The organism is Candidatus Kosakonia sp. 282A-S69 (assembly GCF_029433855.1).
GTDB classification, from domain to species: Bacteria; Pseudomonadota; Gammaproteobacteria; order Enterobacterales; family Enterobacteriaceae; genus Kosakonia; species Kosakonia cowanii_A.
In genome coordinates this window covers 619802-677472 of the sequence record NZ_JAROAU010000003.1, presented here as the reverse complement: position 1 = coordinate 677472, position 57671 = coordinate 619802, and the positions used below count along the sequence as shown (strand labels likewise).

49 protein-coding genes and 1 other RNA gene (2 of these 50 running past the window's edge) are annotated in these 57671 nt (G+C 55.1%); 15 read left to right on the top strand and 35 right to left on the bottom strand.

Translation table 11 applies throughout. The features are described from left to right. Window position 1: a 1-nt sliver of an outer membrane protein assembly factor BamE gene (gene bamE, locus PU683_RS08875; RefSeq protein ID WP_277171146.1), read on the top strand. 344 nt of this gene lie to the left of the window's left edge; a 1-nt sliver of its 345-nt coding sequence is all that appears in the window; the start codon falls outside the window, past its left edge; the stop codon is cut by the window's left edge — 1 of its three bases falls inside, at window position 1. Window positions 2-99: 98 nt separating this feature from the next. Here the strand turns inward: bamE and PU683_RS08870 are convergent, their stop codons facing one another. Both PU683_RS08870 and PU683_RS08865 read right to left on the bottom strand, forming a co-directional pair. After that, window positions 100-408 (bottom strand): RnfH family protein, encoded by a 309-nt coding sequence (locus tag PU683_RS08870; protein ID WP_277171145.1) that lies wholly within the window; start codon window positions 406-408, stop codon window positions 100-102. Then, complete coding sequence (locus PU683_RS08865) at window positions 398-835, bottom strand: type II toxin-antitoxin system RatA family toxin (RefSeq protein ID WP_277171144.1); 438 nt, start codon at window positions 833-835, stop codon at window positions 398-400. The genes PU683_RS08870 and PU683_RS08865 overlap by 11 nt, the downstream gene beginning before the upstream one ends. Before the next feature lie 158 nt (window positions 836-993). Here PU683_RS08865 and smpB point away from each other — a divergent pair, with 158 nt between their 5' ends. Continuing rightward, window positions 994-1476: an SsrA-binding protein SmpB gene (gene smpB, locus PU683_RS08860; protein WP_187799793.1), complete on the top strand. Its 483-nt coding sequence runs from the start codon at window positions 994-996 to the stop codon at window positions 1474-1476. 52 nt (window positions 1477-1528) lie between these two features. Here smpB and PU683_RS08855 read toward each other — a convergent pair whose 3' ends face one another. From PU683_RS08855 to PU683_RS08840, 4 genes are all read right to left on the bottom strand, one after another. Continuing rightward, on the bottom strand, window positions 1529-2698 hold the full coding sequence (locus PU683_RS08855) for a beta-barrel domain-containing protein (RefSeq protein ID WP_277171143.1): 1170 nt from the start codon (window positions 2696-2698) through the stop codon (window positions 1529-1531). An 11-nt stretch (window positions 2699-2709) separates the two neighbouring features. Further along, window positions 2710-4842 carry a type I secretion system permease/ATPase gene (locus PU683_RS08850; RefSeq protein WP_277171142.1) on the bottom strand — a complete coding sequence of 711 codons (2133 nt, stop codon included), beginning with the start codon at window positions 4840-4842 and terminating at the stop codon, window positions 2710-2712. Window positions 4843-4863: 21 nt separating this feature from the next. Then, complete coding sequence (locus PU683_RS08845; RefSeq protein ID WP_277174248.1) at window positions 4864-6171, bottom strand: TolC family outer membrane protein; 1308 nt, start codon at window positions 6169-6171, stop codon at window positions 4864-4866. Window positions 6172-6271: 100 nt separating this feature from the next. Further along, window positions 6272-18460 carry an Ig-like domain-containing protein gene (locus PU683_RS08840; protein WP_277171141.1) on the bottom strand — a complete coding sequence of 4063 codons (12189 nt, stop codon included), beginning with the start codon at window positions 18458-18460 and terminating at the stop codon, window positions 6272-6274. Window positions 18461-19033: 573 nt separating this feature from the next. Between PU683_RS08840 and ssrA the strand changes: the two genes are divergently transcribed. Both ssrA and PU683_RS08830 read left to right on the top strand, forming a co-directional pair. Then, window positions 19034-19396, top strand: a transfer-messenger RNA (tmRNA) gene (ssrA, locus tag PU683_RS08835). A gap of 293 nt (window positions 19397-19689) precedes the next feature. Next, window positions 19690-21642 (top strand): NACHT domain-containing protein, encoded by a 1953-nt coding sequence (locus PU683_RS08830; RefSeq protein ID WP_277171140.1) that lies wholly within the window; start codon window positions 19690-19692, stop codon window positions 21640-21642. 347 nt (window positions 21643-21989) lie between these two features. Here the strand turns inward: PU683_RS08830 and PU683_RS08825 are convergent, their stop codons facing one another. The 3 genes from PU683_RS08825 to PU683_RS08815 all read right to left on the bottom strand — a co-directional run bounded on the left by PU683_RS08825 (window position 21990) and on the right by PU683_RS08815 (window position 23951). Next, window positions 21990-22256 (bottom strand): SymE family type I addiction module toxin, encoded by a 267-nt coding sequence (locus PU683_RS08825; protein WP_277171139.1) that lies wholly within the window; start codon window positions 22254-22256, stop codon window positions 21990-21992. Window positions 22257-22592: 336 nt separating this feature from the next. Then, window positions 22593-22775 carry a hypothetical protein gene (locus PU683_RS08820; RefSeq protein ID WP_042712430.1) on the bottom strand — a complete coding sequence of 61 codons (183 nt, stop codon included), beginning with the start codon at window positions 22773-22775 and terminating at the stop codon, window positions 22593-22595. Between the two features lie 18 nt (window positions 22776-22793). Beyond that, window positions 22794-23951, bottom strand: coding sequence for a dienelactone hydrolase family protein (locus PU683_RS08815; RefSeq protein WP_277171138.1), 1158 nt, complete (start codon window positions 23949-23951; stop codon window positions 22794-22796). A 622-nt stretch (window positions 23952-24573) separates the two neighbouring features. Here PU683_RS08815 and flhD (PU683_RS08810) point away from each other — a divergent pair. Further along, window positions 24574-24921: a flagellar transcriptional regulator FlhD gene (flhD, locus tag PU683_RS08810; protein ID WP_277171137.1), complete on the top strand. Its 348-nt coding sequence runs from the start codon at window positions 24574-24576 to the stop codon at window positions 24919-24921. 11 nt (window positions 24922-24932) lie between these two features. Continuing rightward, a complete protein-coding gene (flhC, locus tag PU683_RS08805; RefSeq protein WP_277174247.1) occupies window positions 24933-25493 on the top strand; it encodes a flagellar transcriptional regulator FlhC in 561 nt (186 codons plus the stop codon). A gap of 108 nt (window positions 25494-25601) precedes the next feature. Here flhC (PU683_RS08805) and PU683_RS08800 read toward each other — a convergent pair whose 3' ends face one another. From PU683_RS08800 to fliF, 14 genes are all read right to left on the bottom strand, one after another. Next, window positions 25602-26201 (bottom strand): helix-turn-helix transcriptional regulator, encoded by a 600-nt coding sequence (locus PU683_RS08800; RefSeq protein WP_277171136.1) that lies wholly within the window; start codon window positions 26199-26201, stop codon window positions 25602-25604. Between the two features lie 78 nt (window positions 26202-26279). Continuing rightward, the gene (gene fliR, locus PU683_RS08795; RefSeq protein WP_277171135.1) at window positions 26280-27059 is read right to left on the bottom strand and encodes a flagellar biosynthetic protein FliR; all 780 of its coding nucleotides are present in this window, start codon (window positions 27057-27059) and stop codon (window positions 26280-26282) included. Window positions 27060-27061: 2 nt separating this feature from the next. Further along, complete coding sequence (gene fliQ, locus PU683_RS08790) at window positions 27062-27331, bottom strand: flagellar biosynthesis protein FliQ (protein WP_042712437.1); 270 nt, start codon at window positions 27329-27331, stop codon at window positions 27062-27064. A gap of 14 nt (window positions 27332-27345) precedes the next feature. Further along, the gene (gene fliP, locus PU683_RS08785) at window positions 27346-28104 is read right to left on the bottom strand and encodes a flagellar type III secretion system pore protein FliP (protein WP_431190932.1); all 759 of its coding nucleotides are present in this window, start codon (window positions 28102-28104) and stop codon (window positions 27346-27348) included. Between the two features lies 1 nt (window position 28105). Then, on the bottom strand, window positions 28106-28507 hold the full coding sequence (fliO, locus tag PU683_RS08780; RefSeq protein WP_277171134.1) for a flagellar biosynthetic protein FliO: 402 nt from the start codon (window positions 28505-28507) through the stop codon (window positions 28106-28108). After that, complete coding sequence (gene fliN / locus PU683_RS08775; RefSeq protein ID WP_277171133.1) at window positions 28507-28908, bottom strand: flagellar motor switch protein FliN; 402 nt, start codon at window positions 28906-28908, stop codon at window positions 28507-28509. Before fliN ends, fliO begins: the two co-directional genes overlap by 1 nt. Before the next feature lie 7 nt (window positions 28909-28915). Next, the gene (fliM, locus tag PU683_RS08770; protein WP_277171132.1) at window positions 28916-29917 is read right to left on the bottom strand and encodes a flagellar motor switch protein FliM; all 1002 of its coding nucleotides are present in this window, start codon (window positions 29915-29917) and stop codon (window positions 28916-28918) included. A gap of 5 nt (window positions 29918-29922) precedes the next feature. Next, complete coding sequence (gene fliL / locus PU683_RS08765) at window positions 29923-30426, bottom strand: flagellar basal body-associated protein FliL (protein ID WP_277171131.1); 504 nt, start codon at window positions 30424-30426, stop codon at window positions 29923-29925. Window positions 30427-30580: 154 nt separating this feature from the next. Beyond that, window positions 30581-31801: a flagellar hook-length control protein FliK gene (locus PU683_RS08760; protein WP_277171130.1), complete on the bottom strand. Its 1221-nt coding sequence runs from the start codon at window positions 31799-31801 to the stop codon at window positions 30581-30583. 1 nt (window position 31802) lies between these two features. Beyond that, complete coding sequence (fliJ, locus tag PU683_RS08755) at window positions 31803-32249, bottom strand: flagellar export protein FliJ (protein WP_277171129.1); 447 nt, start codon at window positions 32247-32249, stop codon at window positions 31803-31805. Window positions 32250-32261: 12 nt separating this feature from the next. Further along, window positions 32262-33629: a flagellar protein export ATPase FliI gene (gene fliI / locus PU683_RS08750; RefSeq protein WP_277171128.1), complete on the bottom strand. Its 1368-nt coding sequence runs from the start codon at window positions 33627-33629 to the stop codon at window positions 32262-32264. Then, a complete protein-coding gene (locus PU683_RS08745) occupies window positions 33626-34339 on the bottom strand; it encodes a flagellar assembly protein FliH (protein ID WP_277171127.1) in 714 nt (237 codons plus the stop codon). The genes fliI and PU683_RS08745 overlap by 4 nt, the downstream gene beginning before the upstream one ends. Next, window positions 34326-35312: a flagellar motor switch protein FliG gene (gene fliG, locus PU683_RS08740; protein WP_277171126.1), complete on the bottom strand. Its 987-nt coding sequence runs from the start codon at window positions 35310-35312 to the stop codon at window positions 34326-34328. The genes PU683_RS08745 and fliG overlap by 14 nt, the downstream gene beginning before the upstream one ends. Then, a complete protein-coding gene (gene fliF / locus PU683_RS08735; protein WP_277171125.1) occupies window positions 35309-37003 on the bottom strand; it encodes a flagellar basal-body MS-ring/collar protein FliF in 1695 nt (564 codons plus the stop codon). The genes fliG and fliF overlap by 4 nt, the downstream gene beginning before the upstream one ends. 241 nt (window positions 37004-37244) lie before the next feature. On the opposite strand from fliF, the gene fliE reads away from it, so the two are divergent. From fliE to PU683_RS08695, 8 genes are all read left to right on the top strand, one after another. Further along, complete coding sequence (gene fliE / locus PU683_RS08730; RefSeq protein WP_277171124.1) at window positions 37245-37580, top strand: flagellar hook-basal body complex protein FliE; 336 nt, start codon at window positions 37245-37247, stop codon at window positions 37578-37580. Window positions 37581-37761: 181 nt separating this feature from the next. Further along, complete coding sequence (locus tag PU683_RS08725; RefSeq protein ID WP_277174245.1) at window positions 37762-38613, top strand: CheR family methyltransferase; 852 nt, start codon at window positions 37762-37764, stop codon at window positions 38611-38613. A 5-nt stretch (window positions 38614-38618) separates the two neighbouring features. Continuing rightward, window positions 38619-39665, top strand: coding sequence for a protein-glutamate methylesterase/protein-glutamine glutaminase (locus PU683_RS08720; RefSeq protein ID WP_277171123.1), 1047 nt, complete (start codon window positions 38619-38621; stop codon window positions 39663-39665). A 46-nt stretch (window positions 39666-39711) separates the two neighbouring features. Continuing rightward, entirely contained in the window at window positions 39712-40101 is a 390-nt protein-coding gene (gene cheY / locus PU683_RS08715; RefSeq protein ID WP_277171122.1) for a chemotaxis response regulator CheY, read from the top strand. Window positions 40102-40104: 3 nt separating this feature from the next. Then, window positions 40105-40749, top strand: coding sequence for a protein phosphatase CheZ (gene cheZ / locus PU683_RS08710; RefSeq protein ID WP_277171121.1), 645 nt, complete (start codon window positions 40105-40107; stop codon window positions 40747-40749). 33 nt (window positions 40750-40782) lie between these two features. Beyond that, the gene (gene flhB, locus PU683_RS08705; RefSeq protein ID WP_277171120.1) at window positions 40783-41928 is read left to right on the top strand and encodes a flagellar biosynthesis protein FlhB; all 1146 of its coding nucleotides are present in this window, start codon (window positions 40783-40785) and stop codon (window positions 41926-41928) included. Continuing rightward, window positions 41928-44039: a flagellar biosynthesis protein FlhA gene (flhA, locus tag PU683_RS08700; protein ID WP_277171119.1), complete on the top strand. Its 2112-nt coding sequence runs from the start codon at window positions 41928-41930 to the stop codon at window positions 44037-44039. The genes flhB and flhA overlap by 1 nt, the downstream gene beginning before the upstream one ends. After that, window positions 44036-44440 carry a flagellar protein FlhE gene (locus PU683_RS08695; RefSeq protein ID WP_277171118.1) on the top strand — a complete coding sequence of 135 codons (405 nt, stop codon included), beginning with the start codon at window positions 44036-44038 and terminating at the stop codon, window positions 44438-44440. Before flhA ends, PU683_RS08695 begins: the two co-directional genes overlap by 4 nt. 53 nt (window positions 44441-44493) lie before the next feature. Here PU683_RS08695 and fliT read toward each other — a convergent pair whose 3' ends face one another. The 3 genes from fliT to fliD are packed head-to-tail and all read right to left on the bottom strand — an operon-like array spanning window position 44494 to window position 46759. Then, window positions 44494-44832: a flagellar protein FliT gene (gene fliT / locus PU683_RS08690; RefSeq protein WP_277171117.1), complete on the bottom strand. Its 339-nt coding sequence runs from the start codon at window positions 44830-44832 to the stop codon at window positions 44494-44496. Next, entirely contained in the window at window positions 44825-45232 is a 408-nt protein-coding gene (fliS, locus tag PU683_RS08685) for a flagellar export chaperone FliS (RefSeq protein WP_277171116.1), read from the bottom strand. The genes fliT and fliS overlap by 8 nt, the downstream gene beginning before the upstream one ends. Window positions 45233-45280: 48 nt before the next feature. Continuing rightward, window positions 45281-46759, bottom strand: a complete 1479-nt coding sequence (fliD, locus tag PU683_RS08680; RefSeq protein ID WP_277171115.1) for a flagellar filament capping protein FliD — start codon at window positions 46757-46759, stop codon at window positions 45281-45283. Between the two features lie 522 nt (window positions 46760-47281). On the opposite strand from fliD, the gene PU683_RS08675 reads away from it, so the two are divergent. Further along, window positions 47282-48532 (top strand): FliC/FljB family flagellin, encoded by a 1251-nt coding sequence (locus tag PU683_RS08675; RefSeq protein WP_277171114.1) that lies wholly within the window; start codon window positions 47282-47284, stop codon window positions 48530-48532. Window positions 48533-49277: 745 nt separating this feature from the next. Here PU683_RS08675 and cheW read toward each other — a convergent pair. The 9 genes from cheW to flgL form a co-directional block, all read right to left on the bottom strand. After that, complete coding sequence (cheW, locus tag PU683_RS08670; RefSeq protein WP_277171113.1) at window positions 49278-49784, bottom strand: chemotaxis protein CheW; 507 nt, start codon at window positions 49782-49784, stop codon at window positions 49278-49280. A 37-nt stretch (window positions 49785-49821) separates the two neighbouring features. Beyond that, on the bottom strand, window positions 49822-51795 hold the full coding sequence (cheA, locus tag PU683_RS08665) for a chemotaxis protein CheA (protein WP_277171112.1): 1974 nt from the start codon (window positions 51793-51795) through the stop codon (window positions 49822-49824). Next, the gene (motB, locus tag PU683_RS08660; RefSeq protein ID WP_277171111.1) at window positions 51795-52724 is read right to left on the bottom strand and encodes a flagellar motor protein MotB; all 930 of its coding nucleotides are present in this window, start codon (window positions 52722-52724) and stop codon (window positions 51795-51797) included. The genes cheA and motB overlap by 1 nt, the downstream gene beginning before the upstream one ends. Beyond that, window positions 52721-53620, bottom strand: coding sequence for a flagellar motor stator protein MotA (motA, locus tag PU683_RS08655; RefSeq protein ID WP_277171110.1), 900 nt, complete (start codon window positions 53618-53620; stop codon window positions 52721-52723). Before motA ends, motB begins: the two co-directional genes overlap by 4 nt. A 71-nt stretch (window positions 53621-53691) precedes the next feature. Beyond that, a complete protein-coding gene (flhC, locus tag PU683_RS08650) occupies window positions 53692-54240 on the bottom strand; it encodes a flagellar transcriptional regulator FlhC (RefSeq protein WP_277174244.1) in 549 nt (182 codons plus the stop codon). Window positions 54241-54254: 14 nt separating this feature from the next. Then, window positions 54255-54602: a flagellar transcriptional regulator FlhD gene (flhD, locus tag PU683_RS08645; RefSeq protein ID WP_083699332.1), complete on the bottom strand. Its 348-nt coding sequence runs from the start codon at window positions 54600-54602 to the stop codon at window positions 54255-54257. Between the two features lie 152 nt (window positions 54603-54754). After that, a complete protein-coding gene (locus tag PU683_RS08640) occupies window positions 54755-55486 on the bottom strand; it encodes an RNA polymerase sigma factor FliA (protein WP_277171109.1) in 732 nt (243 codons plus the stop codon). 128 nt (window positions 55487-55614) lie between these two features. After that, window positions 55615-57276 carry a methyl-accepting chemotaxis protein gene (locus PU683_RS08635; protein ID WP_277171108.1) on the bottom strand — a complete coding sequence of 554 codons (1662 nt, stop codon included), beginning with the start codon at window positions 57274-57276 and terminating at the stop codon, window positions 55615-55617. A gap of 123 nt (window positions 57277-57399) precedes the next feature. Further along, a protein-coding gene (gene flgL / locus PU683_RS08630; RefSeq protein WP_277171107.1) for a flagellar hook-associated protein FlgL crosses the window boundary here: on the bottom strand, window positions 57400-57671 show its 3' end. It continues 652 nt past the right edge of the window; only the last 272 of its 924 coding nucleotides appear in the window; its start codon lies off the right edge, out of view — the gene reads right to left on this strand; the stop codon is at window positions 57400-57402.

Here is a 57671-nt window from a genome sequence, read left to right as displayed (position 1 = left end):
AGTTTGAACAAAGCGGTTAGACGCCACCCTGTTTAACCGCCTGAAAAAGCAAAGGTGCTCAGTGAGCACCTTTTTTGTCTGTCGCGTCAGGCTAACCGGTTATGACTTGTTTGCCGCTTTCTCGCTCGCCGCTTTTTCAGCCCGCTGTCGACGCAGCTCTTTCGGGTCGGCAATCAGCGGGCGGTAGATCTCCACGCGGTCGCCATCATTCACGCTGTCGTGCAGCTTCACTGTCCGGCTGTAAATACCCACCTTATTCACCTTTAAGTCGATATCTTCGCGCAGCTCCAGCAGCCCGGACGCGCGGATCGCCTCTTCGACGGTCGCGCCCACCTCCAGCTTCACCCGTAGCAGATACTGCTTTTCCGGCAAAGCGTAGGCCACTTCAACAGCGATTTTACCCGGCACGATAAACCTCTTTCGCGCGATGGGTAAACGCCTGCACCATGTTCGCCGCCAGCTCTTTGAAGATGCGGCCGAAAGCCAGCTCAATCAGCTTATTGGTAAACTCGAAATCGAGCTGAAACTCAACCCGGCACGCATTCGAGCTGAGCGGGGTGAAGGTCCAGCCACCGATCAGCGACTTAAACGGGCCATCCACCAGGTGCATCAAAATGCTTTTGTTAGCTTCCAGCGTGTTGCGCGTGGTAAAGGTCTTACTGATCCCCGCTTTCGACACGTCCACGGCCGCCGTCATCTCCGTCGGGCCGGAGTCGAGAATTCGGCTGCCGGTGCACCCTGGCAGAAACTGCGGGTAGGAGTCCACATCGTTCACTAACTGATACATCTGCTCGGCGCTATAGGGCACCAGCGCAGTACGGCTAATCTGAGGCATAAGGTTTTCCGCGTTCACACAATCGTTAAATAATAACATCTCCCCCGGTTGAAAGGAAAACGCGTTGCCCTAACTCATGCTAAGATAACCCGTTCAGCCTCACAGGACGCAATGAGGTCAGTTTCAGATATCAGATTACCGGATGGCTCCACGATACTATGACGAAGAAAAAAGCATATAAACCAGGTTCAGCCACCATTGCGCTGAACAAGCGCGCCCGCCATGAATACTTTATTGAAGAGGAGTTTGAGGCTGGGCTTTCACTGCAGGGCTGGGAAGTAAAATCCTTACGTGCCGGTAAAGCCAACATTGGTGATAGCTACGTGATCCTCAAAGATGGCGAAGCCTATCTCTTTGGCGCTAACTTCACGCCGCTGACCGTCGCCTCCAGCCACTATGTTTGCGACCCGACGCGCACGCGCAAACTGCTGCTGAACCAGCGCGAGCTGGATTCACTCTATGGCCGTATCAACCGCGAAGGTTACACCGTGGTTGCGCTCTCCCTCTACTGGAAGAACGCCTGGTGCAAAGTGAAAATCGGCGTGGCAAAAGGTAAGAAACAGCACGACAAACGTACCGATCTGAAAGAGCGCGAATGGCAGCTCGACAAAGCGCGCATCATGAAAAACGCGGGTCGCTAAGTGCTCGCCCGCGCTGCCCTCTCACCCCCGGAGAGGGCATCCACTCTCTGCCCTACCGCTCCCGCAGCGCCTCATTAAGTTTATTCAACGGTTTAATCAGATAATCCATCACCGATTTTTGTCCGGTTTTGATCTCCACATTGGCGATCATCCCCGGCAGGATGGGAAAACTTTTGCCGCTGCGGTTCTTAAGCTCTGCACTCTGCGTGCGGACATAGACGCGGTAGTAAAACTGATCGCGGCGCACTTCATCCTGCAATGTATCCGGTGAGACCACCTCAACAGTGCCTTTTAAATCGCCGTAAATGGAAGAGTCGTAGGCCGTCACCTTCACCGTTGCCGGTAAACCGGGGCGAATATAGGCGATATCACGCGGGTTGATGCGCGTCTCCACCAGTAACTGATCCTCCAGCGGCACAATCTCCATCAGCTTCCCGCCCGGCTGCACCACCCCGCCCACAGTGTTGATCTGCACATCTTTAACGATCCCGCGCACCGGTGAGTTAAGCACCGCGCGATCCAGCTGATCCGCTTTGCCCGCCATCACCTGCAGCTGCGCATCGAGATCGGCATTATTTTTCACCTGCTCTTCGCGCGCGCGCACCGCAAACTGGTTACGCGCCTCGTCGATCTTCCCCTTCAGCTCCGTCGCCTGGCGTTGCAGGCGGATCACTTCGACATCGCTCGCCGCCCCTTTCGCCACCAGCGGCTGGGTCATACGTAACTCCGACATCACCAGCTGATAGGTTTTTTGCAGGTTCGCCACCGTCTCGTTAAGGTTGCGCCGCCGCGACTCGTACAGCTGGCGTTCGCGGGCAACCAGATCCGGTTCGCGCATCGACTCGGCGCTAAAGCGCAGCGGCTCGCCGGTCAGCTCCGAGCGCAGACGCTCGCTGGAGGCGCGCAGTGCCCGCACCCGCGCCGCCGCTTCGCCATAGTTAGACTGAAAACGGGTTGGATCGAGACGCGCCAGCATCTGCCCGCGCTCAACAATATCGCCCTCTTTCACCATCAGGGCGCTGACAATCCCGCCATCAAGGCTTTCAATCACCTGCGCATGGGTCGAGGGGGTGATTTTGCCGGTGCCGACAGTTACCTCATCAAGAATGGCAAATGTCGCCCAGGCAATAAACACCACCAGGCCAAGCAGCGTCAGCCAGATCACCGACGAGTAGAAGCGCCCCTGCCGCGCCAGCTCATCCTGCATTGAGAGTTGACTCATTTTCCCGCTCCTCAGACGATGGACGTCACGTTACTGTTGCGCGCCGCCTGTTTCAGCAGCGTATCGCGCGGCCCATCGGCGACCACTTTGCCGTTCTCCATCACCACAATCCGATCCACTAAGTTGAGCAGCGCGGGGCGATGGGTCACCAGCACCAGCGTACGTCCGGTCAGCCATTGCTGTAGTTGGCGGATCACCCACGCTTCAAGTTGCTCATCCATGGACGCCGTCGGTTCATCCAGCAGCACAATTTGCGGATTGCGCACAATCAAGCGGCTCAGCAGCACCATCTGCCGCTGCCCCCCGGAGAGCCCACGTCCACCCTCATTAATCAGCCGATCGAGGCTGGCGGCATCCTGCTGCACAAGGTTAATCGCACCGCTGATGCGCAGCGCCTGAATAAGCTCCGCCTCGGTGGCATGGGGATGCCCAAGCATCAGGTTTTGGCGCAGCGTACCGAAGAAGAGGCGCGATTCCTGCGACAGATAACCCACCTGGCGACGTACATCGGTCGGGTCAATATGCGCCATATCGACGCCATCAATAATCACTTTCCCTTTACTGGCCTGCGCCTGACCAGCGAGCATTTTCAGCAGCGTCGATTTCCCGGCGCCGGTTTTGCCAAGGATCGCCACTCGCTCACCCGGTTTGATCTCCAGTTCATGAATATTAAGTGCCAGATCGCCCTTCTCTTCGTCATAGCTGTACTGCATCTGTTGCAGCTGAAAGTGGCCGGCCAGCACCGGGCAGTGCGCCATCTTCTTATCCGCCTCTTTATCGAGGGGCTTTTTCAGCAGATCGTTAAGGCCGCTCATCGCCGATTTGGCATGCTGCCAGCGGGAGAAGACCATGGTGAGCTGCATCAGCGGTGCAATGGTGCGTGAGGAAAGCAAACTACACGCCACCAGCGTCCCGGTAGTAATGTCGCCATCGATCACCAGAAAACAGCCAAACACCAGCATGCCGGCATAGGTGATCTGCTGCACCGTCGAGGCCCAGCCGCTCAACCTTGCGCCCCATACGCGCTGCTTCATGCCCACGTTAGCCCCCACAGCGTGGGTGTTTTCCCACTGCCGCTGGAAATAGGGTTCCGCCTGTAACGCTTTAATGTCCTCCACCCCTTCGATGGACTCCACCAGCACCGCGTTGCGGATCGCACTCTCGCGCATCCCCGCTTTCGCCAGCTTCGCCATCGGCCACTGCACCAGCAGCCCCGGAATGATAATCAGCGGAATGGCAATCAGCGGAATGATCACCAGCGGGCCGCCGACCAGCGCCATAATGCCGAGAAACAGCAGCACAAAAGGGATATCCATCGCCGCGCCAACGGTAGTGGAGGTAAGCAGTTCGCGCACCTGATCAAGCTCACGCAGTTGCGAAATAAACGATCCGGTCGATTTTGGTCGCGCATCGTTTTTGATTGCCATCGCGCGGGCAAAAAAGAGCGAAGAGACATTAAGGTCGATATGTTTGCCCATAATGTCAGAGACATGGGTACGCGCGAGGCGGATAAAGAACTCCAGCGCCGCCGCCAGCAGGACGCCAAAAAAGAGCACCCACAGCGTCGGCAGGGATTGCGCCGGGATCACCCGGTCATAAACCTGCATGGAGAAAAGGATGCCAGCCAGCGCCAGCACGTTACCGACCACCGACGCGAGAGCGATCTCCGCCAGCTTGCGCCCGCTGTGGCGAAAGTGCTTCCAGAACCAGTGCGCCTCCCACGGGCGGGTAAAATCATCAATCCGCGAATCGCGCCCGCGTGCGGCAATGCCCAGCATCACCACTTCAGGCTTCACGCGGGTAAGCAGCGTCTCCAGCGGCTCTTCGCGCACCAGATCGCCGCCATTATCGAGCCAGTAGGTCGCCAGCCCGTCAGCATCCAGCGACTCGAGCAGCAGCAACTCACCACTCTCCAGTTGCACAATTACCGGCAGGTTTTGCGCATTCCAGCGCATGCGGGCGAGCGGCACGCTGCGCACCTGTAACCCCATTAATCCGCTAAGACGCTCAAGCTTTGCGCTGAGCGGCAGCGCTTCAAACCAGCGCATCTGTTGACGCACCGCGGGCGCATCGGCGGGCAGACCAAAGCGTCCTGCCGCGCGCACCATCACATTAATCCAGCTTTCGGTATCCGGCTCTTGCATTACCACTCCTGTGTTGTGCGCTTACAGCGCGGGCAGGTCATCGCCCACCGTACGACTGCGTTCAATTCCCAACATATCAAGCAGGTTGTCTGCCGCGGCGGCATAACGCACGGCGGCATCCCAGGCGTCATAGCGCGCGGTAATCGACGCGGTATCGGCCTGGAAGACATCCTGTTCAATGCTGAGCAGATCGTTCAGGCTGCGCTTGCTCAGCCGGTACTCATCGCGGTAGACGCCGCGCGCGCGCCCGGCGCTGTTGGCCTGCGCCTCGCCCGCCTGCTGGCGTAGCTGCGCACCGGTCAAATCGGCCCACGCCGTTGCCGCCCGCTGGTTAACATCCAGCTTGCTGGCCTCCACGGCAGCCTGAGCATTAGCACGATCCCCCTGCGCGGCATCGACGCGTGCGCTCACCGCCCCGCCCTGATAGAGCGGCGCATCGACCACCAGCTGCACCTGGTCATCCCAGTAGCTGCTTTGATCGTTCTGATAGCGGGTACGCCCCGCCTGCACCGAGAGCGTCGGCCAGTGCTGCGCCTGCGCCTGACGAATGCGCTGCTCTGCCGCCAGCTGTTTCGCCTGCGCGCTGCGCACGCTGTTGTTACGCTCATAGGGCAGCGCATCAAGGGTGATATTTTGTTTGAGAAGATCTTCAGGCAGGTCGGGCAAATGATCGGCAACGACGCCAGTCAGCACGCTGAGCGCCGCCTGGGCGGAGCGCATCTGCGCCTCATATTGCGCAAGCGTAGCGTGCATTCCGGCAATACGCGACTGCGCCTGCAGGCCATCGGAGGCCGAGCTTAATCCCGCTTCGGAGCGTAGCGTCGCCATCTCCAGCACGCTCTCCAGCGAGCGGATATTATTGCGCGCCGCCTCAGCCAGCGCCTGGTAGCGCTTGACCTGCAAATAGGCTTGCAGGGTCTGCATCCCCACTTCATTCAGGGTGCTGTTGAGATCGTAGCGCCAGGCATCAGAGAGATTGTGCTGCTCATCGATGCTGCCGCCGGTTTTGCCAAAATCGTAGATCAGCTGGCGTAAGGTGACGCCGCCGGAACCGTTGTTATTTAACGACCCGGAAGAGTCGGTGCGGTGCGAGCGCCCCAGGTTGCCCTGCAAAGAGAGTTGCGGGAACCAGGCGCTCTCCGCCTCGGTTAAATTCGCGTTGCCCACGCGGATCTGCGCGGCCGCCTGGGCAATTTTTGGATTACGGGCAAAGGCGCGCAAAATGGCATCTTTGATCGTAAGCTGCGCCGCGCGCTGTTCGGCTGGCGCGCTCTGCCAGCGAAAATCCTGCTCTTCGCCGGGTGCTGCTAACAGACTCGTAACGGGCATAACCAACAACAACAACCCTACCGCTCTTCTCATTCATCCACCCCTGATATACCCGTGTGACCTCTTCCTTAATGCGCCTCATCCCTGAGGCGGCAGAACGTCAGACCATATTGACGTGCAGGCCATGCTGGATCAGCACATCACTGAGGGTATTGGCCTGCGAACTGTTGTGATAAACGTCGAACTGAATGCCATCCACGTCGCGCTGCCCGCTGATCGCCCAGGTATCGCTGACACCCTGCTTGAGGTTGATCTCATCGCCAATGCTCCCTTTAATCAGCAGGTCATCTTCCGCTTTATCGGTGATGTTCAGCGCCTCGTTGAGATCCAGCGTGATGCTGTTGCTGCCCGATTTACCGAGATCGATCACTTCGATATTGCTCACTTTGCTTCCCAGTTCGATCAGGTTTAGCAACAGGTTGGCACCGTCGAGCACCAGCGTATCCACCCCCTCGCCGCCGTCGATCTGCACAAAGCCGAGGGAAGAGAGGTGGATAGTGTCGTTGCCGCTACTCCCCTCGACGCTCTCGCCACTTTCGCTGGTGCCATCGGCAAGATCGATACTCAGCCCACCAATGGTGTAGCTCTCGTCGCTTGCCGTGGCGGCCGTCGCCGTTTCCGTCGCTGGCTGACGCGCCGTCTCAACCGTGGCCGTATGCTGCGTATTCAGGCTGTCACGGCTGGTGGAGTCTGCCTCTTCGCTGGCACTTGCTGCCAGCAACGAGAAGGTGTTGGCTTCTGCCATCAGCGACGCGGTGGTGCCCGCAGGCGGCGTGGTGGTGGGGTTGCTGCCGTTAAGACCCACGTTGAGATAGGCCTGGTTGCCCGCGACATCCGCAGCATAGAGGTTCACTACGGTATTCAGCGTGAGGATTTTCGCCAGGTCCAGGCCGACATCAAGCTGCGTCGACCACTTCCCGTCCGCGCCGACAATCGCCGTCGACTTGGCGAGGTTGAGTAAATTAACGTTAACAATTGCCCCTTGATTGAGATTTGTTGACGCACCGCTGATCGTCAGTTTTGCCGAGCCAACCAACCCTAGCAGGACGTTGCTAAGGACACTGGTCAGGTTGGTAACCGGATTCGTGCTCAGCGTCGGCTGGGTGAGTTTCACCTGCACATCGGCTTCCGTCGCGGTAGTGTTGCCCACCCGGTCGGTTACCGAAACGCCCACTTTCGTCGTTCCGCTGGTCAGCCCCTGCAACAGCGTTTTGCTGATTGTCGCCGTCCAGTTGCCGTTGGCATCAACGGTTGCAGCAATCGGCGTGCCGCCAAGAGTGACGACCACCGTCGAGCCGCTGACCACCCCGCCAATCTTGCCGCCGATCACCTGGCCGTTCGCCGCTTCACTGATGTTCAGATAGCCGTCGTTACCGAAGAGCGAAGAGAGAGAAATGGTCGGCAGGTTATGGGTGATGACATCCAGCGGGCTGGTAATGTTCGCCACTTTCCCGGCGGCGTTAGTCACCGCGACGCTCACTGCCTGGGTGCCGTCCGCCAGCGCGCTGAGATCGACCTTCGGAACCGTCACGCTCCAGCTACCGTTCGACGCCACGGTAGTGAAGTAGTTTTTACCGCCAACCGTAACCGTCAGTTGCGAACCAGCTGCGTTCTGACTGGTGCCGGAAATCACCTGCGCGGTAGTGATATCCGCAAGGCTCAGCGCCCCATCACCAAACAGCGAGGTGATCGCCACCGTCGGCAGGGCCTGGATCGCCACGCTGGCGCTCTGCACCACACTGGCGATGTTGCCCGCCGCATCCGTCGCGCTGGCAGAGACCTGCAGCGCATTGTTGCCATCCTGCAGGTTTTGCAGTGACACCGCCGGAATCGCCAGTTGCCACTGACCGTTGGCCCCTACAGTGGTGGTATAGGAGAGCGGCCCGACCTTAACGGTGATCTGCGTGCCTACCGCCAGGTTACTGCTGGTGCCGGAGAGGATCGGGTTGGAGAGCAGATCGTTAAGATCCAGTGTCCCGTTACCAAACAGCGTATTGATACCGATCGAGGGCACCGCCTGCACAATCGCGTTCACCAGCTGGCTGCCGGTCGCGGTGTTACCCACGGTATCGGTCACCGTTGCCGTGACGCTCAGCGTCCCATCGGCAATCGAAGCTAATGCACCTGCGGAGAGCGCCAGCGACCAGCGCCCGTCGGTGATCGGCACCTGATACGCCGTACTGCCGACCGTGACCGTCACCTGGCCGGAAGTCAGCCCGCTAACGGTGCCGGAGATGGTCTGCGCCGCCAGCGCTTCGCTCTGGTTGAGGAAACCATCATTGCCAAACAGCGAGGTGATCGCCACCGTCGGCACATTTTTCACCCCGATAGTCACCTGGCTACCCGCCGTGGTTGAACTGTTACCGTCCGGCGTGAGCAGCGTAATGGAGGGCGTAAAGGTACCATCCGCCAGCCCGGCCAGATCTGTCGGCGTCAGGGCGATAGTGAAAGTGCCGTTGGCATTCACGACGCCAGTAAAGACCTTCGCACCAATGGCTACCTGCACGGTGCTGCCACCCGGCGCGCCGCTGGCGGCCCCGCTGATGGTCTGATTGACCAGCGAATCTGCCACGTTCAGCAAACCATCGCCAAACAGCGTCACGTTGTTGAGCACCGGCGCAACCAGATTGACCTTCAGGCCTGCACTCTGCGACGCCTGGTTACCATACTGATCGGTGGCGGTGATGGTGACGGTTTGCGTACCGCTGCCCAGCCCTTGCAGCGCGGCTTTCACCGCATCCGGCAGGTTCACCGACCAGCGCCCACTGTTATCGACATTGGTGGTGAAGGCGGTGGCATCGCCGATCTTGATGGTCAACTCGCGCCCGGCAAGGTTGGTTGCCGTACCGCTCAGCAGGCCGCTGGCGAGTTCAGGAATGCTCAACACGCCATCGCCAAACAGCGGATCGAGAGAGATAGCGGGCAGGTTATGGCTGACCACGTTAAAGCTGGCATCGCTCTTGATGACGTTGCCGAACTTATCGGTCACCGTCACGTTGGCGGTTGCCGTGCCGTCCGGCAGTGTGCTCAGCAGTTCGGCGGGAAGCGCGGCGCTCCAGTTGCCAAGCGCGTCGACCGTGGCGTTGATCGCCTGACCGCCGAAGTTCACCACCACGCTTGTCACATTGGCGACATTGCTCACCGTGCCGGATAGAGTTTGCGCGACAGTGCTTTCAACGAGGTTAATCACATTATCGCCAGCGATCACCACACCGCTGACCGCTGGCAGATCGGTCAGCGCCAGCCCGACATCGATGGTTTCATACCGGGTGTTGCCATTGGCATCGACCACACCAACCTGCAGTTGCAGGGTATCGGCAATCAGCCCCTGCCAGAGAGAGGGCGGCAAAGAGAAGGCGTAGGAGCCATCCGGCGCTACCGCCAGATCCTCAATGGTGAAGTCCGTGCCAATCACCGTCAGCGACACTTTCGCGCCGCGATAATCGCCGCTCACCTTACCGGTGAGCAGCTGTGTGACCAGCGATTCCGCAACGTTGAGGATCCCGTCGTTAAACACCTGATCGATGGCCACGCCAAGGGCTTTATTCAGCGCAACGTTAAGCGACACACTGTTGCTCGAGGTGTTGCCTGCCGCATCCGTTGAGGAGATGGTCACCACCTGCGGCCCGTCGGTCAGGGTGTTGAGATCAAGTTGCGGGAAGGTGTGGCTCCAGTTGCCCTGCTGATCGACTGTGCCTGTCCAGCTCAATGGCCCAAGCTGAATGGTTACGCTGTTACCCGGCTCGCCCTGCCCCTGCACCACCACGCCGGAGACGGCGTTAACGCTGTTAAGCACCGGCGGAACGCTAAGCGCATCGACCGCCAGCAGCGGCGAGGAGGCATCCACGGTGAAGTTCTGCGAAACGTCCGTCGCGTTGCCCGCGGCATCGCTCAGGGTCGCGGTAATGGTGTAGCTGCCATCTTCCAGCGCCGCCATATCTGACGACGGCACATCGACCGCCCACGTGCCGTTAGCCACCAGCGCGGTGTAGGTTTTGCCATTCAATGTGACGGTCACCTGGCTGCCTTCGGCATCCGAGGTGCCGCTGATGGTCTGCGCCACCGCTTTTTCACTGCTGTTGATCACGTCATCGCTGGTGAACTGCGTCATCGCCAGCGTCGGCGCGACGGTATCAACGACCACCCTTTGCGAAGCCGTCGTCCCCGGTTGGGCATCGCTCTGCACCGTTAACGTGTAGTTACCGTCCGGCAACGAGGCGCGCGGCACATCCAGCGTCCAGCTGCCATCAGGGTTGACTGTCGCGCTGCCCAGCACCGTTGAGCCGTTCAAAATGGTCAGGTTGGTGCCGTTAAGATTGAAGGCGCGGCCGGAGAGTTGCAGCGTACCGCTGCTGAACTCAGTGGCGTTGACATAGTTGTCGCCAGCGACCAGATCCATATTCACCGAGTAGGTCGGCGGCGTAAGATCGATGCTAAGCGTGCCGCCGTTTGTCGCCGTGCCGACGTTGCCTGCTTTATCAATCCCCTCAACGGTAATGGCTCCGGCCTGGAGCTGCGCAAGATCGGTTGGCGTCAGCACCAGCTCCCAGCTGCCGTCTGCCAGCACGGTCGTCTCAAAGACGTTTCCGCCCGCAAAGGTGACGCGCACGGTATCGCCAGTGGCTAAGCCGGTTGAGGTGCCGCCAATTGCCTGGCTGGTCTGGCTTTCAGCAAAGTCGAGCAGGTTGTCGCCGGCAAACGGTGCGGTCACGCTGATCGTCGGTGGGTCGAGCAGCAGCGTGGTCGTGGTGCTGGCAGTTCCTACGTTTTGCGCACCATCCGTCACACTGACGGTGACGCTTTGCTGACCGCGCGCCGTAATGCTGCTCCAGTCGGCGGCATCCATCGCCAGTGTCCACTCGGTGCCGTTCACCGTGGCGTCAAAGGTTTGATCGCCAATGGTCACTTTGACCACCGCGTTCGCCGGGTAAGAGGATGAGAAGGTGCCGCTCAGCGTGGTGCCCGCTGCTGCTTCAGCCGCGCTGACGTAGCCATCAGCAAAGACCGGCGCAGTGATAGTGACCGATGGCGGCGTCAGCGCGACCTGGTAATCAACGGTGCTGGTGTTGCTGTTGCCATACTGATCTTCGGCATAGATCGCGATCTCATGCGCGCCCGGGGCGAGAGATTGCAGCGTACCGGCCGGTAATACCACAGACCAGTTGCCGCTGTTGTCGACGTTGGCGGTGTAGGTGACACCATCAACATCAATTTTCACCGTCACGTACTGGTTCGGCCCAGTGGCGCCGGTGAGCCCCGCCAGCGTCACTTCACCCGCCGCTTCGGTCATATTCACAATGCCATCGCCAAACGGATTGGTAACCGTCGGCGCAGGCAGCGTGGTGTGCACCGTCACGTCCGGCGTTTGTTGCGCATCGGTGGTGGCGTTATTGCCCGCGCGATCGCGCACCGTGACGCTAAACGGCAGCGAGTCGTTATCGCTCAGTAACGCTAAATCGCCCTGCGGAACCGTCACCGTCCAGTCGCCATTTTCGTTAACCGTGCCCGTGTAGGTTTGATTGCCCAACACCACCGTCACGGTTTGCCCGGTGCCGATCACTCCGGTGTTACCGGTGATCAGCTGATCGCTCAGGGTTTCAGCGCGGTTAAGGGTGAAATCACCGAACGGCGTGACGTAGCTCGCCTGCGGCAGCGCATTGATAATGGCTTCAAAACTGCCCTGCCCGGTCGCCTGGTTATCCGCCGTATCGGTTACCGTGACGGTGACCGGCAGCACGCCATCCGGCAGCGCCTGTAACGTCGCGCTATCCACCACCAGCGACCAGGTGCCATCTGCATTGATGGTCGCCGCCAGCGGCGTGCCGTTATTGATGCTGACGGTGACCGAGGCAACGCGCGACGGATCGAGGTTAAGCTGCCCGCTCAGGGTTTGAGTACCCGCAGCTTCGGTGGCGCTGAGAATGCCGTCGGTAAAGAGCGGAGCCAGTTGCGGCTCAGGCAGCGGATCGGTGCGGATTTCGACGCTTGCCGGCTCAGAAACCGTTGTGTTACCCGCGCGATCGGTGATCGAGACCTGCACATTGTGCGTCCCGTCGGTGATGGCAATCAGCTGCGCCGGCGTTAGCGAGACGATCCAGTTACCGTTGTTATCGACAGTGCCGGTAAACTCCTGCGCGTTATCCAGGATGAGCGTCACGCTCTGCCCGGGCCCGGCCTGGCCAGTAGAGCCGGTCAGTTGCACGCCTGCGTTCGCTTCTGCCTGACCGAGAATATTGTCATCGCCAAACAGCGGTTCAGTGATAGTAGCCGTTGGCCGGGTCAGCACCACATCGAGGTTACCATTGACCGTCGCCGGGTTACCAAACTCATCCACCCCGCTGACCGTCACGGTGTACTGCCCGCTGGTGTCCAGCGAATCGCGCGGGATCACCACCGACCAGCTGCCGTCGTTAACTGCGCCGTCGTAATCCTTGCCATTGATGGTCACCACAACCGGCGTGCCGTTGGCGAGACCGCTCACACTCCCGCTGAGCGTGCTGTCGCTGGCAGCTTCATCGATGCTGACAATGTTATTGCCAAACATAGGATCGAGCGTCATCGTCGGGCCATTGAGGGTTTTGACGTTGATGTCGACAACCTGCGGGCGGCTATTCCCCTCGGCATCGGTGGTGACGAAGGTGATTTGCGACGAGCCCTGCGGCAATGCCTGCAAGCTCCCCGCCGGGATCACCATACTCCATTCGCCCTGCTCATTGACCAGCGCTGAGAGCGTGGTGCCGTTAAGGGTAAGCGTTACCGTTTCGCCTGCGGTGCCGGTGCCTCCAATCTCCTGATCTACGGCCGCTTCGGCGATGCTGATATAGCCATCGCCGAGGAAAGAGGTGGCGACATCCACCACCAGCGTCGGTGCGGTGAGATCTACCGTCACACTGCTGCTGGCGCTCGCCGGGTTCTGCGCGGCATCGACCGCTGACGCCGAAACGAGATAGGGCGTGCCGTTTGCCGTTTCATCCAGCGCCTGCATATCTGCCTGTGGCACGGTAATGGTCCAGTCACCGTTGCTGTTCACGCTACCGGTATAGGTTTTATCGTTAAACAGAACGGTGATCACCGTTCCCGCCGCCAGCGAGGTTGACGACCCGCTGATGTTCAGCGGCTGGCCACGCTCAAGGGCGTTAATCACATCATCCTGCGCCACCGGATTAATGGTGATGGTCGGCTGCGACCCAGGCTGCGCGGCAAAGGTGACGTTATGGCTGGAAATTGTGCTGTTGCCCGCCACATCGTTCACCGTAACCGAGATGGCCTGACGACCATCCGGCACCTGCGCCAGATCAGCCGGCGGTACTGTTACCGACCAGCGCCCCTCGGCATTAACCGTCGCCGTATAATTTTTGCCGTTGAGGGTTACCGTCAGCGTCTGGCCCTCTTCAACATTCTGTGACGAGCCGGAGAGGGTGACGCCACTCAGCCCATTCGCTTCCGCACGGTTAATAAAATCATCCCCGGCGACTTTGTCGATCTGCACCTGTGGTGCGTTGGCAGGAGAGGCATCCAGCGTAAAGCTGCTGGTTTGTGTAGTGCTGTTGCCGGCTGCATCGGTGACGGTAACGCGTACCGCTACCGGACCATCCGGTACGCCTGCCAGCGCACCGCCAGGGAGCACCACGCTCCAGGTGCCGTCCGGCTGGATAATGGCGTCATAGTTCTGTCCGTTTACCAGCACAATAACGGTTTGCGCCGACTGCGCATCGTAAACACCGGTGCCACTGATGGTGATCGCGCCAGCGGCTTCAGCGCTGTTAATAATGTTATCGGCAGTGACATTGTTGATAGCGAAGGTAGGCAGAACCGTATCGACGGTCATCGGTGACGAACTGCTGACGGTGTTACCCGCCGCATCGGTCGCGGTAACGGTTACGGTATGGCTGCCTTCACCGAGCGCGCCCAGCTGCGCAGGCGTCAGTGGCAGTGTCCAGTTGCCGTTCGCATCTACCTGAGCGGTAAGCGGTGCGCCGTTATCGATGGTAATGGTCACGCTCTGGCCAGCGCCAGGGACACCCGTGTTGCCCGCCAGGTTACCGCCTGCGGCAGCTTCCTGGGCGTTGACCACGCCATCACCAAACGGCGCATTCACCACCGGCTGCGGCAGCACGTGCGTAATCAGGGTAAACGGCAGTTCGTTCGAGACAACCGCGTTGTTCTCATCCACCCCGGTAACCGTCAGCGTAACGGTGCCGTCAGCAATGGCGGCGGCATCCGCATTTGGCACCGTTAACTGCCAGGAACCGCCCGCCGTTACGGTGGCGGTATACTGCACGCCATTAAGGGTGACGGTAATCGTGTTCCCTTCCGGGATCCGTACCGAGGTACCGCTGATTGTCAGGCCATCGGCAATGTCGGCGGCGCTGACACGGTTATCGCCATCGACCGGATTAACAGCAATCGCGCTGGCGGTGGTATCGACGGTGAAAGTGCTGGATACGGGCTGTGAAGCGTTACCCGCACTGTCCGTTACTGTCACCGATATGGGGTAACTGCCGTTGGTCAGGCCGCTGATGACCGAAGGGGCGACCGGGATGGTCCACAAGCCATCGCCGCCGACCACGCCGGTCAGCGTTTGCCCGTTCAGCGTAACGGAGACCGTGGCCCCCGGCTCGGCGGGTACGGTGCGCCCGGTCAGGCTAAAACCAGCATTCTGTTCTGCCAAATCAATAACGTTGTCGCGGGCGACCGGGTCCATCACCACGTTAGGTGCGGTGGTATCAACATTCACGGTGCGGATCGCGGTAGTAACGTTGCCCGCGCTATCAGTGGCCGTCACGGTCCACGAGCTTGCGCCGTTCGCGAGATCGCTCAGCGCGGCGTTATCAAGGTTAACGCTCCAGCTGCCATCGGTGATGGTTGCCGGGTAGCTTTTACCGTTAAGCGTGATGACCACCGAAGCCGCATCGGCGGAGGTGGTGCCGGAGAGCGTGATGCCAGTGGCGATATTGCTGCCGTTGAGCACATCGGTGCCGTTAATCGGCGTCACGCTTAAGCTCGGCGGCGTTTTATCCACCGTGAAGTTAACGGTGCTGTTAGCACTGTTGCCCGCGACGTCGGTCGCGACCACCGTCAGGCTGCCCGGCCCTTCGGCTAACAGCTCCATTGCCCCCTGCGGCAGGGTCAGTGACCAGCTGCCGTCGGGGTTTACCACGCCGGTATAGCGCTGCCCGTTTAAGAGTGCGACCACCGTCTGCCCGGCGCCGCTAATATTGGTATTACCGGTCAGGGTCTGGTTCTGAGCCGCTTCCGCTATGTTAACCACGTTATCAATAAACGCCGGATCGACCGTGACGTTCGGCAGCGTATTGATCGCTACCGTGAAATCATGGCTATCAAGCAGCGTGCCACCACTGGTGGAGACCGTTGCCGTCACGGTCTGGGTGCCATCTGCAAGCGCCTGCAACGCCGCCGGATCGACCTGCGTTTGCCAGGAGCCATCCGCCTGGATCGTCGCCGCATAGTCCACCCCATTCAGCGTGACGGTGACGATAGTGCCCGCAGGCAACCCTGCGCTGTTACCCCGAATAGTTAAGCCCTCAGCGGCTTCACTGGCGTTCAGGTAGTCATCGCTGGCGATAATGTTGATCGCCACCGCATCGCTGGTGGTATCGACATTAAAGCCCGACTCAATAGTGGTGCTCTGACCGAAGCCATCCGTCACGCTGACGGTAAGGGTTTGCCCACCGTCGCCCAGTTTTTGCAGCTCAACGGCAGGAAGCGTCACCTGCCAGTTGCCCTGAACATCCGTCACGCCTTCGTAACGCACACCGTTGAGGATCACCGTCACAATACTTCCCGCCTCCGCACTGGAGGTGCCGTGCAGGATCTGGTCAACTTTGATTTCCGCCGCATCAAGGGCGTTACCGTCCGTCAGCGGCTGGACGCCGATTTGTACGCCGCTGGTTTTAACATTAACCGGTTGCGTAACGGTGGTGCTATTACCTGCTGCATCGGTCAGCGTGACGGTCAATGGGTAGCTACCGGTTTGCAGCGCGCTCAGATCGGCGGCAGGCAGCGTAAGCTGCCAGTTACCGTCGCTGCCCACTACCGTGGTGTAGGTTTTGCCATTCAGGGTAATAACGACAGTCTGACCCTGCTCGCTAACGCCACTTACGCCGCTTAAAATCTGATCCTGGCCCAGCTCAGCGCCGTTCAGTTTGCCATCATTGGTCAGCGGCAGCAGGCTGAGCGCCGGGAACTGGGTATCGACAATCGCCGTCCCGGTGAGCGGCGTAGTATTGCCGGCCGCATCACTGGCGTTAACCGTCACGGTGACCAGGCCATCCGGGATGGTTTGCAGATCGCCGGCCGGAATGGTCACTTTCCAGGTTCCGTCGTTATCGACCGTTGCCTGGTAGGTTTTGCCCGCCACCTGGACGGTGACGCGCTGTCCGATGCTGGTCAGGCCGGTGTTGCCGCTCAGTACCTGATCGACCCCTTTCTCTGCTGCATTGAGATAGCCATCGCCAAACGGCGCATCCATTACCGGATCAGGCAGGCGGTGAACTTGCACATTCAGGGTACGTGAGTCTTGCGCGCTCTGATCGTCAAGCTCCACCGTGGCGATGATCACGTTCGCGCCATCTTGCAGGCGCAGCAAATCTTCCGATGGAATAGTGACGCTCCAGCGTCCGGAGGCATCAATGCTGGTTACCGGGTAGTTGATGCCGTTGACGGTGACATAAATCGTTACCCCTTCACCAAAGACGGTGGTAACGCCGCGCACTTCGAGCGGATTTTCCGCTTCGCTGGCGTTGAGATAGTCGTCGGTAGAGAGGATCGCGATGGCCACACCGGTCAGAGTCGTGTCGACGTTAATGGGTACGGTTCGCACGATCGCGTTGCCATCCGCATCGTTAACGGTGACGGTCAGTGCACTATCGCCCTGAGGCAATAAACCGAGATCGCCCGCCGGTATCGAGGTTTTCCAGCTGCCATCCCCCATCACTTCGGCGTAGTAGGTTTTGCCGTTGAGAGTAATGGTCACCAGCTGGCCAGGCGGAATGTTATAGGTCTGGCCCGAGAGGACCTGGGTAATAAGAATTTCGGCACTGTTGATGATGTTATCAGTGGCGACCGGATTGATCGTGATATCCGGGGTGTTGAAGTTGGTGCTAAAGGTGCGTGTCTCTTCGCTGACGTTACCGGCAATATCCACCGCGCGATAAAGAAGAGTGTAACTCTGCCGATCCTCCAGCAGCGCCATGTCTGCCGCAGGGATAACCAGCTCCCACTGCCCCTCAGCATTGGCAATCGCCGAGTAGGTGCGACCGTTGAGCGTCACGAAAATGGTGCTGCCGGCATCCTCAGCTCCAACAAAGCCGCGGACAATTTTATCTGCCACGTGCTGATCCTGATCGAGGATATCGCCTGGGGTGAATTGAGTAAGCTCAAGCACCGGCGGCGTGGTACTAATGATTATTTCTGAATCTGCCGTGGCGACGGCGTCCGATCCCGAGAACAGGGCAAATCTCAGAACGTGCAAACCCTGCCCAAAGGCGCTGAGATCTTCAGGCGTGAGCCAGACGTTCCAGCTGCCATCATCCTGGACTGTGGTGGTCCAGGTCTGTCCGTTAGCGCTGATGGTGACGGTACTGCCTGCATTTACGACTTCCGTCACTCCGCTTAGCAGCTGCGGTTCGGTAGATTCGACGAGGTTGATGATATTATCGGAAGCAATCGCGTTAATCCTGAGCGTTGGGATAGCAGGCGTTTCCCCGCCGCCGTTGTCCCCGCCGCCGTTGTTACCACCGCCGTTGTCACCACCACCGCTGCCGTTATCGCCGCCGCCATTATTACTGCCGCCTCCATTGCTACTCGCTGCAGCAGCCACCCCGACAATGCCACCAACAGCAGCCAGGCCGCCGAGCACCGCAAGGCCCGAGAAGCCGCTGGCACCCACCAGCGATCCGAGTGCCACTTCGCTGAACGCCGGAACGATGGCTTCTGCAGTAGCAGGCCCTGCGGCAGCTGCGTACGGGAAGGCTGCCTGGTATGTGCCGAGTTCATCCTCGAAAATCAGCTCGCTGTGCAGGCCCTCGCTATCCACGGTAAAGAAGCTGTTGTAACGGACCGTGGAGCCATCTTTCATATGGACGATCAGGTCATTGCCTTCACGCTCGAAGAAATTCACCGACTCCTGCGATGCATTTACGCGTACGATGCTGGTGTCAGTTAAATTTACGATCCTGTCGCTGCCTTTCGCATATTGAGCAACAACATCGCCAGTTTTTTGGTTTATTACGTCGACGGAACCAGGAAGACTATTTTGCGGGGCCATATTTTCACCTCGGAAGCGAAAGCAATATTTGAGCGCCTGCGGGCATCTGTTTTTGCGCAGGATTACGGGTTACCTAATCAATAGATGTGACAGGGAATGGGGGTGAGACAGCTGTGGCAAAGAATACCTAAGTCATTGTTTTTCATTTATTATGGTAATCCATCATCATTTAATAAATTCTTACAATAAGAAAGATATAAACAAGCTTCTGTATTTAGGCAACGTTTTAAGTCACAAATTAATAACAATTACTTTCGATACACAATATATTTTGCATGGATATATCAGCAATTAAGCCTACTTAATTTCGTGCATAAAGAGATTAATAGAAACTGAATTAATCGCGGTGGGAATGTAAAGAAAATCACGATGTATAATATATTATTAAGCTGTTATTAATATTATTACTGCTGGGTTTAGCTTATTTAATTACGTGAGAAATAATTATTTTTCTATAAAACATCCTGCTCTTTTGGGCGGTTAAAAAACAGGCAAATTATTGAAAACAAAAACGACGTGGATATGGACTGGCATGTCACGGTGAAAGTTTGCTATACTCCTTTTCACACTTTTGGGGCTGATTCTGGATTCGACGGGATTCGCGAAACCCAAGGTGCATGCCGAGGGGCGGTTGGCCTCGTAAAAAGCCGCAAAAAAATAGTCGCAAACGACGAAAACTACGCTTTAGCAGCTTAATAACCTGCTTAGAGCCCTCTCTCCCTAGCCTCCGCTCTTAGGACGGGGATCAAGAGAGGTCAAACCCAAAAGAGATCGCGCGGACGCCCTGCCTGGGGTTGAAGCGTTAAAACTAATCAGGCTAGTCTGTCAGTAGCGTGTCCTTCCGCAGCTGGCCGGCGAATGTAAAGACGGACTAAGCATGTAGTACCGAGGATGTAGGAATTTCGGACGCGGGTTCAACTCCCGCCAGCTCCACCAAAATTCTCCATCGGTGATTACCAGAGTCATCCGATGAAGTCCTAAGAGCCCGCACGGCGCAAGCCCTGCGGGCTTTTTTGTTGTCGGTCGGTCCCAGTTCAAATCGCCCAGGTCCTTTCGTTAGCGTTATGTGTTATCCCTTATACTTTGTGCCCTTTTAAGGGGTCATAACAATTGTAAGCACTTTTCTTGCTTCAAAGGATATAAGAAATGCAGTCTTTAGTAGTTTTCTCTTTAATAGGTTAAGTGTAATATATTATTGTTAAGTTATTTCTTTTGAAAAGGGGGCATAGATGATAACTATTGAGCATGCTGTCGAATTAGCCAAGCCTTGGGCTGCAAAACTGTTTGAAGAAAAAATCCTCCCCTTTATTTTTAACAGGAGTATAGATTTTTATAATAAAGAAAAAAATATAATCAAGCTTAAAAGTCAGATGTCTGATTATTTAGCAAAAACAAGGGCGCAATGTTCACTTATTAATTCCTTAGCGTTTCCAAATATTCTAAAAAAAGTTAATGATATATACGTCCCATTAACTCTTTCAACATTAGACTCTAGAGAGATAAGTGAATATGTGGTTCATAGAGGTGATAGTCTCTTAAGTCGGTTTCAGAACATACTAATTATAGATAACGCTGGAATGGGCAAATCGACGTTAATGAAAAAAATTGTCATCGACGTTATTGACTACTCAAAAGAAGTTCCTATATACATAGAATTAAGAAGTCTCACTAACGCACCGATTAATGAGCAAATCAAAAGTTTAATCGGATTAGATAGTCCCAACGACGATAACATACTACAAAAAATTCCATTTATTTATTTCTTTGATGGCGTAGATGAAATCCCCTTTGATATAAAAAACGATTTGATTAAAAGGATAAAAACTTTTAGTGATGAAATGCCTGATTCAAAAATAATCATTACATCAAGGCCAGACCAATCACTTCTCGAGTTACACGCTTTTAACAGATTCAAAATAAAACCATTAGATATAAACCAGTCTTATAATTTAATAAGATTGTATGATATTAACTCATCAAAGATTGGTAACAGCCTAATACTTTCTAATAAATTGATTTCTGAAATAAAATTAATGAAAGAGAAAGATAATAGTGCCATCATTGAGTTTTTAACAACGCCTTTATATGTTTCGCTCCTTTTTTGCTCTTATAAATACAAACCAGTTATTCCACGTCGTAAAGATCTTTTTTATAGTCAAGTTTTTGAGGCACTTTTTGAGACTCACGACCTTAGTAAAGAAACGGGTTACGTTAGAAGAAAAGAATCTGGACTGGATATAACGGATTTCAGCATAATTTTGCGTCGGTTAGCTTTTTGGTGTTTAAAAAACAATGGACGATTAGAGTTTAGTAGAGGGGAACTTGAAAGGGCTCTTACTGAAATAACAGGAAAACTTAAAGGGATAAGTGTCAAACCAATAACTTTCATCAGTGATCTTACATATTCAGTGCCCCTATTTATAAAGGAAGGAGCGCTATATCGCTGGTCTCATAAATCACTTATGGAATACTTTTGCGCTGAATTTATTTGTATTGAGGTTAAAGATAAAAGAGATCAGTTATTATTAAAAATGTATGAAAGTAATAGTTCGGTGAAATTCAAAAATATTATTGAACTTTGTTCTGATATAGATTACGCCTCTTTTAGAAAATCTATATTACGAAAATGTCTGGATGAGTATTTCAACCATGCAGAAAAAATTGAATCTCTTAATGTTCTCAGTGAAAGTGATAAAGAAATCTGGACGAGCATTAGCTATTTTACTGACATGCGACTTCTTTTGACGCCTTATAGCAACGCAAGCCTCGGTGACTTTGACGTTTTCGGATACGAGGACTCTTCCAACAATACTTTCGAGAACAGTTTTATAGGTTTTCGTGACTATGTAACCCATATAACATACCCAACATCTCTCAGGAGTACTGTTTTTGAAATAATAAGATTAAGAAATCCAGAATATTTTTTCAAAGAAAAAGATTATTACGATAGATTGTATTTTGATACATTGAAACTACCAGAAAACACAATAATCTCTACTAAAGATGGAGATGTTGTAGTTTTTAGCAATGAAATAATCCCAGACATCATAGGAATAATACTCCAATTCAGACATACTCTCATGACTCCTGTAATATATAAACAAGCTGCGAGTAAGATCCTTAACGATATTATTTTAGATACATCCAATGGTGTAAATGACTTACTTGAAGGGTTTGATTAAAGATTTTATGATTTGCTTATCATCGCTAGTATTTATGGTTAGATTGTGGGCTTAAAAGTCGTTGCTTGAATATTAATAGAGTAAGGACGCATTTCTTATCATAAAGCGCAGTTTGCGGATTAAGTCCCCTTAAACTAGTTGCCTTGATGATTCTTACTGCCGCAAATGCGTAGTAGGAATATAAGGATGACTAAAGATGAGAGCCTGCGCAATTAATCTCATACCCTCTATCAACGTATAAATCAGAATCTACTCAGGGGCGCTTACCGCCCCTTTTGACTGGTTTCGCATTACCAGGCTACCGTCAATTAAGCCTTCAAAACCATTAAACAAAATAACCCCCAACTCTAAACCCCCCTCACACCTTCCCTGACGTTATCAATCACCGCCCTGGCCTGTTCAAGCTGCACACGCAGTTCATGCACGGTGTCATTATCGGGAAGGAGTACGATGCAGCCTTTCGATATCTGCACCGTGACATGCACGCCGGTTTCAAAGCCTGCTTCGCGCAGCCATTTACCTTTCAGTTGCAGAGCGGGTGTGCTGGTGTCGCCGCGGTTCGGGCGGTAGCCGACAATACAGTGGCGCTGGGTTTTCGTAAGGGTTTTCGTCATAAGACATTCTCCAATGGCAGTCATGATCTCCGCCACCAGAGAGGTCAAACTCATGGGAGGCGGGCTGAACGGGGTTGACCTTACCGGCCCATCGGATACCGGCGCGTCTCGCGACGCCCCCGCCCGGCCCACCATTGAGAGGTAACCGAACGCACAACAGAACAGCTCTGTTGCCGATGAGGGTTTTCAGGAGGTCAATCCCGACGCCTGCTGTGGCAGACGCGCCAAAACAATAAAAATAAAACCCTACAATCGGCAAGGAAAAACCGCTCTATAGTAGCGCGTCGTTTCGAAACTGGAACCCTTCTCGCAAAACTTCAGGGAACCCGCCCGGCGTTACACTTCGTTCTCTTCGCTCCCCAGCAACCGCTTAATATGCTCCAGCTTCGCCGTCATCCTGCGGATCTCCAGCAGATGCAGCGCCTCGTAGGCCTCAATCCCCACCAGCTGGCTCTCCCCCAGCTTATCGAGGTCCGCTTTCAGTAACGTGATTTCGTCATCGGTCATCGGTGGTCTCATCGTTCCTCCTGATTTTCACTAACGTTGCACGGTCTGTTCAGGTACAACCTCATTATTAATAGTGTAGAGGTGACATCTCGCCTTGCCAGCTTCCCGCTGTTTTGCGCAGTAGCCAAGCGCGCTTTCCGCCGCCTCGTCGCGCGTTCTCGCCCAGTAAGCAACACCCCAGTCCCCCTGCGCGTCGATGGCGAACGCCTTCTCATAGCGTTGTGATGCAGCATATTCCTGAAACGCTTTGCGCCCTTCCTCATTCAGTACCGACGGCACAGGAAGTTGCGTCTGCGGCAGCGCGGCAATGGGTTGATAGGGCAGCGCCTGCTGCTGTAAGAAGTGCGCGGCCGACGACCACCAGAACGCCTCCGGAGCCGAGTCCATAAAAGTATGCCCATTCTCGCCAAACGCCGGCATCGCGACGAACTGCGCGGGCGCACCGCCCCGCTGATATGCGCTGAACATCGCTTTCGCCGTTGCCGGGGGAAAGGCGCGATCGTTGGCAGCACAGAGCCACAGCGACGGAATTGTAGTTCTCTTACCGTAATCGGTAAGCACCTTCAGCAAGCCAGGCTGATCGCAGAAAGATTTGCCATCCAGCGCGCCGCGCCCGCCGTCAAAGTTAATTATCGACTGCACACCGGGCGGGTTCGCCGCGCCGGTCGCCAGCATCGCAAAACCGCCGGAGGAGATCCCGACCAACACCGCCTGCTTCGGCGAGGCCCACGGCTGCTGGCGAATTGCCTTCAGCGCTGCCAGCAAGGTGCTGCGGTCGCGCTCACCCGCCAGTCGATGGTGCGGCTGCGCGCACGATCCACCCGTATACTCCGCCGCACCGCTCGACTGCCCATACCCCTGGCGCAGCACAACCACCGCCGCATAGCCGTGGCGGGCGAAAGCCATCGCCGTCGAGGCGTAGCGGTTCGGGTTCATCACGAAGCGGTCAAACCCGGCGGTGTCCGCCGTACCGTTGGTAATAAGTGCCACCGGCGCAGGCTCGCTATTTGCCGGGCGGGTGACAAACGCATCCAGTAGCGCCGGCTGGCCGTTCTCAAGTGTCACCGGTAGCATTATCGGTGTGCGGATCAGGCCCGCAACCTGTTGGTTTTGCGGCGCAGGGAGTGCATCAGCCCACGCGGGCAATGCTTCTGACAACAACATGGCTAACGCTATCGCAACACGCATGACTGCCGCTCCTCATTTAACACGCACCAGGGGGCCAGGGCTAACAAACGTGAAACAGTCCCTGCCGCCGGGTGAGTTTGCTGTACGTTCACTATCTTTGCATTACACAGAAAACGCTGTTGCACCGCTAAAAACCACAACCACAGTGAGCAGTTGACGCATTCCAGGTTGCTTAGTCGCTCTTCTGAAGACGGAGTGTGGTTATATAATATATTTTTCAGGTATCTGAAAATTCAATAAGATAAAAATTATCTGAAAAGAAGAATCTTTTTCATTTCAGGGTTTTCTATTATGTAATTAAAGAAAATGCACCAGCAATAGTGATGCAACACATTGAAAATAAAGAGATCAACCTGAAACAATAGTAACAGAACGGCAATGATCCGCTTTTTTCCTCATTTAGGCGATTGTTTGAATTAAGTCAAATGTGTAATCTTATTTCCGTCTTAAGGAACAACTTAAAGACATATATATGCAGGAATAAAAAATATCGCCTGCAAAATAAGAGTGTAAAGTTTCTTTTATTAGTTAGTTTATTCTTATCGAAATAAAGTGGTTGCTCGCATATTTATTGTTAAATAATAGTAATACCGCATCCGGTGTGGTGTTACGGGAGCAACTTATGAACGAACACAATTTTGAAGAACAAATGCAGTCTATTCAGGATCTGAACCTTTCCTATTTATTACTGGCTCAGCGTTTGATCCGTGAAGATAAGATTGCCGCCGGTTTCCGCCTCGGCTTAAACGACGCCACGCTGGAGACGCTCAACCACTTATCGCTGCCGCAACTGATTAAACTCGCCTCTACCGGGCAGCTAATCAGCCGCCTGCGTATCGATGATGATGTGGTGATAAATTGCCTGACAAAAGATTCCCGTATCGATGCGCTGCAACGACTGCATACCGGGATTATTCTGTCGAGCAACCTGCTTAACGCCATTGATAATAACGGTAACGAGGCAGCGTAATGAGCGAGATAATGCTGGAAGAGAAAAGCATCATGTCTGAAATTAAAGACGCGCAAATCGCGATGGAGTTAATTCATTTCGGTGCGAGGATGCAGGTTCTTGAGAGTGAAACGAATTTAAGCCGCCGTCGTCTGCTAAAACTTTATAAAGAGTTGAAGGGCGATTCGCCGCCGAAGGGTATGCTCCCCTTCTCCGCTGACTGGTATATGTCGTGGGAGCAGAATATTCACTCGTCAATCTTCTACAATATTTACTGCTATTTGCAGAGGGCAGAAAAAGGTCGCTCTGTAGAGCTGATGATTAAAGCCTACCGTATGTATCTGGAGCACGGTCTGGCGCAAGCGGATGAGGAGCCGGTACTGGGTCTCACCCGCGCATGGACACTGCTGCGCTTTATGGAGGGCGGCATGCTGAAGCAGACCCAGTGCGACTGCTGCGGTGGCAATTTTGTCAGCACGCCGGAGCATATGTTTAACGGTTTTACCTGTAGTCTTTGTGTACCGCCTTCACGGGCGATGAAAAGAAGCCCGCAGCTCGATTTCGCTGCAGGCACCATGACAACCCTGCAATAAGAGGCGCGCCCGGCAACGGGCGCCGCAGCGGCGGGTTATCAAGGAGAGCCCCGGCGGGTCAGCCATTGTGCGACTCGCCGGGGCTTTCCTGTTTCTGCGCCCGGGATATTACGCCAGACGACCGGTAAAAACGCCGCGGTAGTAGCTCGGGCCAATGTTGAGGCGCGTTAAAATATCGCGCCGGTGCACATAGGCAGTTTTCAGGCTGATGCCGAGCGTGGAGGAGACCTCCTGCGCGCTGGAGCCGGACGCCAGCAGACATAACACCTCGCGCTGGCGGTGCGTCAGTAGCGGCAATGCAGAGAGATCCTGCTGCTTCGCGCGCTTTTTCGACATCAGGCCGGTAATCGAGTCAAACACCGTGCGAATCGGCGCGTTAAGGCCGAGCCGGGGCATATCCGGCAGCAACGCGGGCAGCACGGGATCGAAATCCTCACACAGCAGCAGACAAGGCAACTCCGCTTTCAGCTCGCGCAAATAGTGGGTGGTCTGCATCAACGACATCAGATTGGTGGCCTGAGTTGCCACCGCCACCAGAATACGCAGCTTACTCCCCGTCGCCCGGCTCGCCTCCTCAAGGCTGTTGATATAGCTGACGCGTAAGTTGGGGCGATAGAGCTTTATCAGCGTGATCAGCCCCATCGCGGAAAAGTGATCTTCGCTGTAAATCAAAACATTAGCGGTACTGACGGAGGATTTCAGGCTCATAACCTCTTCCCTGGAAAACGTCACCTCCGGTGACGAAAAGTGAAAAATAGTGCGGTAAAAAGCAGCTTTCCTTCATGGCTATCTGAACCCCGTAAGGATCACGAACAGACGGTCAAAAATGCCGCCCATCATATTTTCGAAGAAGGGAGCCAGCGTGAACATCACCAGCGACATGGCGACCATGCCGACGGTTAACGAAATGGGAAAACCAATGACGAAAATGGAGAGTTGCGGCGACAGGCGGTTGAGCAGCCCCATGGTCAGGTTGAGGCACAGCAGCAAGGTAATGACCGGCAGGCCGAGCATCATACCGTAGCGGAAGATCATCTCTCCGGCGCTGACCATCGCCATAAAGCCGTCGGCCCCCAGCGGTGCGGCATTGATCGGAAAAGCGGTGAAACTGCTGGCCAGCACTTCGAGCATATAGAGATGGCCATCAAAAGTGAGAAACAGCAGCGTAACAAAGAGGTTTAACAGGCGCGCCACCACCGGCATACTCGGGCCGCCGCCAGGATCGTAAACCATGGCAAAGGAGAGCCCCATCTGCATACCGATGATCTCGCCCGCGTGGCGCACGGCGACAAAAATCAGCTGGACGGAGAGGCCAATGGCGATGCCGATAATCAGCTGCTGGCAGCAGGCCCAGAACCCTTCCAGCGAAGCGATAGCAATGTTGCTGGCGGGCAGCTGTGGCGCGATAAGAAAAGCGGTTAACAGCGCCAGCGCCACCTTAAAGCGGGAGCTGAGCGGCTTTTCGCTGAAAATCGGCGCGGCGCCGAACAGCGCCAGCATGCGCAAACAGGGCCAGAAGTACTGGTTTACGTTGTCATAGAGGTGAACCAGCGAGAGCGTAAACATACTTAGCGAATAAGATAAGGCAAGCTGGTGAAGAGGCCGCGCATGTAGTCAACCAGCGTGGTCAACATCCACGGGCCGCAGGCGATAAGCACCACCACCAGCGTCAGGATCTTGGGAATAAACGACAGGGTCATTTCGTTGATCTGCGTCGAGGCCTGCAGAATACTGACCAGCAGGCCAGCAGCCAGCGCGGCTAACAGCAGCGGGGTGGCGATCATCAGCCCCACTTTGGTGGCCTGGAACCCCAGCGACATTACACTTTCAGGTGTCATTTTTTACTCTCTTGCTAAAAGAAGCTCTGCGCGAGGGAACCAATAATCAGCTGCCAGCCATCCACCAGCACAAACAGCATTAGCTTAAAGGGCAGCGAAATCGTCGCCGGCGGTACCATCATCATCCCCAGCGCCATCAGAATGCTGGCGACCACCAGGTCAATGATGAGAAAGGGAATAAACAGCGTGAAGCCAATCTGGAAGCCGGTTTTCAGCTCACTGGTGACAAATGCGGGCACCAGAATGCTCATCGGCACCGCGTCGGCGTTAGCGAAGTCGCCAGCGTTCGCGATACGGGAGAAAAGCGCCAGATCCCCTTCACGGGTCTGTTTCAGCATGAAGGCGCGCAGCGGCTGTGAGCCCTTCTCAATGGCGACCTCCATGGAGATCTTGTCCTGCGACAGCGGCACCCATGCTTCGTCATAGACCCGGTTCAACACTGGCGACATCACGAAGAAGGTCAAAAAGAGCGCCAGCCCGAGCAGCACCTGGTTGGGCGGGGTGCTTGCCGTACCGAGCGCACTGCGCAGCAGTCCCAGCACAATCACGATGCGGGTAAAGCCGGTCATCATCAGCAGGATGGCGGGCAAAAAAGTGAGCGATGTCAGCAGCACCAGGGTCTGGACCGGCAGCGACCAGCTCTCACCGTTTGCCGAGTGGGAGAGCAGAATGTCATTGTTGGCTGCCAGCGCCGCCTGGGCCGGGAGTAGCCATCCGGCGAGCGCCAGGCCAAGCCCGCACAGAGGCATCAGCAGGCGAGTGTTACGTTTCATCTTATTTACTCTCACCTTTACGCCGGGCGATGCAGTTCACTAACGCTCTCTGAAAAGTCGGGAGGAGTGACGCGGCTTTAAGCTCCTCAACGTCTGCCCGTTTCTCCATCGTCATCAGGTTAGTGATGTTGTTCTGCGTCACGCCCAGCAGCAGCCATTTGTCGTCCACTTCGACCACCACCAGGCGCTCGCGCGCACCGATTGACTGGGTGTGTTTCACACTAAGAATGTTATGTCCCTTTACCATTCGTGTAGCGACGCCAGTGCGGCGGGCGATCCAGGCGATAGCCGCCATTAGCAGGATCACCAGCGCCAGCGCGCCGATAATATTGCCGGTACCAACAGGCGCCATTGCTGGCGCTGCAGAGACGGGCTGAACAGCATTAAGCGACTGCGTATTCATTATCTGCTCAAACGATGCATGCGCTCAGAAGGGGTAATAATGTCAGTAATACGGATACCGAATTTATCGGAGACCACCACTACCTCGCCCTGCGCGATTAAATAACCATTGATCAAAATATCAAGCGGTTCACCGGCCAGGCCATCCAGTGAAACAATGGAGCCTGGGCTGAGTCGCAATAACTCTTTGATCGTCATTTTGGTGCGCCCTAATTCCACGGTCATTTTCACCGGAATATCGAGCACCAGATTTAAATCTTCAGATAAATTCACCATTACATCATCCGCCTCAGAATGCACCTCGGCACTATTTTCACTGGACAACTGTTCACTCATTGCGTCGCCCCAGAGGTCGCCGAGCGAAGACTTATTTGAGCCTGATTCATGTTCCATATCGCTCATACGACAATTACTCCTTCTTTAAACCTAACAATGTTGAATTGTGTAATGCATCAACCTGGATGGCATATTGATTATTCGCGCTGCCGTATTTTCCGGTCATCACCGGCACGTCATTAACAAACCCGCCAAGCTGTTCGGGTTTATCCAGCGGAATAATGTCATCCGGTTTCAGTTTCATAATTCTTGAAAGACGGGTGGAGATCTCAGCAAACTTCACCACCAACTCCAGTTCGGTATCACGCATTTGCGTGGCTAACGAACTGCGCCACTGGTTATTTTCATGCTGCGAGTTTTCCAGCGGTGGATTGGTCAACAGTTCGCGAATCGGTTCAATAATGCTAAACGGAATACAGATCTGTAACTCACCGCTGTGCGACCCAATATCGACATGAAAAGGCGTGGTCACCACAATATCGTTCGGTGAAGAGGTGATATTGGTAAACTTCACCTGTAATTCAGAACGCACAAACTCAGTTTTAATTTTGAAAATTGAGGTCCATGCATAGTCATAGGCCTCACGCGCCATCGATAACATGCGCTGAATAATGCGCTGCTCGGTTGGGGTAAATTCACGTCCGTCCGCCTTAGTCGGGAAGCGCCCATCACCGCCAAACAGGTTATCCACCGCCGTGAAGACCAGATTCGGCGAGAAGACGAAGAGCGCCGTACCGCGTAACGGGTTCATGTTGATCAGATTCAGGCTGGTCATCACCGGCAGGTTACGCGCAAACTCATGGTACGGTTGAATCTTAATATTCCCTGCGGTGACGTCCGGGCTACGTCGCAAAATATTAAATAAGCCGATGCGAAACTGGCGCGCAAAACGTTCATTGATGATCTCTAGCGAATATAAACGCTCACGGACAACACGACGCTGCGTATTCGGATCGTAAGGCTTAATATTATCTTCTGGCGATGCGGGGGCAGCTGGCTCACTATTTTCAGTGTTGCTGGGCCCGCCATTCAGAAGATTGTCGATCTCATCCTGGGATAAAATACTGTCCGACATACTGATTACCGTAAGATAAATGCATTAAACAGGACGTTCGTTACCATCGGTTTCTTCTGACCCGGGATTGATGTATTAACTACATCCTGGGTTTTTTGCGCAAGCAGCTCTTTTGCCTGGTCGGTAGTTAATTCAGCCGCAGTCTGTTGAGAAAAGAGCACCAGTAAATGGCTGCGAATCTCCGGTAAATGTTGCTCCAGCAGGGTTTTCGTTTCAGCATTGGCAACTTTCAACGTCAGGCCGATATAAAGAATGCGGTCGCTGTCGTGGGCGTCCGGTTTAAGGCTGACGGTAAATGTATCGAGATCCATATAGACCGGCACTGCTTCTACGACCGGAGCGGAAGTTGCTTTACCGTCATTAATATTGGTGACCTGATTTTTTAATTTACTGATTTCCACATAGGCATAAGCGCCAATTGCGCAGACACCCAGGATAACTAACAGGATGAGTAAAATTAACAGCGGGCTTTTTTTCCCGCCTGGCGCTGCATTTTTTTTCTTCGGCATTTGATGGATAACTCTGTAGTAAAAATTAAATCAAGAATCATGCGACTGGCGAATGACCTGATGGAATGCCGTTATTTTAATACAGCACCCATCCAGGACAATTCATTGAAAAACTGAAATTAGTGTCAGCACCTTGCCAGTTCACGTCCGGCTATTAAGCGAAGGTATTGATTCCGCGCGAATAATGCATAACACGCGTTACGACGGGGGTCTCATCTTCGGGTGAATGACTCACTTCGCCCTGCCCGCTCTCAGACTTTCCTTGTCCAGATGCATTGCCGGAATAGGCATCGCCTGCCGAAGAGGGGGTGTCTGCGCCCACGCTACTCTGCCCGAGTGAGAGACCGGACTGCTCAAGCATGGTGCGCAGGGTCGGCATCGCTGACTCCAGCGCCGCACGAACGTGGTGGCTCTCGGAGACAAAATGGACCTGCGCCTGATCGTTATTCACCCGCAGGCTCACCTGCAGCGCCCCCAACTCTTCGGGATGCAGACGCAGCTCTGCGTGATGCACGCCGTTGCGGCTAAAGACGGCAATCTGCTGTCCCAGTGATTGCTGCCAGCCCGGCGTACCGACCTCCGCCTGCAACGTGGCGGTGGCAACGGTTGAGGTGGCGATCGCCGTGGCAGGAGCGGTCGCCGTCACTGGCGCGGCCTGGGCGACGATATGCGGCGTGGCAACCGGCTCCGCGGCTTTGAGATTATGCAGCGCCTGCGTCAGGCTCTCGCTGAGGGGAGCCGCCACGGGTGTGGTCGCCTGGGGGCTGCTGTCGGCAGAGGTTAACGATGGCGCTTTACCCTCAACAGTGCTCGCGGTTAACGGCATTGCGGGCTGCGCCTCGGGCCGGGCCGGCTGCGGCTTAACGCCTGCGGGCAGATCCTGTGTTGGCTTTTGCTCATCCAGCACGGCGGTGAAATTCACCTGGGTCAGCGGATCGCCTGCCTGCGGTTCAGCCGGCAGCGCAGCGGCGAGAAGCGGGCTTGCCGGAGTGGCAGCCAGCGCTGGCTCGGCGCTCACCTGCGGCAGTGCGGCCAGATCGGGCTGCGCCGTCTGTATGCCCTGCGCCAGCAGCGCATCCGCGGTGGTGGTAGCGGTATCAAGCGGCATCGGCAGGGTATTCGCCGCCTGAGTAAGCAGGTCGGCAGGTAACACCGTCGTGGCTGGCGCTGCGTCAGCGAGCTGCGCTTTTTTATCAGCGGGCTTTTTCATGCTCTCCTGCGGCGAGGCGTTCTGCCGCGCGTCTTGCGCCTCTCCTGATGAGAGCTGCTTTTTCAGTTCGCCAGCGAAGCGCCCCTCTTCCTGCGCGGACGATGCGGAAGCGGTCTGACGTGCAGCGTCAACGGTCGAGGCCGGGAGTGAATGTTGGATAATCATCTTATTTATTCCTTTGACTGGCGCGACGGGCGAACTCATCCATCATCTTCTGTTCCAGTCGGTTCTCTTTTAATAATCGCTGTGCGTCGGCACGGTTTTTCAGTGCTTCGAAAGCATTCAGCCGCTGCTTATCTTTTCTCCATGCTTCCTGCACGTTATCCACCGTGTACTGACTGGCAGATACTCTCCTGACTTGTTGCGCCACGACGCCATCCAGCGAGGTCAAAAAGTGCTGGTGCGCCTGCAGAGCCATAATGGATACGCCCTGCCCGACAATCGTTGATTGCATCTGCTCGCGATACTCTTGCGCATAGGTCTTGAGCTGATCGAGCCGTGCGGTTTCGTTAAGGTGGGTCTGGCGCGCCGAACCGAGACGGGTGGTGGTGTCGTTCAGTTTCTTCTCTGCCAGCTCGCGCAGGACATCCATCGGGTTTTGGCTCGCCATCATTTCACCTTCACATTACGCGTTGTTGTCCTGTGGGAAGAGTGCCGAAAGTCCGTTATAGGAGTCGTCATATTCACAAGACTCATGGATGCCCTGATGCAGATACGCTTCCATTTTCGGATAGAGGGCAATGGCCCGATCAAGCAGCGGATCGCTGCCGGCGGCATAGGCCCCCACGCTCACCAGATCGCGGTTGCGCTGATACGAGGAGAGCATCTGTTTAAAGCGCTGCACCTTTTTGTAGTGCGCCGGATCGATAAGCTCTGTCATCGCACGGCTGATCGAGGCTTCGATATCGATCGCCGGATAGTGGCCCGACTCCGCGAGGCGACGGGAGAGCACCACGTGACCGTCGAGGATCGCACGCGCCGAGTCGGCGATCGGATCCTGCTGATCGTCCCCTTCCGTCAACACGGTATAGAACGCGGTGATCGAACCGCCGCCTTTAATGCCATTCCCGGCGCGCTCAACCAGCGCGGGCAGTTTGGCAAACACCGAAGGCGGATAGCCTTTAGTGGCGGGCGGTTCGCCGATGGCCAGCGCGATTTCACGCTGCGCCATCGCGTAGCGGGTCAGAGAATCCATAATCAGCAGGACGTTTTGGCCGCGATCGCGGAAATCTTCTGCCAGACGAGTGGCATAGACCGCGCCCTGCATACGTAATATCGGCGAAACATCGGCCGGGGCGGCGATCACCACCGAGCGTTTAAGCCCCTCTTTGCCAAGGATGTTTTCGATAAAATCTTTCACCTCGCGGCCACGTTCGCCAATCAGCCCGACGACAATCACATCCGCTTTGGTAAAGCGCGCCATCATCCCCAGCAGCACGCTTTTACCGACGCCGGAGCCAGCAAACAGACCCATACGCTGACCGCGCCCGACGGTCAGCAGACCGTTAATGGCGCGCACGCCGACGTCGAGCACGTTTTTAATCGGATCGCGCTGTAAGGGGTTAAACGGCGGCGTAAAGAGCGGCCCGCGATCGTTGGTGTTCGGCGGCGGCAGGCCGTCGAGCGGGCGGGCGCTGGCATCAAGGACGCGCCCCAGCAGCTCCGGCCCCAGCGGCAACAGTTTGCCTTTGGTGTTGTTACCCAGTGCGTAAACCCGCGCCCCCGGCAACACGCCTTCGACGTTTTCAAGCGGCATCAGATAGAGGATCTCGCCATTAAAGCCGACCACTTCGCTCTCGACCCGCTGGATCCCCTCTTCAGTTTCACGCTCGACAATGCAGAGCGTACCGATGGGCAGCTTCAGGCCGACGGCTTCCATCACCAGGCCGGTGGCGCGGGTCAGGCGGCCGTAGCGGCGAAACAGCGGGAGCGTGGCGATGCGTTTTTCACGCTGATCGACGCCATCAAGCCATGTCTTTAGCCGCGCGGTCATAGGGAGAAGTCCTCCCGGCTCAGGGTGCAGAGTTCGTTCCAGCGGGTTTCGGTGGTGGCATCAAGCTCGCCGCCGTCAGTCGTCAGACGGCAACCACCCGGCAGCATCTGCGCATCGGTGCAGAGCTCCCAGCCGCGGGCGTGCAGTACTTCGCCAAGTTGCTCCTGAACCGAAGCAGAGGCCTCGGGGCTGATCCACAGCTTCACCTGTCCCAGCTGTTTGGTGTCCTCCTGCAACAGCTGTTGAATACGGGTCAGCAGCCAGGCGTTGGTGGTGGTGGAGACCACGCTTTCGCCCAGCAGGCTGCGCGCCGCCATCAGCGCCACCTGCACCAGCCGCGCCGGCATCACGCTGTCGAGGCTATCAAGGGTGATTTTGACGTTATCAATCAGCTGCGCGAACTCCTGCGTCTGCTGCTGCTGTAACTGGCGGTATTCGGCCATCCCTTTCTCGATGCCCTCTTCGCGCCCCTCTTCAAAGCCCTTCGCATAGCCGAGCTTTGTCCCCTCTTCCACGCCGCGCGTCTGGCCCTGGGTAAACCCTTTCTGCTCGGCCTGCTTGCGCAGGCGTGAGAGTTCAATTTGCAGCGCCGCTTCACTCGCCGGATCGCTGGCCGGGACGGCAGTGCGCAGGTCGGGCTCGCTGCCTGACGTGTCGTCGAGCAGGTTTTCAGGCCGCCAGGCGTGCCACTGGGTCTTAGACGTAGGCATCGTCGCCTCCACCAATCACAATCTCGCCGGTCTCCGCCAGACGACGCACCACCAGCAGGATCGCTTTCTGTTCGTTTTCGACCTGCGACATGCGCACAGGGCCACGGGAGTTCAAATCGTCACGCATAATGTCGGCCTGACGTTTGGACATATTGCGGAAGAACTTGTCGCGCAGCGCCTCATCAACACCTTTCAGCGCGACGATCAGCGATTCGTTGTCGATATCCTGCAGGATGCGCTGGATGCTGCGATCTTCCATATCGACCAGGTTCTCGAAGAGGAACATCTCGTCGATAATTTTCTGCGCCAGTTCCTGGTCGTATTCGCGCACCGCTTCGATAGCCGCATCTTCCTGGTGAGATTTCATCAGGTTGAGGATCTCTGCCGCCGGACGTACACCGCCCATCTTGTTGCGTTTGATATTCTGACCATGCAGCAGGTTGTTGAGCACTTCGGTCAGCTCCTGCAGCGCCACCGGCTGCACGCCGCCGAACGTGGCGATACGCAGCAGGATGTCGTTGCGTTCGCGCTCGTCGAATTTCGCCAGCAGATCGGCTGCCTGGCTGCGTTTCAGGTGGACAAGGATGGTGGCGATAATCTGCGGATGCTCATCACGGATGAGATCGAAGACCATCTGCGGCTCCATAAAGTTGAGCGTTTCGATACCGTTACGCTCATCATTGGCCTCGAGCAGATCTTCGAGCAGGCTGTTGGCGCGCTCTTCGCCCAACGCTTTCACCAGCACGCTGCGCAGGTATTCGTTGGTATTGACATCCAGCACCGCAAATTCGCCAGAATCGCGGCGGAAATCTTTCATTACCACCGCCAGCTGATCGTGGGTATAAGTGCCCATGGCGACCATGGCGCTACTGATCATGGTCACTTCATGGGTATTCAGGTGCTTAAAGACTTCGGCTGCACGCTCGTCACCGAGCGTCAGCATGACTATGGCGCATTTCTCGGCGGCGTTCATGACGACTTCTGCTCCTTATTTAGCCATTGGCGAATCACCAGCGCGATGACCTGCGGCTCCTGGTCCGCCATTTCACGCAGATGCTGCGCCTGCTGTTCGGTTTCGACGCGCTGCTGCGCTTTGGCGGTTTCCGCGCTCTGTCGTTTACGGATCTGCTCATCCAGCTCGGCCTGGCGCACCTCTTTCTCCATCTCCAGACGCTGAATCAGCATCTCCTGATGGCGGATCCAGAAGGGTTGCACCGCCTTGCGCCACAGGATCCAGGCGATCAGTGCCACAAACAGATAGCGCGCACCGGAGAGCATCAGCTTGATAAATTCAGGCTGTTTCCACAGCGGAACAGGCGCTTCCTCCTCCTGATCGGTGAAGAGGGTGTTGACGACGTTCAGCGTATCGCCGCGTTTGTCGGAGAAGCCCATCACCTCTTTAACCAGCGCATTGATCTGATCAAGCTGCGCCTTGTTGAGCGCGACCGGCTTGCCATCTTTGCCCGGCATATAGTTCACCACCACGGCAACGGAGAGACGCTCCAGCACACCGGTGTTGCGCTTAATGTGGGTCAGCGTTTTATCCACCTCGTAGTTGGTGGTCTCATCGCTCTGCTTGTTATAGGGCGTCAGGGTTTGTGTGGCTGCCGCTGCGGGTGCCGCGTTATTACCATTCGCACCGCCCTGCCGGTTGGCCTGCTGCGCTGCGGGATCTTCAAGCGGCGTCGTGACCGGTGCCGGCGGCTGGTTGCTTAACGCGCCCGGCACGCCGCCGACCGCATTTTTGCCACCCTGCTCGTTGTTGCTGCTCTGACGGCTGCGAATCGCCATATTTTCAGGGCGGCTGTTCGGCTGATACTGCTCCGCCGTCTGCTCATGCTGAGTGAAGTCAACCTGCGCCGTCACCTGGGTTCTGACGTTCTGCGTGCCGACAATCGGTGCGAGGATCGCCTGGATGCGGCGCTGATAATCAGACTCCACCTTGCGCACATATTGCAGCTGCGTGGTCTGAGTTGCCTGCGCACCGTTCTGCGACATCAGGTGGCCACTCTGATCGACAATCGTCACCCGATCGGCGCCGAGGCCCGGCACGGCGCTGGAGATCATAAAGGCAATAGCACTTACCTGACCTGAATCGAGCGTTCTGCCGTTAATCAGGTTCAGCGTCACCGAAGCGGAGGGCTCTTTACGATCCTGCAAAAAGAGCGACGGCTTCGGCATCGCCAGGTGGACGCGCGCCGAGCGCACCGGACCTAACGTTTCGATGGTGCGTGACAGTTCGCCCTCCAGCGCGCGCTGGAAGTTGACCTGCTCGTTGAACTGGCTGATACCAAACTTCTCCTGATCCAGCAGTTCAAAACCTACAGAGCCGCCCTTCGGCAACCCTTGCTGCGCCAGTTTGAGGCGCACTTCGTAGATCTGTTCAGACGGGATCTCAATGGAGCCGTCATGCTCGGCAAAACGGTACGGCACCTGCATCTGTTTCAGTTGGGTGACAACCGCACCGCCATCCTCCTCGCTAATATTGCTATAGAGCACGCGATAGTCTGGTTCTTTCGCCCAGAACATCAGCGCAATAACAATAGAAATGGCGGCCGCAGCCGCGACAAAAAAGAGGATGCGGGGGTTAGCCCGAATATTTTCGAGCACTGCCTTTACATCGACAATGCCTTTCTTTTTACTACCGGTGATTGTGGCAGTCATGCCAATGTCCTGTAAAAGTGAATGCCGAAATTAAAAGTAAAAATAATTACGGCGCGGCTCATCTGGTATGCAATTAATAAACGCAAATGTATTTCTCAGGAAAATTCCCGGATGCGTATTATCTACAGAAAGCCCGTTTTTCTAAGTGGTAATAAGGTGAAATTTGTGTCAGCTATTCACGTTATGTCGTTTTTCAGACCACATGGTAAGCTTGCGGCCAATATCTATTAAGGTCATTTTTATGTCGATGAATACATTAGGCGGCGTATTGGATCAGATTCAGTCGCAGGCCAGACAAGTCTCAGATATCAGCGCGTTAAATCCCTTTAGCGCGACGCGTAAAACAGAAAATAATTCACAATTTTCTAATATTTTACTTAACAGTATTAACAATATTAGCGGAATGCAGACATCTGCAAAACAGCAGTCACAAGCCTATCTCTCCGGCGCGGAAGGTATCGGCTTAAATGACGTGATGGTTTCCATACAGAAATCATCTATCGCTTTAAATCTTGGCGTGCAGGTGCGAAATAAGCTGGTCAGCGCCTACCAGGAAATAATGAGCATGCCGGTGTAACCGCTAAGCAATTTCTTATTATCAAATAATGTGAAAATAGTGCTGCTATTTTTCACGGCTGAATAAGTCCGGATGTTTTATTCCTGTTAATAAACTCACCGGCATATAGCCGGTGATTCATTTCAGCGTCACCTGCAATGTGCATAAAAAAACCTGTGGGTTTAAGCCAACACTTATGACAATGAGCCAGAAAAATAGACGTTCATCTGCCGAAACCTCGTCGTCCTTTCCGGGCACGTTAAGCAGCTATGAATTAGAAAAAATCAGTGCGCTGATTTATCAGCGCGCGGGGATCGTGCTGACGCCGCAAAAGAAGGACATGGTGTTTAACCGCCTCTCTCGTCGTCTGCGTGAACTGAACCTGAGCAGGTTCGAAGAGTACATCGCCCTGCTGGTGAATAACCCAACCAGCAGCGAGTGGCAGGAGTTTATTAACGCCCTGACCACCAACTTGACCTCTTTTTTCCGCGAGGCGTATCACTTCCCGACGCTGGCGAAACATGCCCAGTCGCGTCCGGGTATGTACAGCGTCTGGTGCGCGGCGGCCTCTACCGGTGAAGAGCCATGGTCAATCGCCATGACGCTGGAAGCGGCGCTGGGCCGCAGTATCACCGGCCCGCGCGTGCTGGCGACCGATATCGACACCGATGTACTGGAGAAAGCAGTGCAGGGCGTTTACCGCCTGACGGATATCGACAACCTGACCGAACAGCAGAAAAAAAGCTGGTTTTTACGCGGCACCGGCGGGCAGGCGAACATGGTGAAAATCAAAAGCGAATTTCGCAACACCGTGCAATTTCGCCAGCTCAATCTGATTGAAAGCCAGTGGGATATCCCCGCTCCTTTCGACGCCATTTTTTGCCGTAACGTGATGATTTATTTCGATCAGAACACCCAGGAGAAGCTGCTGCAGCGCTTTGCGAAGATGCTTAAGCCTGGCGGGTTGCTGTTCGTGGGTCACTCTGAACATTTTCAAAACATGAACAGTCCATTTCGTTTGCTCGGACAGTCCGTCTATCGCCTTGCGGAGTGAGAAGGATGAAAAAGATTAAGGTGCTCTGCATTGATGACTCGTCGCTGATTCGCAAAATCATGACGCGCATCGTCAATGAACAACCGGACATGGAAATGGTAGCGACCGCCCTCGATCCCATCATCGCCCGCGATCTGATCAAGCAGCATAACCCGGATGTACTCACTCTGGACGTCGAAATGCCGCGCATGGATGGCCTCGATTTTCTCGAGCGCCTGATGCGTCTGCGCCCGATGCCGGTAGTGATGCTCTCGTCGCTGACCAACCGGGGATCGGACATTACCCTCAGCGCGCTGGAGCTGGGCGCGGTTGATTTTATTACCAAGCCGGAGACCGGTCTGCAGGACGGCATGGCGCAATACAGCGAGATGATTGTCGACAAAATCCGTATGGCGTCGAAAGCGCGAGTGGCTCGCCGCGACGGTAAGCCGCAGCCGCGAAAAATTGCGCACGGCCCGCTGATTGGCAGCGAAAAGATTATCGCTATTGGCTCATCAACCGGTGGCACCGAGGCGCTGCGCCAGCTGCTGGTGCAGATGCCCGCCACCAGCCCCGGCATTGTCATTGCTCAGCATATGCCAGCCGGTTTCACCCGCTCGTTCGCCAACCGGCTCGACCATCTGTGTCAGATGTCGGTGCAGGAGGCTGAAGAGGGCGACCGCGTCCTGCCCGGTCATGTTTATATCGCGCCGGGCGGCTTCCATATGGAGCTGACGCGCAGCGGGGCGAATTATCACATCAAATTGAGTGATGACATGCCGATCAACCGTCATCGCCCGTCGGTAGATGCGCTCTTTCACTCCGTCGCGCGCTGCGCCGGGAAAAACGCCGTCGGAGCCATTTTAACGGGCATGGGCAGCGACGGCGCCGCCGGCCTGCTGGCGATGCGTGAAGCGGGCGCATGGACCATCGCCCAGAGCGAACGCAGCTGCGTGGTCTTTGGTATGCCGCGCGAAGCCATTGCCCTTGGCGCCGCGAGCGAAACCGTCGATCTGGACCATATCAGCCAGCACATTCTGAACCACTCGGCTGGCCAGGCTCGCAGAATTTAAACACCACCCCACTACCCGTTCTACTTAATGAGTTTAGGAAACAGATATGGCCGACAAGAACTTACGCTTTTTAGTTGTCGATGACTTCGCCACCATGCGACGCATTGTCCGCAACCTTCTGAAAGATTTGGGCTTTAACCGCGTTGAGGAGGCAGAAGATGGCCTGGATGCGCTGAACAAGCTGCGCGCCGACACCTTCGACTTTGTTATCAGCGACTGGAACATGCCGAATATGGATGGCCTACAGCTGCTCACGGAAATTCGTAACGATGCGAATTTGAAAACCATGCCAGTGCTGATGGTGACCGCTGAAGCGAAGAAAGAGAACATCATCGCCGCTGCGCAGGCCGGTGCCAGCGGCTACGTAGTGAAGCCGTTCACCGCGGCAACGCTTGAAGAGAAGCTGAACAAAATTTTTGAAAAGATCGGCTGGTAACTCATGACGGCGGAAAATACGCAACCTGAAGAGGATTTCAAAGGCATCTTTTCCCGCGTCGGACAGCTCGCGCGTCTGATGCGCGATAGCCTGGTCGACTTAGGCCTCGATCGCACCATTGTCGAAGCGGCCGATGCCATTCCGGATACCCGCGAACGGTTGAACTATGTAGTAGGCAAAACCGCGCAGGCCGCCGAGCGCGTGCTGACCAGTGTGGAAGAGGCGCGCCCGTTGCAGGAGGCCATCGTCAATGGCGGTGAGCAGCTGGCAGCACGTTGGGATGCCTGGTTTGCCGCCCCCGTGGAACTCGCCGATGCGCGGGAATTAGTCACCGAGACCCGTGATTACCTGAAGCAGGCACCGCAGGCGGCACGCAAAAGCGATGAGCACCTGATGGAGATCATGATGGCGCAGGACTTCCAGGATCTGACCGGCCAGGTGATTCGCCGCATGATGTCGCTGATTGAAACGGTTGAGACCGAGCTTATCCAGGTGCTGCTGGCGTATGTGCCTGAGGTGTCACAGGAGCAGCGCCAGAAAGAGGAAGAGGTGACGCTGGTCAACGGTCCGCAGGTCGACAGCAACAAAGCCGGCGTGATGGCGACACAGGATCAGGTCGATGACCTGCTCGATTCGCTGGGCTTCTAAGAGCGCGGGCGCGGCCCATGCACTGAGCAGATCATGTCAGACGAAAGCGACGTAGAAAAAACCGAAGAACCCACGCCCCACCGAAAACAGAAGGCTCGTGAGGAGGGGCAGATCCCGCGCTCGAGAGAGCTGAGTTCTTTACTGATGCTGCTGGCCGGCTGGGCGCTGCTGCTCTCCGGCGGTACTCAATTTGCGCACAACATGATGCAGCTTTTGCAAAGTGGGCTGGTGCTTAACCGGTTGCCGGTGATGGACCCGCAGTCGATGTTCCATCAGGCGCGCTTTCTGCTGGAGATGATGGGCAGTGCGCTGCTGCCCATCTTACTGGGTCTCTTTGTCACCGGGATTGCCGCGCCGATGCTGCTGGGCGGGGTCAATTTAAGCGGCAAATCGCTGAAGGTCGATCTTAAACGACTATCGCTGCTGCAGGGGCTGAAACGCCTCTTCTCCGCGCAGGTGATGTCGGAAATGCTCAAAGGCTGCCTGAAGGTGGCGCTGGTGGCATGCGCCTTCGCGCTCTACCTCTACAACAATAAAGCGCATTTCATTCAACTGGTTAATGAAGCGCTGCCCATGGCCATCGCCCACGCGATGAGCATGGTGTTTGATTGCCTGCTGATGGTGATCTTTTTCCTGCTGCCGGTGGTGGGCTACGACGTCTTCCACCAAATCACGAGTCACCTCAAGAAGCTGCGTATGAGCCGCCAGGAGATCCGTGATGAGTTCAAACAACAAGAGGGCGATCCGCACATCAAGAGCCGCATTAAGCAGATGCAGCGCGCGGCGGCTCGCAGCCGGATGATGGCCGATATTCCAACGGCGGACGTCATCGTTAACAACCCGACGCACTACTCGGTGGCGCTCTCCTATAAAGAGGGCGGCATGAGTGCGCCGACGGTGGTGGCGAAAGGTGCCGGCGATATCGCCTTAAAAATACGCGAGCTGGGCGCGCAACACCGCGTACCGATGCTCGAAGCGCCCCCGCTTGCCCGTGCGCTCTATCGCCATTGTGATATTGGCGAGCAGATCCCGGGTGAGCTTTATAGCGCCGTCGCGGAAGTTCTGGCCTGGGTATACGGCCTGCGACGCTGGCGCAGTAGCGGCGGCATTCCGCCGAAAAAACCCGGGAACCTTCCGGTTCCTGCGTCGATGGATTTCGCAACTGAGAGTAAAGACTGATGGCTAATCTCGCCAGCAAACTACGCTTACCGGCGTTTAAAGAAACCGAGTGGCAAATTATGGCCGGACCGGTGCTGATCATGCTGATTCTGGCAATGATGGTGCTGCCTCTGCCGGCCTTTTTGCTTGATACGCTCTTCACCTTCAATATCGTCCTGTCGTTGATGATCTTGCTGGTGGCGATGTTTACGCAGAAAACCCTCGAGTTCTCTGCCTTCCCGACCGTGCTGCTCTTCTCAACCCTGTTGCGGCTGGCGCTCAACATCGCCTCAACGCGTATTATTTTGATGGAAGGCCACACCGGTGCCGCCGCGGCGGGTCGGGTGGTTGAGGCGTTCGGCCACTTCCTGGTCGGCGGCAACTTCGCGATTGGTATCGTGGTGTTCGCCATCCTCATCATCATCAACTTTATGGTCATCACCAAAGGTGCGGGGCGTATCGCTGAAGTGGGCGCGCGCTTTGTGCTCGACGGTATGCCCGGCAAACAGATGGCAATTGACGCCGACCTCAACGCCGGGCTTATTGGCGAAGCCGAGGCCAAACGTCGCCGCAGCGAAGTGACCCAGGAGTCCGACTTTTACGGTTCGATGGACGGTGCGAGTAAGTTCGTACGTGGGGATGCTATCGCCGGGCTGCTGATTATGGCGATTAACGTCATCGGCGGGCTGACTATCGGCGTGCTGCAGCACGGCCTCAGCGTCGCCGAAGCGGGTGAAACTTATACCCTGCTGACCATCGGTGATGGCCTGGTCGCACAGATCCCGGCGCTGATTATCTCCACCGCCGCCGGTGTGATCGTCACCCGCGTCTCCAACGATGAAGATATCGGCGAGCAGATGGTCGGCCAGCTGTTCAGCAACCCGCGCGTGATGGTGCTCTCAGCAGGCGTTATCGGTCTGCTGGGGCTGATCCCCGGCATGCCGAACTTTGTCTTCCTGATGTTTACCGCCATTCTGCTGGGGCTGGCCTGGTGGATGCGCGGCCGCGAAATGAAGAAACCCACCACAGCCGGGCGCGGTATCGCGCGGGATGATAAAGACAGCGTCAGCGCGCAGGCCGCGAACGACCACGCTTCCGCAGAAGCCTCGTGGGAAGATGTCGAGATGGAGGATGTGCTTGGGCTGGAGGTGGGCTACCGCCTGATCCCGCTGGTCGACAGCACTCAGGATGGTCAGCTGCTGGTGCGCGTACGCGGCATTCGTAAGAAGTTCGCCCAGGAGATGGGCTTTCTGCCGCCGCCGATCCATATCCGCGATAACCTCGATCTGGCCCCCGGTCATTACCGTATTCTGCTGAAGGGCGTGGAGATTGGTGGCGGCGATATTGAGTCCGATCGCTGGATGGCGATCAACCCCGGCTATGCCGAGGGGACGCTGCCCGGCACACCCTGTGTCGATCCGGCCTTTGGTCTCCCCGCCTGCTGGATCGATGAGGTGTTGCGTGAACAGGCGCAGATCCAGGGCTTTACGGTGGTTGATCCCAGCTCGGTGATCGCCACCCACCTGAACCATCTCATCACGCTGCACACTGAAGAGCTGTTCAGCCGTCAGGAGACGCAGCAGCTGCTCGATCGCATCACCAAAGAGATGCCGAAGCTGGTGGAAGATCTGATCCCGGGCGTCATCTCGGTGACGCTGTTCCACAAAGTGTTGCAGAACCTGCTGGCCGAGCGCGTCTCGATTCGCGATATGCGCACCATTATCGATACGCTGGCGGAGTATGCGCCGGTACAGAGCGATCCGGATGAGCTCACCTCACAGGTGCGCATTCGCCTGGGTCGCGCAATCACCGCCCAGTGGTTCCGCAATGATGATGATATTAAAGTGATTGGCCTCGACAGTGCGCTGGAGAAATTGTTGATTCAGTCGCTGCAGAGCGGCAGCGCCATTGAGCCAGGCATCGCAGAAAACCTGATGCGCCAGGCCGATCGCGCCATCACCGAACAGCAGTCGCTCGGCGTCTCGCCGGTGGTGCTGGTGAACCCGGCGCTGCGTACCATGGTGTCGCGCTTCCTGCGCCGCGCCTTCCCGCAGCTTGGCGTGCTGTCGACGATGGAGATCAGCAACAACAAAACGGTGCAGATGACCGCCGTGATTGGCACCAGTGCATGAAACGCGCGATCCTGATAAGCCTGCTGCTGGCGTTGCCGGCAGCGGCTGCACCGCAACAAGGCGCCTGGAGCGCCGCGGGCATGGGCGGCAGCGTCAGCCTCGGTAAAGCGATCCTGCGCAGCCGCCCGCTGCATGCGCCTGCCCACCTCTCCCCTTCTGCGCGCGTCACCCACTTCTCCTGGCGTATCTCCCTGCTCGCCCCTCCCCCACCGGGATTACAGATTAAGCTCTGCCGTATCGAGCGGTGCATCACTCTGCCAGCGCTGGCGGGTACGCAGCGCGTAGCGATACCGTTTCCGGCCCGCGGCGAGTTTCGCTTTGTTTACTCTGTGAATCGTCGGGGTCAACTTCATCCGCCGCTTACTGTGCTGCGCAATCAATTAACCGTGAATTATCGTTAAGGTAATTAAAAAGGCTCCAGGTTGAGAATGAACCTACAGCCTTTTTTATAAACTTAATGTAATGAAGGGGCTTGATGAAGGGTATAAAGTTGGCTGCACCGGGCACCACGATGTATAGAGGATAAGTTCTGCTTTAACGTATCAAGACGCGCCCGTAAATTGCGGGTGATTTCAGCTTCATTATCGAGCAACTGTTGTAGCAGACCTTTCAGCGCCTCTTTTTCATCGGCCGAAAGGGCATCCGTACTGTTATTTAAAATATCCTGCTTCTTAATCACATAACGCGAAGCGACCTCGATAAAATCATCCCATCGCGCTTCTCTCGCCATTTCCAGAATCGCCAGATTCATCTCATACAGTTCACGGTAGTAATGAGGGATTATTTCAGCCATAGCGCACCCTTTTCTGTACCGGCTCAATCTCTTTCCACGTTGCTGCCAGCCTCATTAATAAACTATCAATATGTTTTAACGGCTCCGGGTTGTTATGCAGATTCGCCTCCAGCAGTGTGCGCGACATATATTCATACAGCCGCTCAAGATCCGCGGCGATACCTTTTCCGGTTTCATGATCGAGCGCGGCGCGTAAGCCGTTATCAATAATATTGATCGCTTTCGAAATCATTTTGCCACGCTGGGCAACATTGCCATTTTCAAAATGGATAGCAGCTTGCAGGATGGCGCTGTGGGCGCCGTCAAATAGCATAGTGATTAACTGGTGTGGCGTTGCGCCGGCGAGCTTGCTTTGCAGCGAAACCTGCGCATAGGCGTTTGTACCTTGTGATGCATACATAAATAGCTCCTCGAAGCAGGCCGGCGACGGCCTGCGGTAAAGTAAAAATTAGAGAGTAGAGAGCAGCGAGGTGAGCTGCGAGCTCATGCCGTTGAGGTTCGTCATCAGGGAGTCCAGGTTCTGGAACTGCACGCGATACACTTCCACCTGCGCATCAATCAGCTTCTGGGTTTTATCGATCTGCGCCTGCACGATTTCAGTCTGATCTTCCAGACTCTCCGTCGCCCCTTCGATGATGCCGTCGGTGTCGGTTTTGGAATCCCCCAGGTAGTCAGTCATGATCTTGCCAAGGGAGGTCGCCAGCCCTTCGTTATCGCCACGGCCGCTGAACATGGTGGCGATCTCTTCCGGGTTATCGGCAATCGCTTCGTCCAGCGTGTCTTCATCCAGCGTCATCTGGCCGCTGGCGGCATCGATGGTAATCCCCAAATCGGCCAGCGAGCCGTAAGTTGCGCCCGCATCGCCATACACGCCGTTGACGGTGGAGCGTAATTCGCTCACCAGCCCGCGCAGGGTGGAGTCGCCCATCAGCGCACCGTTATCTGAGTTTTCAGTGGCCACTTCCTCATCGCCAAGACCCGACATATCGGCTGCGACATATTTACTGGAAGAGGTTGTCTGCTTAAGCAACGCGTTGTATTGCTTTACAAAATCTTGCAGGCTGGTTTTGATTGCCGAAGTGTCGCTGGTCAGCGTTAACTGCTCCTCCTCACCATTTTCTGAAACGGTTTTCAGATTGAGTGTAACGCCTTCGATAATGTCGGTGATGTTGTTGCTGGAGCGGGTATAGTCCGAGCCGTCGACGCGCAGTTTGGCATCTTTCGCGTCGGAGACTGAAATCATATTGTCGCTCTGGCCCGGGTCATTAATCACCTGGCCCTGATCGTCAATATGCTGACCGCCGTTAGAGGTATCAAGCACGCCCGCTAATGACGCATCGCCATTCACTTTTACCGTCATTTGGCCGTCAGAACCGGTGGTTTTTGAGCTCAGCACTAACTGGTAACCATCATCGGTACGCTGTACCGAGGCGGTGACGCTGCCCTTCTCTTTGTTGATCGCTTTCGCAATCTGGTTCAGGGAGGTTTCATCATCTTCCAGTTCGACCTCCATGGTTTTGCCATCTTCCTGGGTGATGGTAATGGTGCGCGTGCCGCCGGAGTTGCTGGTGCCAAGGGCAGTATCAGCACTGGTTTGCGGCTGAGTTTTTAGCTTATGCGCAGCCGCCAGCTGCGAAATGGTGACCGAGTGGCTGTCCGCCTGCGCACCGCTGGCTGCCGTGGCGGTAAACGCCTCGTTGCTGCTGACGTTCATCTTACTGAACGCATCGCCGCTCATGGTGGTGATGCTTTTTTGCAGTGTCGACATCAGGCTGGAGATTTTGCCCCAGTCTGAAATTTGCGACTGATATTTACTTTTCAGGCTGGTATAGGGCGTCAGGCGGGTCTGCTCGCCTGCTCTAATCTGCTCCAGCATAGAGGCTGTATCAATCCCGCCGGTACCGACGCCTAGTGATGAAATGCCCATTTATTCTCCTGTCGGAAATCTCGTTTTGCGGTGGTTCTCTATTAAGCTATCGGCGCAGGAAAATAAAAGATGAATTTTTTACCGTCACCTGAAAGGCTATAAAAATATATTCACCTCTCTTTTCCGATCTATTTCAAAGTAATCAAATGGGTTTGCAACAGGCGTTAATCCATTCCCTTTAAATGGCTGCAAAAATGGTTTCAATTTGGCGAATCACTTCTCTCCACCTTTTCCTTTATATATAGAGAGAATCACACCAGGGATTATTGATAAATCATCAACACGTAAACATCCGATATAACGCCACTCCTGATATCAATTCACTAAATAAAACAAAAATCCGCACAAATAAGCGACAAAACTGCCTGAAAAGGGTGTGTTTAATCAAAAAAGAGAGCACTCATCAAAAAGTTTTGCTGGTGAAAAATTTTAGTCATTTTTTAAAAGGCCGATTTATTTAGTATGCGAACGAAATGACGCATAACCATACTCTGTATAGTAAATTGTGTATAAGGAAACCCCATGTCCCAGGTTATTAATACTAACGCCCTTAGCCTTGTTGCTCAGAACAACCTGAACAAATCTCAGGACTCTCTGGGTACTGCAATTGAACGTCTCTCCTCTGGTCTGCGTATTAATAGCGCGAAAGACGATGCAGCAGGTCAGGCGATCTCTAACCGTTTCACCGCGAACATCAACGGTCTGACTCAGGCTTCCCGTAACGCCAACGATGGTATCTCCATTGCACAGACCACTGAAGGTGCGCTGAACGAAATCAACGACAACCTGCAGAACATCCGTCGTCTGTCCGTACAGGCACAGAACGGCACCAACTCTGATTCTGACCGTCAGTCCATCCAGGACGAAATCGACGCGCGTCTGGACGAGATCAACCGTATCTCTGAACAGACTGAGTTCAACGGCGTGAAAGTACTGAGCAAAGATCAGAAGCTCTCAATCCAGGTTGGTTCTAACGATGGCCAGACTATCGATATCGAACTGAGCCAGATGGATGCCTCTACTCTGGGTATGGACGGCTTCACCGTTGCTAACGGTGTTGATAAAGCAAGCCTGACCGCCTTCAGTGGCAACGTGCAGGTTGACTCCGGCATGGATTATGATGTCGCTAACTTTACTGATTCCAACACCACACCGGCAACAGCCATTGACGACATCGTTGAAGGCGATGATGGCAATGTTTACGCCAAAATCGGTTCTGACCTGTACGAAGTAACGGCAACTGATACCACAACAGGTAAAATCACCTTTGACTCCACCACGGCGGCAACAGGCGTGAATGAAGTTGGAAGCCTGGCGGGCAAAGACATCATGAAAGATCAGGCGGTTACTACCACTGGTGTCACTGGTAACATCCTGGAAGATGGTGAAGGTAACTACTACATCGAAGACGCCAACGGTAATCTGACCGAAGCGGCTATTGATGAATCCACCTGGACTATGACTGACTCCGGTAAAGCTGTCTCTACCGCTCAGGCAACCTCCGATCCGCTGACCAAAATCGACGAAGCGCTGGCGCAGGTTGATGAAATGCGTTCCGGTCTGGGTGCGGTACAGAACCGTTTCGCTTCTGTTATCAGCAACCTGAACAACACCGTTAACAACCTGTCTGAATCTCGCTCTCGTATCCTGGATGCTGACTTCGCATCTGAAGTCTCTGAAATGAGCCGCGCGAACATTCTGCAGTCTGCAGGTACTTCCGTACTGGCACAGGCTAACCAGGTTCCGCAGAACGTACTCTCTCTGCTGCGTTAATCTCTGCTGTTTAAGGCAGGTTTTCCTGCCTTATCCTCCAACCGCCCCTCCCTGGGCGGTTTTTTTATGCCTGCGTTTCGTTAGACGGCGTTGGTGCGGGCATTGATTGCCGGATGGCGGCTGCGCCTTATCCGGCCTACAACATCACTCAGCTCCACAGGCCCAATAAGCGGTACGCACCATCCGGCACTCCTTCAGCAGCACAGATTTTCCCTTTACATCAAATCTCACAGCGATGGGTTGTGTCCCCGCTGAAATCAGCGAACCGAAGCGGAAATGACAAGGTCTGGACGTCATGGATGGCGGACAGAGGCGAACCGGGACAGGACAAAATTGCCGGGAGCAATGTTGAACAGCGCCTGCGCTGGCCCCGAAGGGGCGAGTCCCATGGATGGGACGAGTAAGTTGAGTCGAGCCAACCGCCGTCAGGCACGCGGGAGGTGAGCGCAGTGCGCAGCACCGATTTCCCCGCATGAGGGGTTAATGAAACTCCCCGGTGCCTGGTGAACGGAACCTTCCACCACTCCAGCACGCCAACCCCATCGCCGAATGGCGGCTTGCTGAAACGGCGTAGGCCGGATAAGCGCAAGCGCCATCCGGCAATCGTACCGCGGTAATAATACCGAATGGCGGCTCCGCCTTATCCGGCCTAGGAGATCTACGAGAACAAAGCCGCTGAAACAGGCAACAAAAAAGCCCCTCCCGTTGCCGGGAGAGGCTTTGTGTCGATACGTGGTGAGCGGCGTTAAAACGTGTTCTCGCTCACACGCTCAATCAGCTCCATCTCTTCGCTATTCAGCAGCTTCTCAATATCCACCAGAATCAGCATCCGCTCATTGAGCGAGCCGAGACCGAGCAGATACTGCGTTGAAAGCGTGACGGTATACTCCGGGGCGGGCTTGATCTGCGCCGCGTTGAGCGCCAGCACGTCAGAGACACCGTCCACCACAATTCCTACCACACGACCGCTGTCGAGGCTCAGCACAATCACCACGGTATTGTCATCAAACTCCGCCGAACCGAGGGTAAACTTGACACGCAGATCGACGATCGGGACGATCACGCCGCGCAGGTTGGTGACGCCGGCAATAAAATCAGGCGTGTTGGCGATCCGCGTTACGCGATCGTAGCCACGGATCTCCTGCACTTTCAGGATCTCAATCCCGTACTCTTCATTGCCCAGGGTAAACACCAGGAACTCACTCCCGGTGTTGTCGCCCGATAACTGTTTGTCTGAATCAGATACGTTCATCTTATAACCTTTTCAAAAACGCCCTTCAGGCTTGCTGTCAGTGAGGTTTCGCGTTTTTCGCCAATGTTGTTAACACAGCCACATCCAGAATGAGCGCCACGCTGCCGTCGCCAAGGATTGTCGCCGCCGAAATGCCAGGGATTTTGCGATAGTTCTGTTCGAGGTTTTTCACCACCACCTGGTGTTGACCAATCAGCTGATCGACCAGCAACGCATAGCGACTGCCGGCACTCTGCACAATCACCGCTATCCCTTCGCTGAAGTCGTAATCGTTATCGTGAATACCAAACAGCTTGCCGAGCTCAACCAGCGGCAGATACTCTTCGCGCACCTGCAGCATGCGTTCGCCGCCGGTCATACGGTGCAGGGTATTTTCGGAGAGCATCAAGGATTCCATCATGCTGCCGAGCGGCAGGACGTAGATCTCCGAGCCGACGCGCACTGACATCCCGTCGAGGATCGCCAGCGTCAGCGGCAGAATGATGCGGATCTTGGAGCCACGCCCCTGCTCGGAGTGGATCGTCACATGACCGCCCATCTCCTGAATATTACGCCGCACCACGTCCATGCCGACGCCGCGCCCGGAGACATCCGTCACCTTTTCGGCGGTGGAGAAGCCGGGTGCGAAAATCAGCATCCAGACATCTTCATCACTCATGTTATCGCTGATGGGCATCCCCTGTTGCTGCGCGCGGGCGAGGATCTTCTCGCGATTCAGCCCGGCGCCGTCATCGGTCACTTCGATAATAATGTTGCCGCCGTGGTGTTCAGCCGAAAGCACCAGGTTACCCTTATCCGCTTTACCGTTAGCGCGACGCACCTCCACCGGCTCAATGCCGTGATCGAGGCTGTTACGCACCAGGTGCGTCAGAGGGTCGACGATCTGTTCGATCAGCCGCTTATCCAGCTCGGCGGATCCGCCGACCAGCGTCAGCTCCACCTCTTTATTCAGCTTGCCGGCGAGATCGTGCACCAGACGCGGGAAGCGGCTGAAGACATAATCCATGGGCATCATGCGAATCGACATTACCGACTCTTGCAGATCGCGGGCGTTGCGCTCCAGCTGAGCGATGGTGCTGATAAGCGTGTCGTGGCTGGAGGAGTCGAGTACGCCTGAGAGCTGCGAAAGCATCGCCTGGGTGATAATCAGTTCGCCAACTTGGTTGATTATCTGATCCACCTTCTCTACCGCCACGCGGATACTGCTCGCCTCCGCCTGCTGCGGTTTCGCACGCGGGGTTTCCGGGCGCGCAGTGCGAACGGCCGGAGCCTGGCTATTTTGTGCAGGCGCGGTCGCGTCAGTGGCGGGAAGAGAGGGCTCTTCCACAGGCGCGGGAGAGATCGCAATCTGCTCGGGTTCAAGGATAAAACAGAGCACAGCCAGGATATCGTCAGGCGTGGCGGTGGTCGCCAGCGTCAGTTGCAGACCGGTTTTATCCCTCTGCAGCGCGCTGACGCGACCTAAGTTACCCAGTTCGTCAATCAGCGGCTGCTGATCCTCCTCTTTAATATTGCTGAGGATAATACGTAAGTGCTCGCCATCGGGCTTCGACGCCGTAACGGGTGGCGCAACGGGTTCGGCCACTGCAGGCGTAACCACTTCAGCGGGCAGCGTGGTCGATTCGGCGCTGTCGAGGGCAATCTGGCGCAGCGCTTCACAAATGTAGCGGAACGCCTCCTGATCGGGCTCAGCGGAAGCTTTATAGGCGTCCAGTTGGTCCTGCATAATATCTTTGCTCTCCAGAAACAGATCGCGAATCGGGTCGTTAATCTGCAATTTACCGCTGCGTACATCGTCCAGCAGATTTTCGAGAATGTGCATGGTCTGTTGTAAGACGGTAAAACCGAAAGTACCTGCGCCCCCTTTAATAGAGTGGGCGGCACGAAAAATGGCGTTGAGCACTTCCCTGTCCGGAGCCGCGAGATCCAACTCAAGCAGATACTTCTCCATATCCGCCATCAGCTCATCTGCCTCGTCGAAAAAGGCCTGATAAAAATCACTTATATCCATTATTTGATCTCCTCAGGAGCGCGCTTAACGGCGGGCTCTGGCGTGCCTTTGCCGCTGACGGACGGTGACGCAGGGCTGACCAGCGTGTCGCGTAAAAGCACATCTTCTTGCATGATCTGTTTCTCTTTCTGCTGGCTTAATACCAGGATGCTGATGCGGCGGTTAATGGGATCGGCGGCACGGGAGCCGGCCTGCATCATGGTGTCCGCCGTACCGATCACCCGGATGAATTTTTTACTGGCAAGACCCGCGCCAGCGAGAATGCGGCGCGAGGCGTTGGCGCGATCGGACGAGAGCTCCCAGTTGCTGTAGCCCTGTTCGCCTTTGGCGTAAGGGAGCGAATCGGTATGGCCGGTTAAGATAATGCGGTTGGGCATATCGTTAAGCACCGGCACCAGCGCCTGCAGGATATTGACCATGTAGCTTTCCGGCGTCGGGCGACCGACCTTAAACATCGGCCGGTCGGCGCTGTCGGTGATCTGCAACAGCAGCCCGTCGTCGGTCAGGGAGAGCCGCAGGTTCGAGGTGAAGTTATTGAGCCGCGGATCGACCTCGATCAGATTCTCAAGCTTCTCTCTCGCCCGTTTGAGATTGGCTTCACTCTTTTTCTGATCGAGTTTTTGCAGTGTGCGCTTAAATACCTCGCCATCCTGCTTCATCGCATCATCGCCGCCACCGGGGATGATACTGTCGCTCAGGCTCGCCTTCTCCCCATGAGCCAGCGCGTTCTTCAGCGGCACCTTGAAGTAGTCAGCAATCTGCTGGCGCTGCTCGGGGCTTGAGGAGGAGAGCAGCCACATCACGAGGAAGAAGGCCATCATTGCGGTCATAAAGTCCGCATAGGCAATCTTCCACGAACCGCCGTGCGAACCATGCCCTTTTTTGATGGTTTTACGAACGACGATGGTCTCTACGGGCTTCTTTCTCATGCTGCTTCACTCGCAGAAGAGGATGCGCTGGAGGAGGATGAGGTGCGAACTTCACGCACATGATCTTCCAGTTCGGCAAAGCTTGGGCGCTCGGTTGAGAAGAGGGTTTTACGCCCAAACTCCACGGCGATTTGCGGCGCATAGCCGTTAATGCTGGAGAGCAGCGTGGTTTTGATGCACTCCATCATCTTCAGATGTTCAGCGCTACGCTGGCGCAGCAGGGTCGCCAGCGGCAGTACCATGCCGTAGGCGAGCAGAATACCGAGGAAGGTTCCGACCATCGCGTGGGCGATGAGCGCGCCGAGTTCTGCCGCCGGGCGATCCGCTGCCGCCAGCGCGTTCACCACGCCCATGACCGCCGCGACAATACCAAACGCCGGCAGGCCATCGCCGACGGCGTTCAGGCTGTGGGCTGGCACCTCATGCTCGTGCTCGCACGTTTCAATCTCCTCATCCATTAACGCTTCTATTTCAAAAGCGTTCATGTTGCCGCTGACCATCAGGCGCAGGTAATCGATGATAAAGTTCATGATATCGGCATCGGCCAGCAGGCGCGGATAGGCGGAGAAGATCGGGCTGTTTTGCGGATCTTCGATATCGTTCTCCAGCGCAACCAGCCCGCTCTGGCGGCTTTTCGCCAGCAGCAGATAGAGCATGCCCAGCAGATCCAGATAGAGCGACTTAGTGAAGTGCGAGCCTTTAAACAGCGACGGGAGGGCTTTAAGGGTAGCGCGGATCGCTTTGCCATTATTACCGACAATAAAAGCCCCTAATCCGGCCCCGCCGATAATTAACAGCTCGGTCGGCTGAAATAGTGACGCGAGGTTACCGCCGCTCAGCACAAACCCACCAAATACGGTAGCGAAGACGACGACATAGCCAATAATGACTAACACTGCAACTCCTTAATCTTTGAAAAAAACAACCTGCCACGCTGAATAGTGCGCGCAGCGCATGCCCGACCCGGTTATATCCGGGGGGTGGTGAGCGTTCGCTCGGGGCCTGCGCGTTTAATTGCCCGGGAGGGCGGAAAACATAAACTGCAGGTAAAGACGCCCTGGGTACTCTCTGGCGCGGTAATAAAACGCCCGCCGCAGGTGCAACACTCGATATGTTTGATCATGCCGCAGTCAATAAAACGCAGCAGCGTCCAGGCGCGGGTTAATCCTAATACTGGTTTTTGCGCGGCTCCGTTCAGACTATTTTCTAAATAGAGGCGGTAGCCTTTAAGCATAATTTCGACAGGGCGGCCCGATTCCGTCTTTTGCAAATAACAGTAGATGTTATAAAACATTGACGAATGGATATTCTGCTCCCACGCCATATACCAGTCTGTGGAAAACGGCAGCATGCCTTTCGGCGGCGAACAGCCTTTAAGCTCCTTATAGAGCTTTAATAAACGCCGACGGCTTAAGCTCGTTTCGCTTTCCAGTACCTGCATCCTTGCGCCAAAGGAGATCAATTCCATGGCAATCTGCGCATCCCTGATTTCCGACATTATGCTTTTTTCACACATCATAAACTCCGCTTTCAGGTTGTCGACGGCTCTTCCCCGGAAAGAGAATTAAGCAAATCAGTGGATAAGATGATTCCGGTATGGATACTCTGCAAAGCATCAATACGGGAATCCCTGGTTAAACACTCAATAACCGTTTCATTATCAATTCGCAGCTGGCAAATTAGTTGGCCGGTCGATGCCAGCTTGATTAATTGGGGAAAGGTCAACCCTTTGATAATATCGATTGTGGCTTCACTCAAGCCAAGCCGAAACTTAGCGGCAAGCCTGTCTTCCAGAATCAAACGCTGCGCCAAAAGCAGGTAGGATAAATTCATATCCCGAATACACTGCATTGGCTCATCAAAATTCGTTACGTTCACTTCAACTGCCCCTTGTATTATGTAACCAATAACGCAGTTACCGTCCTGCAATTCGTAACCAATGAATAAAAATAAAAAAATAGAAATAATAATCAGGCAGCGTCATTTATCGAGGATGAATTTATTATCGGCATGGGATATGACTTATAAATTTATGCTTCCCAGCCGCGCCCCTCCAGCCGCGCACGTAAACGTTTAATCGTCTGGCTATGTAATTGGCTGACGCGAGTTTCGGTAATTCCCAGCAGCGAACCTACCTCCTTCATATTCATTTCTTGTTGATAATAGAGATTGAGCAACATCTGTTCGCGCTCCGGCAGCTCGCGGATCTCATTGCTGATTTGCCGGGTTAAATCCCCCAGCATGGCATCGTTGAGGGGATCAAGGTGATCCTGCTCAAGCTCCGCCAGCTCGACGCCGTCGGCCAGCAACTCCTGCAACTCATCCAGCGAACAGAGCATGCTGGTGTTGGTGTCGGCGAGGATCTGCTGATACTCCTGCAGCGTCATGCCAAGCTCAGCGGCAACATCCGATTCCGAGGCCGCGCCGCCAGAACGTTGTTCAACGCGCATAATGGCGGAGGAGACTTCACGGGTTTTGCGGCGCACGCGTCGCGGAACCCAATCGTGCTCACGTAGTTCATCCATAAATGCCCAGCGCAGACGCTGGGCAATATAGACGCTGAGTTTGACTCCCTTTTTCGGGTCAAACTGATCGATTGCATCAAGAAGAGCAATTGCACCGGCCTGAATAAGATCGTCAATTTCAACGCTGGCTGATAATCTCGATTGCATTTTCAGCGCTTCATAGCGAACTAAATAACCATATTTAGCCCACAATTGCTCTTTTTGAATTGTCCCTTCGGGACTGTATAAACCATTCACTATTACAATTTCCGGGATGATAATAATAGAACTAAATTATTATTGATTATCGCCAAATCAAATAGCCTGATAAGAAACCGTAAAGTTGAACATATTGCGACTTTATTTCCCGCTCGATCTACGCGAAATTAAAATGTTTCCCAATCCCCTTCGGATTTTTTAACAGGAACGAAATCTTTGCGCGTAGCAGAAATAACAGGACGCACCGTTTCAATCGCATGCTGCTCACGCGCACCCGCAGAAACGTGATGTTCATTAATCACAAATTGCGCCACGATCTGATCGAGGCTGCTGGCATGCTGCTCAACGCTGGTCGCCGTTTTCGCCGCATTCTCTACCATCTGAGCATTCTGCTGGGTAACCAGATCCATCTCATTCACCGCCTGAGCAATCTGATTAATTCCGGTACTCTGCTCATCAGATGCCGAGGTGATTTCCGCCATAATGTCGGTCACCTGCACCACGGATTTTACAATCTCCTGCATTGACGCACCGGCCAGTTCAACTTCCTGCGAACCGGTATTCATATTGGCAACACAGGTGTTGATCAGCTGGCGGATCTCTTTCGCCGCGTCGGCGCTGCGTTTCGCCAGATTACGGACTTCACCTGCGACAACCGCAAAACCACGTCCCTGTTCGCCCGCACGCGCCGCTTCAACCGCTGCGTTCAGCGCCAGAATGTTGGTCTGGTTAGCGATGCTGTCAATTACGCTGTTGATATCGGCAATTTGACGGGAGTTCGCTGTGATTTCCACCATGATCTGCTCAAGGTTGTGCATCACTTCACCGCCTTTCTGCGCGCTAACGCTGGCGCTTTCCGCCAGTTGCTGTGCGCTGTGGGCGTTATCGGCGTTCTGGCGAACGGTGATCTTCAGCTCTTCCATGCTGGCGGCAGTCTCCTGCAACGCAGAGGCTTGCTGCTCAGTACGTGAAGAGAGGTCGTTGTTGCTGGTCGCGATCTCCTGGGCGTTGGTATAGATGTGCTTCACGCCGTTACGAATGCCGTACACGGTGTCGGTCAGCGACTGGCGCATCCCTTCAACTTCCGCCAGCATTTTGCCGATTTCATTCTGCGCACCGGCCTCGATGCGGGTGCTCAGGTTGCCGGAAGCGATAGACTGGAAGGCGGTAATCGACTGTTCCAGGCGGTTGAAAATCGTGCGTTTTAACCAGATGCGGGACACCACGGCTGCGATGATGGCGAGAATGAGAGCGCCCATGGCGAACAGGGTCATACGCTGTGTATCAGCATGAGCCGTGTCGCCGAACGTATTAATCAGCCCTTCAGCGAAGACGAGGTACTCATCAGCCAGATCTTTTAGGGCAATACGCTGTTTCGCTTCATCCACAACGTCGTTGGTGTAGCCAGTTGGGTTACGGATGTAGTTCATCTTTTTCAATGAAAAAGCCAAAACGCTTTCAAAGCGTTTATGGATCTCTTTGGCGATAAGCTCCTCTTTCTCGGTTTTAAAGGGCGTAGCCATAAACTTGTTCATGTCCCTTTCGGCCATGGTGAACATCTTTTTCGCGTTATCGATATCCCCCTGGTTGACCGGCTGGTTAATCATGGTGGCCAGCATACCGGCATTGACCTGCGCCATCGCATTCGTCAGGCCGAGAATTGCGCTATTTAAGGTATCAACATTTTTATTAGTCAAAACCGAGTCATCAAAATTTTCAGATGCGGATTTTGAACTGGTCAATGCATAAGTTGATACTGCAATAATACAAACAATTAACAAACCAATCAGGAGATTAACTCCTGTGGATATTTTTAAGTCTTTAAACATAGCTGAACCTGAATAATAGGGAACACAATAAACTCTCCGCATGCGGGGAGAGCTTATTCATATACATGCATCTAATAACATTCCCATAATTGCGTACGGGATTAAAACATCAGAAGCGGAATATCAGCCCATCACTTTGAAAATTGAGAGCTGCTGCATTGACTGAAATACCGTCATGGATGAGTTAAGCGCGAACTCTGACATCTTTGATTGTGACAATAAGGTAATCATCGAGTCCCAATCCGAGCCTAATGTCTCCTGCAATCGGCTTTGAACATTGATACTCTGCGCCTCGGCACTGAAGCCAAGCGCCTCGATCTGCTGCATATTGGTGCCGACGGTGGCACGTACCTTGCCCGGGTTATCAATATTTTTCTTAATGCTGACGTTGGCAT

What these genes read in the sequence shown, in the direction of transcription:
- PU683_RS08865 (WP_277171144.1), bottom strand. Translation starts at nt 835, where the DNA reads ATGCCTCAGATTAGCCGTACTGCGCTGGTGCCCTATAGCGCCGAGCAG.
- smpB (WP_187799793.1), top strand. Translation starts at nt 994, where the DNA reads ATGACGAAGAAAAAAGCATATAAACCAGGTTCAGCCACCATTGCGCTG.
- PU683_RS08855 (WP_277171143.1), bottom strand. Translation starts at nt 2,698, where the DNA reads ATGAGTCAACTCTCAATGCAGGATGAGCTGGCGCGGCAGGGGCGCTTC.
- PU683_RS08850 (WP_277171142.1), bottom strand. Translation starts at nt 4,842, where the DNA reads ATGCAAGAGCCGGATACCGAAAGCTGGATTAATGTGATGGTGCGCGCG.
- PU683_RS08845 (WP_277174248.1), bottom strand. Translation starts at nt 6,171, where the DNA reads ATGCCCGTTACGAGTCTGTTAGCAGCACCCGGCGAAGAGCAGGATTTT.
- PU683_RS08840 (WP_277171141.1), bottom strand. Translation starts at nt 18,460, where the DNA reads ATGGCCCCGCAAAATAGTCTTCCTGGTTCCGTCGACGTAATAAACCAA.
- PU683_RS08830 (WP_277171140.1), top strand. Translation starts at nt 19,690, where the DNA reads ATGATAACTATTGAGCATGCTGTCGAATTAGCCAAGCCTTGGGCTGCA.
- PU683_RS08825 (WP_277171139.1), bottom strand. Translation starts at nt 22,256, where the DNA reads ATGACGAAAACCCTTACGAAAACCCAGCGCCACTGTATTGTCGGCTAC.
- PU683_RS08820 (WP_042712430.1), bottom strand. Translation starts at nt 22,775, where the DNA reads ATGAGACCACCGATGACCGATGACGAAATCACGTTACTGAAAGCGGAC.
- PU683_RS08815 (WP_277171138.1), bottom strand. Translation starts at nt 23,951, where the DNA reads ATGCGTGTTGCGATAGCGTTAGCCATGTTGTTGTCAGAAGCATTGCCC.
- flhD (WP_277171137.1), top strand. Translation starts at nt 24,574, where the DNA reads ATGAACGAACACAATTTTGAAGAACAAATGCAGTCTATTCAGGATCTG.
- flhC (WP_277174247.1), top strand. Translation starts at nt 24,933, where the DNA reads ATGCTGGAAGAGAAAAGCATCATGTCTGAAATTAAAGACGCGCAAATC.
- PU683_RS08800 (WP_277171136.1), bottom strand. Translation starts at nt 26,201, where the DNA reads ATGAGCCTGAAATCCTCCGTCAGTACCGCTAATGTTTTGATTTACAGC.
- fliR (WP_277171135.1), bottom strand. Translation starts at nt 27,059, where the DNA reads ATGTTTACGCTCTCGCTGGTTCACCTCTATGACAACGTAAACCAGTAC.
- fliQ (WP_042712437.1), bottom strand. Translation starts at nt 27,331, where the DNA reads ATGACACCTGAAAGTGTAATGTCGCTGGGGTTCCAGGCCACCAAAGTG.
- fliP (WP_431190932.1), bottom strand. Translation starts at nt 28,104, where the DNA reads ATGAAACGTAACACTCGCCTGCTGATGCCTCTGTGCGGGCTTGGCCTG.
- fliO (WP_277171134.1), bottom strand. Translation starts at nt 28,507, where the DNA reads ATGAATACGCAGTCGCTTAATGCTGTTCAGCCCGTCTCTGCAGCGCCA.
- fliN (WP_277171133.1), bottom strand. Translation starts at nt 28,908, where the DNA reads ATGAGCGATATGGAACATGAATCAGGCTCAAATAAGTCTTCGCTCGGC.
- fliM (WP_277171132.1), bottom strand. Translation starts at nt 29,917, where the DNA reads ATGTCGGACAGTATTTTATCCCAGGATGAGATCGACAATCTTCTGAAT.
- fliL (WP_277171131.1), bottom strand. Translation starts at nt 30,426, where the DNA reads ATGCCGAAGAAAAAAAATGCAGCGCCAGGCGGGAAAAAAAGCCCGCTG.
- PU683_RS08760 (WP_277171130.1), bottom strand. Translation starts at nt 31,801, where the DNA reads ATGATTATCCAACATTCACTCCCGGCCTCGACCGTTGACGCTGCACGT.
- fliJ (WP_277171129.1), bottom strand. Translation starts at nt 32,249, where the DNA reads ATGATGGCGAGCCAAAACCCGATGGATGTCCTGCGCGAGCTGGCAGAG.
- fliI (WP_277171128.1), bottom strand. Translation starts at nt 33,629, where the DNA reads ATGACCGCGCGGCTAAAGACATGGCTTGATGGCGTCGATCAGCGTGAA.
- PU683_RS08745 (WP_277171127.1), bottom strand. Translation starts at nt 34,339, where the DNA reads ATGCCTACGTCTAAGACCCAGTGGCACGCCTGGCGGCCTGAAAACCTG.
- fliG (WP_277171126.1), bottom strand. Translation starts at nt 35,312, where the DNA reads ATGAACGCCGCCGAGAAATGCGCCATAGTCATGCTGACGCTCGGTGAC.
- fliF (WP_277171125.1), bottom strand. Translation starts at nt 37,003, where the DNA reads ATGACTGCCACAATCACCGGTAGTAAAAAGAAAGGCATTGTCGATGTA.
- fliE (WP_277171124.1), top strand. Translation starts at nt 37,245, where the DNA reads ATGTCGATGAATACATTAGGCGGCGTATTGGATCAGATTCAGTCGCAG.
- PU683_RS08725 (WP_277174245.1), top strand. Translation starts at nt 37,762, where the DNA reads ATGAGCCAGAAAAATAGACGTTCATCTGCCGAAACCTCGTCGTCCTTT.
- PU683_RS08720 (WP_277171123.1), top strand. Translation starts at nt 38,619, where the DNA reads ATGAAAAAGATTAAGGTGCTCTGCATTGATGACTCGTCGCTGATTCGC.
- cheY (WP_277171122.1), top strand. Translation starts at nt 39,712, where the DNA reads ATGGCCGACAAGAACTTACGCTTTTTAGTTGTCGATGACTTCGCCACC.
- cheZ (WP_277171121.1), top strand. Translation starts at nt 40,105, where the DNA reads ATGACGGCGGAAAATACGCAACCTGAAGAGGATTTCAAAGGCATCTTT.
- flhB (WP_277171120.1), top strand. Translation starts at nt 40,783, where the DNA reads ATGTCAGACGAAAGCGACGTAGAAAAAACCGAAGAACCCACGCCCCAC.
- flhA (WP_277171119.1), top strand. Translation starts at nt 41,928, where the DNA reads ATGGCTAATCTCGCCAGCAAACTACGCTTACCGGCGTTTAAAGAAACC.
- PU683_RS08695 (WP_277171118.1), top strand. Translation starts at nt 44,036, where the DNA reads ATGAAACGCGCGATCCTGATAAGCCTGCTGCTGGCGTTGCCGGCAGCG.
- fliT (WP_277171117.1), bottom strand. Translation starts at nt 44,832, where the DNA reads ATGGCTGAAATAATCCCTCATTACTACCGTGAACTGTATGAGATGAAT.
- fliS (WP_277171116.1), bottom strand. Translation starts at nt 45,232, where the DNA reads ATGTATGCATCACAAGGTACAAACGCCTATGCGCAGGTTTCGCTGCAA.
- fliD (WP_277171115.1), bottom strand. Translation starts at nt 46,759, where the DNA reads ATGGGCATTTCATCACTAGGCGTCGGTACCGGCGGGATTGATACAGCC.
- PU683_RS08675 (WP_277171114.1), top strand. Translation starts at nt 47,282, where the DNA reads ATGTCCCAGGTTATTAATACTAACGCCCTTAGCCTTGTTGCTCAGAAC.
- cheW (WP_277171113.1), bottom strand. Translation starts at nt 49,784, where the DNA reads ATGAACGTATCTGATTCAGACAAACAGTTATCGGGCGACAACACCGGG.
- cheA (WP_277171112.1), bottom strand. Translation starts at nt 51,795, where the DNA reads ATGGATATAAGTGATTTTTATCAGGCCTTTTTCGACGAGGCAGATGAG.
- motB (WP_277171111.1), bottom strand. Translation starts at nt 52,724, where the DNA reads ATGAGAAAGAAGCCCGTAGAGACCATCGTCGTTCGTAAAACCATCAAA.
- flhC (WP_277174244.1), bottom strand. Translation starts at nt 54,240, where the DNA reads ATGTGTGAAAAAAGCATAATGTCGGAAATCAGGGATGCGCAGATTGCC.
- PU683_RS08635 (WP_277171108.1), bottom strand. Translation starts at nt 57,276, where the DNA reads ATGTTTAAAGACTTAAAAATATCCACAGGAGTTAATCTCCTGATTGGT.